The organism is Actinacidiphila sp. bgisy167 (assembly GCF_057707665.1).
This window is the reverse complement of the sequence record NZ_JBYIQP010000041.1, coordinates 1-53941: the sequence shown is the minus strand read 5'-3', so window position 1 is coordinate 53941 and position 53941 is coordinate 1. Positions and strand designations below refer to the sequence as shown.

The 53941-nt window shown below is 71.8% G+C and carries 47 protein-coding genes and 3 pseudogenes; 28 read left to right on the top strand and 22 right to left on the bottom strand.

Going from position 1 to position 53941, the window contains the following annotated elements:
* Positions 1 to 485: 485 nt before the first annotated feature.
* From AC3ET4_RS17440 to AC3ET4_RS17425, 4 genes and pseudogenes are all read left to right on the top strand, one after another.
* Positions 486 to 1172: a helix-turn-helix transcriptional regulator gene (locus AC3ET4_RS17440; protein ID WP_431950277.1), complete on the top strand. Its 687-nt coding sequence runs from the start codon at positions 486 to 488 to the stop codon at positions 1170 to 1172.
* Between the two features lie 128 nt (positions 1173 to 1300).
* Positions 1301 to 2191, top strand: a complete 891-nt coding sequence (locus AC3ET4_RS17435) for an ornithine cyclodeaminase family protein (RefSeq protein WP_431950275.1) — start codon at positions 1301 to 1303, stop codon at positions 2189 to 2191.
* A 32-nt stretch (positions 2192 to 2223) separates the two neighbouring features.
* Positions 2224 to 3354 carry a DSD1 family PLP-dependent enzyme gene (locus AC3ET4_RS17430; RefSeq protein ID WP_431950283.1) on the top strand — a complete coding sequence of 377 codons (1131 nt, stop codon included), beginning with the start codon at positions 2224 to 2226 and terminating at the stop codon, positions 3352 to 3354.
* Positions 3355 to 3422: 68 nt separating this feature from the next.
* A pseudogene (locus tag AC3ET4_RS17425) lies at positions 3423 to 3608 on the top strand (exopolyphosphatase); the annotation flags it as partial.
* A 146-nt stretch (positions 3609 to 3754) separates the two neighbouring features.
* On the opposite strand, the pseudogene AC3ET4_RS17420 reads toward AC3ET4_RS17425, so the two are convergent.
* Positions 3755 to 4138, bottom strand: a pseudogene (locus AC3ET4_RS17420) (helix-turn-helix transcriptional regulator); the annotation flags it as partial.
* 584 nt (positions 4139 to 4722) lie between these two features.
* On the opposite strand from AC3ET4_RS17420, the gene AC3ET4_RS17415 reads away from it, so the two are divergent.
* Entirely contained in the window at positions 4723 to 5982 is a 1260-nt protein-coding gene (locus AC3ET4_RS17415; protein WP_431950273.1) for a DUF418 domain-containing protein, read from the top strand.
* 81 nt (positions 5983 to 6063) lie between these two features.
* On the opposite strand, the gene AC3ET4_RS17410 is transcribed toward AC3ET4_RS17415, so the two are convergent.
* Entirely contained in the window at positions 6064 to 6960 is an 897-nt protein-coding gene (locus tag AC3ET4_RS17410; RefSeq protein ID WP_431950271.1) for a LysR family transcriptional regulator, read from the bottom strand.
* Positions 6961 to 7054: 94 nt separating this feature from the next.
* Between AC3ET4_RS17410 and AC3ET4_RS17405 the strand changes: the two genes are divergently transcribed.
* The 4 genes from AC3ET4_RS17405 to AC3ET4_RS17390 all read left to right on the top strand — a co-directional run bounded on the left by AC3ET4_RS17405 (position 7055) and on the right by AC3ET4_RS17390 (position 10737).
* On the top strand, positions 7055 to 7960 hold the full coding sequence (locus tag AC3ET4_RS17405; RefSeq protein ID WP_431950269.1) for a PhzF family phenazine biosynthesis isomerase: 906 nt from the start codon (positions 7055 to 7057) through the stop codon (positions 7958 to 7960).
* A gap of 192 nt (positions 7961 to 8152) precedes the next feature.
* Positions 8153 to 8743, top strand: a complete 591-nt coding sequence (locus AC3ET4_RS17400) for a helix-turn-helix domain-containing protein (protein WP_431950267.1) — start codon at positions 8153 to 8155, stop codon at positions 8741 to 8743.
* Positions 8744 to 8899: 156 nt separating this feature from the next.
* The gene (locus tag AC3ET4_RS17395; protein WP_431950265.1) at positions 8900 to 9790 is read left to right on the top strand and encodes a class I SAM-dependent methyltransferase; all 891 of its coding nucleotides are present in this window, start codon (positions 8900 to 8902) and stop codon (positions 9788 to 9790) included.
* Between the two features lie 344 nt (positions 9791 to 10134).
* Positions 10135 to 10737: an HIT family protein gene (locus tag AC3ET4_RS17390; RefSeq protein WP_431950263.1), complete on the top strand. Its 603-nt coding sequence runs from the start codon at positions 10135 to 10137 to the stop codon at positions 10735 to 10737.
* 120 nt (positions 10738 to 10857) lie between these two features.
* Here AC3ET4_RS17390 and AC3ET4_RS17385 read toward each other — a convergent pair whose 3' ends face one another.
* Positions 10858 to 11709 (bottom strand): formate/nitrite transporter family protein, encoded by an 852-nt coding sequence (locus AC3ET4_RS17385; protein WP_431950261.1) that lies wholly within the window; start codon positions 11707 to 11709, stop codon positions 10858 to 10860.
* A gap of 538 nt (positions 11710 to 12247) precedes the next feature.
* On the opposite strand from AC3ET4_RS17385, the gene AC3ET4_RS17380 reads away from it, so the two are divergent.
* The 3 genes from AC3ET4_RS17380 to AC3ET4_RS17370 all read left to right on the top strand — a co-directional run bounded on the left by AC3ET4_RS17380 (position 12248) and on the right by AC3ET4_RS17370 (position 16375).
* A complete protein-coding gene (locus tag AC3ET4_RS17380) occupies positions 12248 to 13480 on the top strand; it encodes a phospholipase D-like domain-containing protein (protein WP_431950259.1) in 1233 nt (410 codons plus the stop codon).
* Positions 13481 to 13706: 226 nt separating this feature from the next.
* The gene (locus tag AC3ET4_RS17375) at positions 13707 to 15170 is read left to right on the top strand and encodes an amidase family protein (RefSeq protein ID WP_431950257.1); all 1464 of its coding nucleotides are present in this window, start codon (positions 13707 to 13709) and stop codon (positions 15168 to 15170) included.
* 170 nt (positions 15171 to 15340) lie between these two features.
* Positions 15341 to 16375 (top strand): serine/threonine-protein kinase, encoded by a 1035-nt coding sequence (locus tag AC3ET4_RS17370; RefSeq protein ID WP_431950281.1) that lies wholly within the window; start codon positions 15341 to 15343, stop codon positions 16373 to 16375.
* A gap of 3 nt (positions 16376 to 16378) precedes the next feature.
* Here the strand turns inward: AC3ET4_RS17370 and AC3ET4_RS17365 are convergent, their stop codons facing one another.
* Positions 16379 to 17518, bottom strand: a complete 1140-nt coding sequence (locus AC3ET4_RS17365) for a right-handed parallel beta-helix repeat-containing protein (protein WP_431950255.1) — start codon at positions 17516 to 17518, stop codon at positions 16379 to 16381.
* Positions 17519 to 18213: 695 nt separating this feature from the next.
* The gene (locus AC3ET4_RS17360) at positions 18214 to 18933 is read right to left on the bottom strand and encodes an SDR family oxidoreductase (RefSeq protein ID WP_431950253.1); all 720 of its coding nucleotides are present in this window, start codon (positions 18931 to 18933) and stop codon (positions 18214 to 18216) included.
* 119 nt (positions 18934 to 19052) lie between these two features.
* Between AC3ET4_RS17360 and AC3ET4_RS17355 the strand changes: the two genes are divergently transcribed.
* The 4 genes from AC3ET4_RS17355 to AC3ET4_RS17340 all read left to right on the top strand — a co-directional run bounded on the left by AC3ET4_RS17355 (position 19053) and on the right by AC3ET4_RS17340 (position 24248).
* Positions 19053 to 19601, top strand: a complete 549-nt coding sequence (locus AC3ET4_RS17355) for a GNAT family N-acetyltransferase (RefSeq protein WP_431950251.1) — start codon at positions 19053 to 19055, stop codon at positions 19599 to 19601.
* A gap of 358 nt (positions 19602 to 19959) precedes the next feature.
* Positions 19960 to 22254: an FdhF/YdeP family oxidoreductase gene (locus tag AC3ET4_RS17350; protein WP_431950250.1), complete on the top strand. Its 2295-nt coding sequence runs from the start codon at positions 19960 to 19962 to the stop codon at positions 22252 to 22254.
* Positions 22242 to 23081 carry a formate dehydrogenase accessory sulfurtransferase FdhD gene (gene fdhD / locus AC3ET4_RS17345; RefSeq protein ID WP_431950248.1) on the top strand — a complete coding sequence of 280 codons (840 nt, stop codon included), beginning with the start codon at positions 22242 to 22244 and terminating at the stop codon, positions 23079 to 23081. The genes AC3ET4_RS17350 and fdhD overlap by 13 nt, the downstream gene beginning before the upstream one ends.
* Positions 23082 to 23330: 249 nt before the next feature.
* Positions 23331 to 24248 carry a LysR family transcriptional regulator gene (locus AC3ET4_RS17340; protein ID WP_431950246.1) on the top strand — a complete coding sequence of 306 codons (918 nt, stop codon included), beginning with the start codon at positions 23331 to 23333 and terminating at the stop codon, positions 24246 to 24248.
* A 76-nt stretch (positions 24249 to 24324) separates the two neighbouring features.
* On the opposite strand, the gene AC3ET4_RS17335 is transcribed toward AC3ET4_RS17340, so the two are convergent.
* From AC3ET4_RS17335 to AC3ET4_RS17305, 7 genes are all read right to left on the bottom strand, one after another.
* A complete protein-coding gene (locus AC3ET4_RS17335; RefSeq protein WP_431950244.1) occupies positions 24325 to 25986 on the bottom strand; it encodes a glycoside hydrolase family 13 protein in 1662 nt (553 codons plus the stop codon).
* Positions 25987 to 25996: 10 nt separating this feature from the next.
* Complete coding sequence (locus tag AC3ET4_RS17330) at positions 25997 to 27193, bottom strand: Gfo/Idh/MocA family protein (protein ID WP_431950242.1); 1197 nt, start codon at positions 27191 to 27193, stop codon at positions 25997 to 25999.
* Positions 27190 to 28206, bottom strand: coding sequence for a glycoside hydrolase family 130 protein (locus AC3ET4_RS17325; protein ID WP_431950280.1), 1017 nt, complete (start codon positions 28204 to 28206; stop codon positions 27190 to 27192). Before AC3ET4_RS17325 ends, AC3ET4_RS17330 begins: the two co-directional genes overlap by 4 nt.
* 100 nt (positions 28207 to 28306) lie before the next feature.
* Positions 28307 to 29200: a carbohydrate ABC transporter permease gene (locus tag AC3ET4_RS17320; protein WP_431950240.1), complete on the bottom strand. Its 894-nt coding sequence runs from the start codon at positions 29198 to 29200 to the stop codon at positions 28307 to 28309.
* 1 nt (position 29201) lies between these two features.
* Complete coding sequence (locus AC3ET4_RS17315) at positions 29202 to 30164, bottom strand: carbohydrate ABC transporter permease (RefSeq protein WP_431950238.1); 963 nt, start codon at positions 30162 to 30164, stop codon at positions 29202 to 29204.
* Positions 30165 to 30173: 9 nt separating this feature from the next.
* Complete coding sequence (locus tag AC3ET4_RS17310) at positions 30174 to 31445, bottom strand: extracellular solute-binding protein (RefSeq protein WP_431950236.1); 1272 nt, start codon at positions 31443 to 31445, stop codon at positions 30174 to 30176.
* A gap of 125 nt (positions 31446 to 31570) precedes the next feature.
* Positions 31571 to 32602 carry a LacI family DNA-binding transcriptional regulator gene (locus tag AC3ET4_RS17305; RefSeq protein ID WP_431950234.1) on the bottom strand — a complete coding sequence of 344 codons (1032 nt, stop codon included), beginning with the start codon at positions 32600 to 32602 and terminating at the stop codon, positions 31571 to 31573.
* 433 nt (positions 32603 to 33035) lie between these two features.
* Here AC3ET4_RS17305 and AC3ET4_RS17300 point away from each other — a divergent pair, with 433 nt between their 5' ends.
* Complete coding sequence (locus AC3ET4_RS17300; protein ID WP_431950232.1) at positions 33036 to 33179, top strand: hypothetical protein; 144 nt, start codon at positions 33036 to 33038, stop codon at positions 33177 to 33179.
* A gap of 290 nt (positions 33180 to 33469) precedes the next feature.
* Positions 33470 to 34678: an acyltransferase family protein gene (locus AC3ET4_RS17295; RefSeq protein ID WP_431950230.1), complete on the top strand. Its 1209-nt coding sequence runs from the start codon at positions 33470 to 33472 to the stop codon at positions 34676 to 34678.
* Positions 34679 to 34703: 25 nt separating this feature from the next.
* Here the strand turns inward: AC3ET4_RS17295 and AC3ET4_RS17290 are convergent, their stop codons facing one another.
* On the bottom strand, positions 34704 to 35507 hold the full coding sequence (locus tag AC3ET4_RS17290) for a class I SAM-dependent methyltransferase (protein WP_431950228.1): 804 nt from the start codon (positions 35505 to 35507) through the stop codon (positions 34704 to 34706).
* Positions 35508 to 35569: 62 nt separating this feature from the next.
* Positions 35570 to 36325 (bottom strand): SDR family NAD(P)-dependent oxidoreductase, encoded by a 756-nt coding sequence (locus tag AC3ET4_RS17285; RefSeq protein ID WP_431950226.1) that lies wholly within the window; start codon positions 36323 to 36325, stop codon positions 35570 to 35572.
* 92 nt (positions 36326 to 36417) lie between these two features.
* Here AC3ET4_RS17285 and AC3ET4_RS17280 point away from each other — a divergent pair, with 92 nt between their 5' ends.
* The gene (locus AC3ET4_RS17280) at positions 36418 to 37047 is read left to right on the top strand and encodes a TetR/AcrR family transcriptional regulator (protein WP_431950224.1); all 630 of its coding nucleotides are present in this window, start codon (positions 36418 to 36420) and stop codon (positions 37045 to 37047) included.
* Positions 37048 to 37250: 203 nt separating this feature from the next.
* Here AC3ET4_RS17280 and AC3ET4_RS17275 read toward each other — a convergent pair whose 3' ends face one another.
* Both AC3ET4_RS17275 and AC3ET4_RS17270 read right to left on the bottom strand, forming a co-directional pair.
* Entirely contained in the window at positions 37251 to 37463 is a 213-nt protein-coding gene (locus tag AC3ET4_RS17275) for a hypothetical protein (protein ID WP_431950222.1), read from the bottom strand.
* A 249-nt stretch (positions 37464 to 37712) separates the two neighbouring features.
* A complete protein-coding gene (locus AC3ET4_RS17270; protein ID WP_431950221.1) occupies positions 37713 to 38027 on the bottom strand; it encodes a TraR/DksA C4-type zinc finger protein in 315 nt (104 codons plus the stop codon).
* A gap of 363 nt (positions 38028 to 38390) precedes the next feature.
* Here AC3ET4_RS17270 and AC3ET4_RS17265 point away from each other — a divergent pair, with 363 nt between their 5' ends.
* Together AC3ET4_RS17265 and AC3ET4_RS17260 are read left to right on the top strand one after the other, a co-directional pair.
* Positions 38391 to 39215 carry an LLM class F420-dependent oxidoreductase gene (locus tag AC3ET4_RS17265; RefSeq protein ID WP_431950219.1) on the top strand — a complete coding sequence of 275 codons (825 nt, stop codon included), beginning with the start codon at positions 38391 to 38393 and terminating at the stop codon, positions 39213 to 39215.
* A gap of 30 nt (positions 39216 to 39245) precedes the next feature.
* Positions 39246 to 39674, top strand: coding sequence for a TIGR03668 family PPOX class F420-dependent oxidoreductase (locus AC3ET4_RS17260; RefSeq protein WP_431950217.1), 429 nt, complete (start codon positions 39246 to 39248; stop codon positions 39672 to 39674).
* A 232-nt stretch (positions 39675 to 39906) separates the two neighbouring features.
* Here AC3ET4_RS17260 and AC3ET4_RS17255 read toward each other — a convergent pair whose 3' ends face one another.
* Complete coding sequence (locus AC3ET4_RS17255; protein WP_431950215.1) at positions 39907 to 42411, bottom strand: excinuclease ABC subunit UvrA; 2505 nt, start codon at positions 42409 to 42411, stop codon at positions 39907 to 39909.
* 112 nt (positions 42412 to 42523) lie between these two features.
* Positions 42524 to 43399: a LysR family transcriptional regulator gene (locus tag AC3ET4_RS17250; protein ID WP_431950213.1), complete on the bottom strand. Its 876-nt coding sequence runs from the start codon at positions 43397 to 43399 to the stop codon at positions 42524 to 42526.
* Positions 43400 to 43593: 194 nt separating this feature from the next.
* On the opposite strand from AC3ET4_RS17250, the gene AC3ET4_RS17245 reads away from it, so the two are divergent.
* A complete protein-coding gene (locus tag AC3ET4_RS17245) occupies positions 43594 to 44451 on the top strand; it encodes an aldo/keto reductase (protein ID WP_431950211.1) in 858 nt (285 codons plus the stop codon).
* 90 nt (positions 44452 to 44541) lie between these two features.
* Here AC3ET4_RS17245 and AC3ET4_RS17240 read toward each other — a convergent pair whose 3' ends face one another.
* The 3 genes from AC3ET4_RS17240 to AC3ET4_RS17230 form a co-directional block, all read right to left on the bottom strand.
* The gene (locus AC3ET4_RS17240) at positions 44542 to 45309 is read right to left on the bottom strand and encodes an NPP1 family protein (RefSeq protein ID WP_431950209.1); all 768 of its coding nucleotides are present in this window, start codon (positions 45307 to 45309) and stop codon (positions 44542 to 44544) included.
* Between the two features lie 455 nt (positions 45310 to 45764).
* Positions 45765 to 46199: a hypothetical protein gene (locus AC3ET4_RS17235; protein WP_431950207.1), complete on the bottom strand. Its 435-nt coding sequence runs from the start codon at positions 46197 to 46199 to the stop codon at positions 45765 to 45767.
* A 534-nt stretch (positions 46200 to 46733) separates the two neighbouring features.
* A complete protein-coding gene (locus AC3ET4_RS17230; RefSeq protein ID WP_431950205.1) occupies positions 46734 to 47579 on the bottom strand; it encodes a patatin-like phospholipase family protein in 846 nt (281 codons plus the stop codon).
* Between the two features lie 320 nt (positions 47580 to 47899).
* Here AC3ET4_RS17230 and AC3ET4_RS17225 point away from each other — a divergent pair, with 320 nt between their 5' ends.
* Positions 47900 to 48184 carry a DUF6480 family protein gene (locus AC3ET4_RS17225; protein ID WP_431950203.1) on the top strand — a complete coding sequence of 95 codons (285 nt, stop codon included), beginning with the start codon at positions 47900 to 47902 and terminating at the stop codon, positions 48182 to 48184.
* A gap of 29 nt (positions 48185 to 48213) precedes the next feature.
* Here the strand turns inward: AC3ET4_RS17225 and AC3ET4_RS17220 are convergent, their stop codons facing one another.
* The gene (locus AC3ET4_RS17220) at positions 48214 to 49167 is read right to left on the bottom strand and encodes an ion transporter (RefSeq protein ID WP_431950201.1); all 954 of its coding nucleotides are present in this window, start codon (positions 49165 to 49167) and stop codon (positions 48214 to 48216) included.
* A gap of 293 nt (positions 49168 to 49460) precedes the next feature.
* Between AC3ET4_RS17220 and AC3ET4_RS17215 the strand changes: the two genes are divergently transcribed.
* The 5 genes and pseudogenes from AC3ET4_RS17215 (at position 49461) to lplAB (ending at position 53823) form a co-directional block, all read left to right on the top strand.
* Positions 49461 to 49727, top strand: a complete 267-nt coding sequence (locus tag AC3ET4_RS17215; RefSeq protein ID WP_431950199.1) for a hypothetical protein — start codon at positions 49461 to 49463, stop codon at positions 49725 to 49727.
* Positions 49728 to 50305: 578 nt separating this feature from the next.
* A pseudogene (locus AC3ET4_RS17210) lies at positions 50306 to 50486 on the top strand (IS1380 family transposase); the annotation flags it as partial.
* Positions 50487 to 50842: 356 nt separating this feature from the next.
* Complete coding sequence (locus tag AC3ET4_RS17205) at positions 50843 to 51691, top strand: MBL fold metallo-hydrolase (protein ID WP_431950197.1); 849 nt, start codon at positions 50843 to 50845, stop codon at positions 51689 to 51691.
* Between the two features lie 366 nt (positions 51692 to 52057).
* A complete protein-coding gene (locus AC3ET4_RS17200; RefSeq protein WP_431950193.1) occupies positions 52058 to 52426 on the top strand; it encodes a VOC family protein in 369 nt (122 codons plus the stop codon).
* A gap of 332 nt (positions 52427 to 52758) precedes the next feature.
* A complete protein-coding gene (gene lplAB / locus AC3ET4_RS17195; RefSeq protein ID WP_431950279.1) occupies positions 52759 to 53823 on the top strand; it encodes a lipoate-protein ligase LplAB in 1065 nt (354 codons plus the stop codon).
* The last annotated feature ends 118 nt before the right edge of the window (positions 53824 to 53941 follow it).

Here is a 53941-nt window from a genome sequence, read left to right as displayed (position 1 = left end):
TTAGCCTCGATCTTGCATTTGGGTCCGTCAGCTTGCTGGCGGGCCCTTTCGGCTCGTTCGGGTCGGAGATTTCTGCAGGTGACAGGCTGGTGGCCCGTCTGTCGCGTCGGGTGGGCGGCGGGTTCCACGGCTCCGGTTCGGTGGTGTTGCTCGTAGGGACGGGAAGCTGCTGGCGGCGGTGGAGAACAGCCGCAGGCGGGTCGGGAACCCGCGGACGGTGCGAAACCCCGCCGTACTCGGGCGTGGGTGAGGCGGCGTGGTGCGACGCTCCCAGGGCCGACGGAGGTCCTCGGCGAGAGCCTGGGTACGGCGGAGTTGGGTGTGAGCTGCGATGAGCGGCAATGGCATGCGCATGACCTCTTGTCCCAAGCCTGCCCGTGCACGCCCAGGTTGATCGCTCTCGCCGGCCGGGTTGAGCGCGGCTCGGAGGATGCTTTAGCATCAATGTCTAAAGATGGAATTGCAGTCCAGGATGGAGGCGGGCCATGGAGCATCCCGTGGCTGAGCAGCCGGAGGGCGACGGCGGGGGTCCCGTGGCCGTCGCTGCGGACGAGGCCGATGAGCACCTCATCCGCGAGGCGGAGAAGATCGCTGTGGCGTTGGGCCGCATGTTTTCCGGGCTGTGTGAGGTGGTGCTGCACGACCTGCGGGACCCCCAGCAGGCGATTCGGGTGATCGAGAACAACCTCTCCGGCCGGGAGGTCGGGGATTCGGCCACGGAGCTGGGCTTGGCCCGCATCGCGGATCCGCAGTACCCGAGCGTGATCCAGAACTACCCCAACCAGTTTCCCGACGGTCGGCCGGTGAAGAGCACGTCGATCGGCATCAAGAACGCGGCGGGACAGTACATCGCGGCCCTGTGCCTGAACCTTGACGTGTCCGTCCTGTCGCCGGTGACACTGGCGTTGTCGAACCTCGTGGCCACCGATGTCGAGCACCGCGAGCACCCGCTGGAGAATCTGCGGGACCGCAACGTGCGCGAGCTGCGCCGAACTGTGGAGGCGCTGGCCGCGGAGCGCGGTGCCACCCCCCGGTCACTGAGTCGGGACGACAAGAAGGCGCTCGTGCGGCAGCTGCAGGGTGAGGGCTACTTCGAGGGGCGCGACGCCGCGCAGACCATCGCGGACCTACTGGGCGTGTCCCGGGCCACGGTCTACAACTACGCCAAGTGAAGGGGCAGTACATGACCGACACCGGACCGGCCGCACACTCCGCACCTGCTTGTCCGCCCAGTTCCGGCCCACCGTCGGACGCAGGCCGTGGCCTGCTGTTCATTCCCGAGCAACAGACGGCTGTGCTCGTGGACGAGGAGCTGGCTCTGGACGCGGCCCGCGCGGCCTTCGCCGCGACGGTGCAGGGCGTGGTCTTTCCTTCTCTGACCGTGCACGGCTCCGATCCCCGCAACCGGTTCACGCTCAAGCCGTCCGCGTCCGCGACGCATGCCGGAGTGAAGATCGGCACCTACTGGCCGGACAACCTGAAACACGAGCTGCCGCGCCACCACTCCACTTTCCTGCTGCTTGATCAGAGAATCGGCCGGATCGCCGCCGTCCTGGAGCTCGGTGCCGCGAACGCCTACCGGACCGCAGCGGCCGACGCGCTCGCCGTCGACCTGCTCGCCCCCACCGGAGCCGCCACCCTTGCCGTCTTCGGCACCGGCCATCAGGCCGCCTATGAGGCGCGGGCCGTCGCCCGTGTCCGGCCGATCGGCGAGATCCTGATCGTGGGACGCGACAGGGCCCGCGCTGCGACCGTGGCTGCCGCACTCACCGCAGAGGGACACACGGCGCGTGCGGCCGGTGCCGAGGAAGCCTGTGCGAGCGCCGACGTGATCGTCACCGCCACCACCGCACGAGCCGAAGGCTCGCCCCTGTTCGAGGCCGAGTGGGTCCGCCCCGGCACGCACCTGTCCTGCATGGGAGCCGACGCCCCCGGAAAGCGGGAGCTGCCCCCGGCCCTGTTCGCCCGCGCACGGGTGTTCTGCGACCTGCCCGAGCAGGCACGCCGCATGGGCGAAAGCCAGCACGCACCCGAGGACACCGTCCTCATCCCCCTCGGCGAGGTCCTCACCCAGCGCGCCCAAGGACGCACCGATGACCGTGACATCACAATCTTCGACAGTTCCGGGATCGGACTGCAAGACCTCTACCTGGCTCTGGCCCTCCTGAAGAAGATGGACATCTCCCTGTGACCACCCTCCCCGCCTCCGCCGCACAGACCCTGATGGATCCGGACACCCCGTTCGCCGTGGTCGACGTGCACAAGAGCCTGCGCAACATCGAGCGCCTTCAGGCCAGGGCCAGCCGGCTCGGGGTCACCCTCCGCCCGCACATGAAGACAGCCAAGAGCCTCGACGTCGCCGCGCTCCTGAACGACGGCAACACGTGTCCCATCACTGTCTCCACCCTCGCCGAGGCCGAGGCGTTCGCCGACGGCGGTTACACCGACATCACCTACGCCGTCGGCATCGACCCCCACAAGCTCCCCCGCGTCATCGCTCTCCTGCGCCGCGGCGTGACCGTGCGGGTCCTGCTGGACAGCATCGAGCAGGCCGTCTTCGTCGCGGAAGCCTCCGGCCAGGCCGGCCTGCCCATCCCGGCCCAGATCGAGATCGACTGCGACGGCCACCGCGGTGGTCTCAAGCCGGACGACCCCGCCCTCACGGAGATCGGCCGCATCCTGCACGACGCGGCCTGCCTCGACGGCGTGCTCACCCACGCGGGCGAGTCGTACTTCGCCTACAGCGCCGAAGAACAGCGCCTGGCCGCACAGAACGAACGTGACACCGCGGTTGCCGCAGCCGAACGTCTCCGTGCGGCCGGTCTGCCCGTGGCCTGCGTCAGCGTCGGCTCCACCCCCACCGCGCACGCGGCCGAGGACCTCACCGGGGTCACCGAACTGCGGGCCGGCAACTACGTGTTCTTCGACCTGGTGATGGCCGGCCTCGACGTCTGCCAGGTGCAGGACCTCGCCCTCTCGGTGGTCGTCACCGTCATCGGCCACCGCCCCGAGTACGGGTGGATCGTCACCGACGGCGGCTGGATGGCCATGTCCCGCGACCGCGGCACCGCCGCCCAGGCCCAGGACCAGGGCTACGGTCTGGTCACCGACATGGCCGGCCACCTCATCCCGAACCTGGTCATGACGGCCGCGAGCCAGGAACATGGCACCCTCACCGCCCGCGACGGCACCGACCTGCCCGACCTGCCGGTCGGCACCCGGCTGCGTATCCTGCCCAACCACGCCTGCGCCACCGCCGCCCAGCACCACGGCTACCACGTCGTCGACAGCAGCAAGGGCACGGAGCCCGCCCCGGTGATCCAAGCGCGCTGGCCCCGCATCACCGGCTGGTGACCTGCCCGGGCAAGGAGGGCGGACCATCCACGCGGTGAGGTAGGCGAAGGCGGCCCCGGGGGAGGTCGCAGCGTGCGGCGATCCCGGTGATGCACCCGGGCCGGGTCGACGTGATCCGCGCCAGGGCCCTGGCGCTGCTGCGGATCAAGGAGCGCACGGGCGCACGGGAGGTCGTGGTCTGCGAGCACGACCTCCCGGGCGGCATCGCCCGCGAAGCGGCCGAGGATGTCGAGCGGGATACGCGCATGGGCTGACCTGCGGCAACGCACAAAGCAGGGCCCCTGCCGGATCGGCAACCGGCGGGGGCCTGGTCGTCTGACGCGCTCACAGTCGAACGTTCCGAGCGGGGCGCGGGGCGGCTCGGGTTCGCCTTCCACGTGGACCCGTGGACCCGGTACGGTCAGCGTGGTCCGTCCGAAGCGCTCTGCCGGAGATGGTGTGTCTCCGGTGAAAGCCCACTCCGACCCAACCGGAAGTCGTGGGGGCTCACGCCGTACGCCGTCTTGAAGACCCGACTGAAGTGGGGTGCGCTGGCGAAGCCCCACCGGTGGGCGATGGCCTCGATCGTCATGAACTGATGCACCGGCGAAGCCAGTTCCCTCCTGCATTCTTCGAGACGCTGCGTCCTGATCCATTCGCCAAGGGTGATTCCCGCCCGGGACAGGGTCCGGTAGAGCCAGCGTACGGAAACGCTGTGCTCGGCTGCGATACGCTCAGCGGTCAGATCGAGGTCTGCCAGATGGAGGCGCACGTATACCTGGACACGCTCAAGAAGTGTGCTGTCCACCTGGCCGCCACTTAGGGCCATGCCGAGACGTTGTCGACGTTGTTCTACGAGGCCGACTTCGCGGCGGGGCAGAGGATTCACGACGCGCGGCACCAAGTGGAGCTCGCCGTTCGCGCCGGCCTCGATGAGGCGGAGGTCCGCGCGGTGCTGACCGGCGAGCGACGTCGCCCAGGTACGTGCGGATGAGGCTGGGCCGCTCGGCTGGGCATCACGAACGTTCCCTTCTTGGGCCTTGACCCCTGATCTTGGACACACGAGACACTGGATCCTGAGGATCTGAGAATGACGTCTCGTGGGTCACGGAGAACTATCCGCCGCACTTCACGGCGGACGCGGTCGCGCTCCCACCAGTCGCATTCCGAGGCGACGCTTCGGCAGGTCGCTGCCGATCTGGGGATCCATTCCGAGACCGAGACCCTGCGGAACCGGGTCCGGGAGGCCGGAGCGAGCCCGGCCGCGGACTCCGCGTGGCCCGCGCGACCGTTGCCCCGGTACACACGCGCGGACCAGCCGCCTGGCGGGGGGAGTCCCGGCACCTGCCGGATTGGCGCGGGACCGGTGGCACCGCGAGTCTGGGGCGCATGACCCACGCATCACCCGTCGCGGCAGAGGCTCCGGCAGAGGTTCCGGCAGAGTTCGACAAGGCCGCGGTGGCCCGCTCCCCGTTCCGCCCCGCGGCGGCCGGACGGCTGATCGGTGTCGACCTTGCGCGCGGCCTGGCCATCGCAGGGATGTTCGCCGCCCACGTGGGTCCCGACCCCTCCGTGGGAGGCCCGCTCGGCTGGGTGATGGAGCTGGCGCGGGGTCGGTCCTCGGCGTTGTTCGCCCTTCTCGCCGGGTTCTCCCTGGTCCTGCTCACCGGGCGGCCGGAGCCGCGTACGGGCCGCGCGGGGCGGCAGGCCGTGGGCCGGGTGGTGATCCGGGCCGCCGTCCTCATCGTCCTGGGGTCCCTGCTGACGGACGTGGGCACCTCCGTCGACGTGATCCTGTCGTACTACGGACTCGCCTTCCTCTGTGTCCTGCCCCTGTACCGGCTGCGGGCCCGCACGCTTGCGGTGATCGCTGCGGTCACCGCGCTCGTGCTGCCACAGCTCCTGTACGTCCTGCGGGTCGCCATCGACAACGGGGGCTGGGGCGACGCGGTGATCGCGCACGATCCGCTGGCCCGGCTCACCGGCTCGGACGGATTCCTGCAGCTGCTGATCACCGGCGACTACCCGGTGGTGACCTGGGTGTCCTTCCTCATCGGCGGGATGGCCGTCGCCCGGCTCGACCTGCGGCGACCCGGTGTGCGCGCCAAAGTCGCCGTGTGCGGCGCGGGTCTGGCCGTGCTCGGCTACGGCGGCTCCTGGGTGGCCCTGCACCTGGCCACCGGCGCGCGGGCCGCGATCAGCGCGGCCGCGGACGGCGCACCGGCCGGCTCGGCCTGGTGGTCGGACGCGCTGTCCGAGACATACGGCAACCAGGTCGTCGACACGCCGTCCTGGATGCTGGTGGCCGCTCCGCACAGCCAGACGACGTTCTCGATCCTCGGGAACACCGGGGTCGCGCTCGTGGTCCTGGGCGGATGCCTGGCCGTGGCGGAACGGGCGCGCGTGCGGTGGGTGGTCGCGCCCGTGATCGCCGTCGGCTCGATCTCGCTGACCGCGTACGTCGGGCACATCGTCGCCATCGGTGTCCTGGGTGTCGACGACATGCCCGACTCCGCCGCACTGCCGGTCCTGCTCTCCTTCGTCGCGGCCGCGATGGTGCTGGCTCTCGCCTGGACCCGGATCTTCCGGCGAGGGCCGCTGGAGGCCCTGATGCACGCGGCCACCATCCCGGCCCGGCTGATCACCTGAGAGACGGCGTGGCTTGCGGGCAGGCAGCCTGATCGCGGCTTCCCGCCCCTGGCCGCGACCGCGCGGAAGGCGTGACCGCCCTCAGCGGGGGAAATGGTGCGGCAGCTCTGCACGGAGCGCTGCCGCCGCGGGGGAGAGCCAGCGCCGGCGGTGGCGGGCCAGAAGGACGGTGACGTCGGGGAAACGCGGGCCGGACACCTGCGTCAGACGGCCCGTCGCGAGCGCGTCCTCGACATTGGCGCGGGCCAGCAGGCTGAGGCCGAGGCCCGCGGCCACGCAGGACCTGGCGGCTTCAAGACTGCCGAAGCGCGTGATCCGAGGTGGTGCGCCCTTGGCGGCGGTGAGCAGCCGCTCGACGAAGCGGTCGCTGTACGAGCAGCCCTGCTCGTGCAGGAAGTAGTCCTCGCGGGCCAGCTCCGCCCAGTCGGTGCTGCCGCGGGCGGCGGGGTGCTCGGACGAGCAGACGAGCACCAGCGCCTCCCGGGCCAGCGCCGTGCACTCGATGTCGCGGAACGCGACCTCGTCCTCCAGCAGCAGGGCCAGATCCAGTTCGCCGGTGCGGAGCGCGGCGACGGCGGTCGCGGTCCCCATCGTGCGCAGGTCCACCTCGATCCGGGGGTGGCTGCGCCGAAGCGCGGCGATGACGGCCGGCAGCCGTGCGGACACCAGCGACTCGCCGGCGGAGAGCACCACGCGTCCGCTCACCCGGCCGTCCGTGCCACCGGCCGAGGCGGCGACCGCGCGGAGCCGGGACTCGGCCTCCAGCACCTCCTCGGCCTGTGCCAGCGCATCGCGTCCGGCGCCGGTGAGCACCACGCCGCGCGGAAGCCGGTCGAACAGGCGCAGGTCGAGCTCCTTCTCCAGGGCCTGCACGTGGGCGGTGACGGTGGACTGGACGAGATGCAGGCGCTCCGCGGCGGCGGTCAGGTTCCCGGTCCGGGCGACGGTGACGAAGGTGCGCAGCAGTCGGGTGTCCATGCTGCGGACGATAGCCGCTGCCATCGAATATGACGATGGATTCGATCGATTTCCATCGTTTGTAGGGATGCCTCATCGGTGCCACGGTAGGGGCATGAGCCTGATGACACGTCCCGACATCCTGCGCTACACCGCCTTCACCACCGACCCCGCCGGCGGCAACCCGGCCGGCGTCGTCCTCGACGCGGCCGCACTGGACGACGCCGCCATGCTCGCGACCGCCGCCGGCATCGGGTACTCGGAGACGGCGTTCGTCACCGTCGCGGACCGTGCGGCGCGCCGGTTCCGGCTGCGCTACTTCAGTCCGCTCGCCGAGGTCGCCTTCTGCGGCCACGCGACCGTCGCCACCGCGGTGGCCCTGGCCGAGCGGATCGGCCCCGGCCCGCTCCTTTTCGACACGCCGGTGGGCGAGATCGCCGTGGACACCGCCCAGGACGCCTCCGCGGAGCCCGAAGGCTCCGTGACGGCGACGCTCACCAGCGTCCCCACCCGCTCCCGACCGGCGAGCGACACGGAGGTGAGCGCCTCCCTCGCGGCCCTGCACTGGTCTCCGGGCGACCTCGACCCGGCACTTCCGCCGCACGTCGCGTTCGGTGGGAACGAACACCTGGTTCTGGCGGTGGCCACCCGCGAGCGTCTCGCTGCCCTCGACTACGACTTCGACGCTCTGGCCGAGGTGATGCGCCGTCACGGCTGGACGACGCTCCAACTGGTCTGGCGTGAGGCAGCGGAGCTCTTCCACGCGCGCGACCCGTTCCCGATCGGCGGTGTCGTCGAGGACCCGGCCACCGGCGCCGCGGCCGCCGCCCTCGGCGGCTATCTGCGCGCCCTCGGCGCCCTCCCGCCCGCCGGCGCCTTCACCATCCGTCAGGGGCAGGACCTCGGTCGCCCCAGTCTGCTCCGGGTCGAGGCGTCCACCACGGACCCAAGGGTGCGGGTGAGCGGGCAGGCGGTGGCGATCGCGGGTGTACGTGCGAGTACCGGCGAGGGAGACGTCTGAGCGGACCAAGGGCGTTGAACGCAGCGTTCCTTCACACCGCACGCTGGGTCGAGGAACGCTGAGGAGGGGGGGGTTCTTTGTCCCGCCGCTGGCCCCGAAGGGCGCCTGACGGCTGCTGGGCGATGGCGAGCTGGCGGGCGGACCAGCCCACCGACCATCCCGGTGTTGCATTCACGGCATAGCATGTTGCTCATGACGCAAGACGACGGGCAGCTGGACAGCCTCGTACGCAGACGGCTGCGCGCACTGCGCGTCGCACAGGGCTGGTCCCTGGAGGAGCTGGCCAGGCGTGCCAACCTCAGCCAGTCCTCACTGAGCCGCATCGAGAACGGCCAGCGCCGCCTCGCCCTGGACCAGCTGGTCACGCTCGCCCGGGCGCTGGACACCACCTTGGACCAGCTCGTGGAGAGCGCCGCCGACGACGTCGTGATCAGCCCGATGATCGACGCAGCCCACGGCCTGATGCGCTGGCCCGTCAGGGCGGTCCCCGGGATGAGCGTGACGCGTCAGCGGATGACCGACCCGCCGCCCGGCAACCCGGCCCGCATGCGCGCCCACCCCGGCCGCGAATGGCTGGTGGTGTTGTCCGGCACCGCCGTCCTCATGCTCGGCGACCGGCGCCTTCGCATCGAGGCCGACCAAGCCGCCGAGTTCCCGACCATGATGCCGCACGCCATAGGCGCCGAGGGCGGACCGTGCGAGATCCTGGGCATCTTCGATCGCGACGCCCGTCGCGGCCACCAGAAGGACGGTGAGCGCGGCGCCTCCGCGGCCGACCGGTGAGGGCGCCCGGGAACCCAGCGCATAAGCGGGCCGCCGGGCGCGCCGACGGCCGGCCGCAGGCGGCGCTCTTGCGTGGCGCGCAGCGGGGCGAGCCCTCCTCTTGCGTATCCCGCAAGCAATCATGCGTTCGGCGCATGGCCCTCCTAGGGTGAGGCCATGACCCGAACACGCCAGGACGCCACCCACCACGGCGGGGGCGGTCACCACGCCGACCACGACCACGGCCACGACAGGCACGACGACGCCGGTCAGGCACAGATGCTCGACCTGGACGCCGAGGTGCTCGCCGAGCACCTGGCGTCCCTCATCGCGTGGCTGCCGCTGAGGAACGAGCCGCGGAGGATCGTGGACCTCGGCTGCGGCCCCGGCGCGGGAACCTTCGCGCTCCTCCGACGCTTCCCCGACGCCCACGTCACCGCCGTCGACGCCTCGGCCGGACACCTCCGGCTCCTGCGAGAGAGGGCGCGCGCCCTCGGTGTCGGGGGTCAGGTCCTGACCGTGCCGGCCGACCTGGACGCCAGTGGCTGGCCCGACCTCGGGACGCCGGATCTGGTGTGGGCCTCGGCCTCGATGCACCACATGGCCGACCCCGGCCACGCCCTGCGGAGCGTGCACGAACTGCTCGCCCCCGGCGGCCTGTTCGTGGTCGTCGAGCTCGCGGGCTTCCCTCGCTTCCTGCCCGCCCAGGCCCCCGAGAACCGGCCCGGGCTCGAAGAGCGCGCCCATGCCGCGACCGACAGCTTCCACGCCGAGCGCGTGCCGCACCGCGGTGCCGACTGGGGCCCCATGCTGACCGCCGCCGGGTTCACCGTCGAGGAGAAGCGCACCGTCACCGTCGACATCGAAGGCACACGCAGCGAAGCGATCGGCCGCTACGCGCACGGCAGCCTGCAGCGCGTCCGCGGCGTCGCAGCCCCCGCCCTCAGCCCGGAGGACCTCGCCGCACTCGACGAACTCCTGGACACCGACAGCCCGCACAGCCTGCTGCGCCGCGAGGATCTCGTCCTGCGCACCGAGCGCACCGTCTGGGCCGCCCGCCGCGCCTGACCGACGGCTCCCCGTACGCGACCACCGCCTGCGCAGCGTCATCCGCTGCGTCGGGGCGGCGTCGGCGTCGCTCAGCGGAGCCGTGGGACGCGCGGGCCCCCGCCACGGGTTTCGAGGGCACCCGCTGGTTCCTCGGTGCGGACGTGCTGCTCCAGGACGAGGAGGGCTGCGTTCCTGTGCGGGCGCGGACCGAGGAGGCGCTGGAGGCGGTTCGGGCCATGCTCCCGGGGACCTGGCTCAACGGACAGTCGATCTGCCGGCGTCGCCGGCCTGGTGTCCGTGACTGCCGACAGAGGTGTGCTGACGGCCTCACGCGGCCGATCAGGTGTGCGACTCTGTGGATCATGGACATGGAAGCAAGCGACTACGTCAAGCGGCTGCCGATCGGCGAGCGCATCCCCTTCCCCGCCGACGGCATCCCGTTCTGGGAGGTCTTTCCGTACGAAGGGGATCTGCGGATCAAGGTCCTTGAGGGGCCGACGCTGCCCGAGCCGCCCCGGTTCGGCGAGTCGGGTCCCGAGGGGTGCCGGGGCTGCGCGCGTGCGGACACCGACTTCCTGTGGACGGACGAGCACTGGCGGCTGAGCGTCTCCGACGAGCCGGCCGCACTCCCCGCGACGGTGCTGCTGCAGCCGCGTGGCCACTACGACCTGGATGACCTGCCGCCGGAACGGGCCGCGGAGCTGGGGCCGATGCTGCAGCGAGTGGAGCGGGCGGTCATGTCGCTGGGCGGCATCGCTCGAGTGCACGTCAACAAGTGGGGCGACGGGGGAGCTCACCTGCACGTCTTCCTGATCGCCAGGCCGGAGGGCATGATGCAGATGCGCGGCACCTGCCTGCCCCTCTGGGACGACGTACTGCCCAAGCTGCCTCAGGAGGTCTGGGACGAGACCAACCGCCGCATCGCCCGGGCCATGGCGACCGGTGGGGGCACGGCGCACCGCTGAGCCGTTCCGGGGCGGGCGGTCAACCGGACGTCCGCCTCGTCGTCCGGACCGGTGCCGTACAGCGGCGAGCACGGTGCGGCGTCGGCCTCCCGGGGCCGACGCCGCACCGTGCCGCGCCGCTCAGAAGCTCACCGACTCCGGTGCCTCGACGGGCACGGGCCCGTTCGTCGGCTTCGCCTTCCCGCCGCGGCCCACGAACGCGTACGCCGCGCCGACCAGCAGGCCGCCGCCCACGAGGTTGCCGAGGCCCACGAACAGCAGGTTGCGCGCGAAGCCGGCTGCTGTCGCGTCCGGCACGTGCTCGAACATCCCGAGCGAGTAGTACGTCATGTTGGCCACGACGTGTTCGAAGCCGGAGCCGACGAACGCCAGCAGGGCCCAGAAGATGAGGGCGATCTTCGCGCCGTCGGACTTCGTCCGCGCGGCCATCCACACGCCCAGGCAGACCAGGAAGTTGCAGAGCACGCCGCGGAAGAAGAGCGCTCCGCCCGATTCCGCCGCCTTCGTCTTGAGCAGCGAGGTCAGCAGGGCGAGGGCCGGCGCGGCGTGCCCGGGGGCGGCGCCCGAGGTGATGACGCCGCTGCCGTGCACGACCAGGGCGAACAGGACGGACCCGATGAGGTTGCCCACGAACGATCCGATGATCAGGGCCACCGCGTTGGCTCCGCTGAGGCTGCGGACGACGACGCCCTGGACGGTCGTCATCATGTTGCCCGTGGTGAGTTCGGCGCCCGCGAAGACCACCAAGGTGAGCGCCACGGCGAAGAGCAGTCCCTGGATGAGCTTGGTGAACGGCGAGCCGGCCGCCGCGAGCGGTCCGGTGACCGTGAGCAGGAGCACCGCCGCGACCCCGACGAACGCGCCGGCCAGCAGGGAGCTGACCAGGTAGCGGCCCGGGCTACGGAGGGCCGTGGCCTTGTCGGCGGCCGTCCGCCCCTGCTCGACAAGGGCCTGGGACACGGGGATCGGCATGGTGTCACCTCTTCACTGATGTACAGGAATGTCCGTCGCGTATGTCCCGATGTTAGGTCCGGGGAGGCGCTGGAAAGGAAAAGGAGTTGCACATCACAGGCCGAATGGCGCGTTTCTCATCGGCGTGTAATCCGCTCGGCAAGTAGAGGTCAACGGAAATTCCGCCATCGGTAAAGAAGCGCTCTATGGGAGAGGAAAGTGCAGGTAGAGGAGGTGTCGTGCCTCCTGTGCGACGAACAGCCGAAAGTCTGGCGGTCAATCCGCAAAGGATGGATGCCCTGTGAAACGACTGCCAGTAGCGCGTTCGGCGGAATTCCGCTCGGTGCGGAGGCGGGCGGGCTCCTCGCGGCGACGGTGCCGCTGCGGGGCCGCGCCCGGGTACTGCGGAGCACGAGCGCAAAGGAGTCCCCCCAGCCTCACGTGCACGGGTAGCCACTTTCGGATAAGCCGCCTCCGGACGGGCATACGGCTGGAGTACGCCACGCGACACCGCGGCCGGACGGGCCGCCGCGGCACCGGAACCGGGGGGCACGACGGCATGGGTCATGACGGCACGGGCGCTTCGCTGGAGGAGACCGACCACAGGGACGGGGGCCGGCAGGAGCGCTCGGCCGCCGACCGCACGCAGCAACTGCGCCGCCGCCTGGAACGGCTGATCGGCATCGCCGCGACCGAGGGAAACCGCCTGCAGGCCCTGCGCAACGGGGACGAGATCTTCCCCGCGATGCTCGACGCGATCCGCGGGGCCAAGTACACCGTCGACATGACGACCTTCGTCTACTGGCGCGGCCGGATCGCGCGCGACTTCGCGCACGCGCTGGCCGACAAGGCGGCGGAGGGGGTGCGGGTGCGGCTGCTGCTCGACGGCTTCGGCGGGCGGCTGATCGAGCGGGAACTGCTGGCGGACCTGGACCGGGCCGGCGTGGACGTCGCCTGGTTCCGCAAGCCCGTGCGGCTCTCGCCGTTCAAGCAGAACCACCGCTGCCACCGCAAGGTCCTGGTGGTCGACGCCGAGGCCGCCTTCACCGGCGGCGTCGGCATCGCTGAGGAGTGGTGCGGCGACGCCCGCCATCCCGGCGAATGGCGGGACACCCACGTCCGGGTCACCGGACCCGCCGTGGACGGGCTGGCCGCCGCCTTCGCCCAGAACTGGGCCGAGTGCCGGCAGGGCGGGCTCTTCGACGAGCGCGACCGCTTCACCGAGCACGAGCAGAGCGGAGGGGCGATCGTCCAGGTCGTACGCGGCTCGGCGAGTGTGGGCTGGCAGGACATGCGCACCCTGCTCCGCGTCGTGATCACCTCGGCCGAGCGGCGCATACGGCTCGCCACCGCGTACTTCGCGCCCGACCCGTACTTCGTCGGCCTGCTCTGCCACGCCGCGGCGCGCGGGGTGGAGGTCGAGATACTGCTTCCGGGCCCGTACACCGACAAGCGGGTCTGCCAACTGGCCGGGCAGCGCTACTACCAGCGGCTCCTGGACTGCGGGGTGCGGATCTGGCACTACCTGCCCACGATGATGCACGCAAAGGTCATCACCATGGACGGTGTCGCCACCCTGATCGGCTCGACCAACTTCAACCGCCGCTCTCTAGACCATGACGAGGAGGTGATGCTGGCGGTTCTCGACGAGTCCTTCACCTCCGGCATCGACGCCCACTTCGACGAGGACCTGCGCCGCAGCGACCGCGTCGACGCCGCCCGCTGGCGTTCCCGCTCCGCCCTGGAGCGCGTCCAGGAGGCGGCCACCGCGCCCATCCGCCGCTTCCTGTGAGGATGATGGTGCACGCCCCGTACGGCGACGGCCGTACGGGGCGCAACGGACCCGGTCGCGCAGCGCACCACTCACCCAGGAGGGCGTCATCAGCCTCGCCAACGTCACCCCCGGAACCTCCGGCAATCCCGCCTCCGAACCGGTTGCGGCCGGCGCCCGATCCCCCGATGTCGAGTCGTTCCCCGCCGACCTGGAGGTCGCGACGGTCGCCGAGCTGACCGCCCTCATGGCCTCGGGCCGCGCCACGAGCGTCTCCCTCACCCGCGCCTACCTGCGGCGCATCGAGGACCTGGACGTGGGCGGCCCGGCCCTGAACGCGGTGCGCTGCGTCAACCCGGCCGCGCTGGAGGAGGCCGTGGCGGCGGACGAGCGCCGGGCGGCCGGCGGCCCCGGCGGGCCGCTGCTGGGCATACCGGTGCTCGTGAAGGACAACATCGACGTCCTCGGCATGCCCACCACCGCCGGCTCGGTGGTCCTCGCCGAATCCTTCCCCGGCGCGGACGCCCCGCTGGTGACCCGGCTGCGAGAGGCGGGGGCGGTGATCCTCGGGAAGGCCAACCTCACCGAGTTCGCCAACTACCTCACCGTGGGCATGCCCAGCGGCTACAGCTCGCTGGCGGGCCAGGTGCTCAACCCGTACGACCTGAGCGTGACACCCAGCGGTTCCAGCGCCGGTTCCGGGGTGGCCGCCGCGGCCGGACTGGCCGCCGTCACCATCGGCACCGAGACGGACGGGTCGATCCTCAGCCCCGCGTCGGCCACGTCGGGCGTCGGGGTCAAACCCACCCTCGGCCTCGTCAGCCGCACGGGCATCGTGCCCATCGCCTCGAGCCAGGACACCGCGGGGCCGATGACCCGGACCGTCGCGGACGCCGCCGCCCTGCTGACCGTCCTCACCGGCACCGATCCCGAGGATCCGGCCACCTCCGGCAACCCGCTCGAGGGCCACGACTTCACGGCCGACCTGTCGTCCGACGCCCTGCGCGGGGCACGCATCGGCGTCGTCGCGGAACAGATCCCGCAGGACGGCACGGACGAACGGTTCCTGTGGGACGCGGCCCTGGAGGCCCTGGCCGGGCGCGGCGCCGAACTGGTCGCCCTCGGCCTCGAGGCGCGCCGCCGCTACGACGTCGCCTCCCCGGTGCTGAGCCACGAGTTCAAGCGCGACCTCGACGCCTACCTCGCCCGGCTGCCCGAGGGCGCACCCGTGCGCACCCTCGCCGATGTGATCGCCCGCAATGCGGCGCAGGCTGACGTCGCCCTGAAGTTCGGGCAGACGCTCGCGCTCGCCGCGCAGGCCAGGGACCTCGCGCCGGACAGCGCGGACACCGCCGAGTACCGGGCCGCCCGCGCCCGGGACCTGGAGGAGAGCAGGGACCGCATCGACGCCCTGATGGCCGCGCACGACGTCACCGCCCTGCTGTTCGTGAACAGCGGCAGCTCCTCCATCGGCGCCAAGGCCGGCTACCCCTCCGTCACCGTCCCGGCGGGTTACCGCGCGGCCGACCGCCGGCCCTTCAACATCACCTTCCTCGGACGGGCCTGGAGCGAGCCGCTGCTCCTCGGCTACGCGTACGACTACGAGCAGGCGACGCGGCTGCGCAGGCCGCCGTCCGCCGTCAACCCCACGCTGGTGCGCCGCCGTTCGCTCGCCCTGCCGGGGCCGCGGGTGGCCGCCGCGGGACGCTGACCGCGACGGCACGAGGTGACCGCCCCGCCACGGGCAGGGGCGGTCACCGCGGGGGCCGTCCCATGGCCCGGGTGTCCCGGGGCCGCGAAGCGCGGGGGCGCGGTCGATGGAATGCTGGAGGGAGCGGGGACGAAGGCCCCCCGGTGTCCAGCCGCGTGGCGGTGGTCGCGATGGAATCGGTTCCTCGGGACGTGAGTGTGTACGCCGGCCGGTCCGCCGGGCCCATCGGGGCCCAGATCGCCGGTTACCGCGTCGAGCGGGAGATCGGACGCGGCGGTATGGCCGTGGTGTACTGCGCCCGCGACCTGCGGCTCGACCGCACGGTGGCGCTGAAACTGCTCGCCCCGGAGCTCGCCCGCAACGACACCTTCCGCCGCCGCTTCACGCACGAGTCACGGGTGGCGGCTGCCATCGACCACCCCCACATCGTGCCGATCTTCGAGGCCGGCGAGACCGACGGTGTCCTCTACATCGCGATGCGTTATGTCTCCGGCCTCGACCTGCGGGCGCTGCTCGACCGGGACGGTCCGCTGCCCGTCGCGACGGCACTGCGCATCGGCGCCCAGGTGGCCTCCGCCCTGGACGCGGCGCACGAACACGACCTGGTGCACCGCGACGTGAAACCGGGGAACGTGCTCGTCGCCAAGGGCACCGACAGCGACCACCCCGAGCACCTCTACCTCACCGACTTCGGGTTGACGAAGAAGTCGCTGTCGCTGACCGGGTTCACCACCGTCGGCGAGTTCGTCGGCACCCTGGACTACGTGGCGCCGGAGCAGATCTCCGGACGGCCGGTGGACGGCCGCTGCGATCTCTACAGCCTGGCCTGTGTCGTCTACGAGAGCCTGACCGGTGGCCTGCCCTTCGAGCGGGAGGAGGACATGGCCCTGCTGTGGGCGCACCAGTACGACCAGCCGCCACCCCTCACCGAGCGGCGGCCGGACCTCCCGCCGGCCATGGACGACGTCATGGCCAGGGCGCTCGCGAAGCTGCCCGAGGACCGCTACGACTCCTGCCTGCAGTTCGTGGGCGCACTGCGGGCGGCGGCGACCGGACCGGACGCGGCGGCCCTGCGGGGCGGTGCCCTCGGCCACGAGGCGACCCGGCCGGCCCCCAGGCCGGCGGCCGTCCCCGCGCCGCCGGGACCGCCGCCGGACCCGCCGATGTGGGCCCGGCCGGTCTTCCGTCGGCTGCCCGGTCAGTGAGCGTCAGCTGCTGGGCGCGGCGCTGGGAGCACTGCTCGGCGCGCTGTCGACCAGCTGCTTGGGCTCGGTGGTCTCCAGGGTGTTGTTGACGAAGGTGTTGCCCTTGCCCTTGAGGTCGCGGTTGGCGAGGTCGGCCGGCTTGTTGCCGCGGGCGACGTTGTCGCGGATGGTGTTCTCGGAGTTGGACGTGCCCACCACGCTGCCGAAGAGCACGATGCCCCCGGACATCGGGGACGTGCCGCTGTTGTCACGTACGTCGTTGTTGGTCACGACCGTCTTCTCGACGCCCGTGAGCAGGATGCCCGTACCCTGGATGAACGGCAGGCGGGCGTTGGGCGCGCAGTACTTGTTGTTCCCCGTCACCGTGTTGTGGGTGACGGTCAGCGCGCCGCCGCGCGGGACGCCCTCGTCGCCGACGACGAAGACGCCGCCGCAGTTGCCGGTGATCTGGTTGTTCTCGACCGTGACGCCCCGGACGCGGCGCAGACCGACGCCGATCCGGTTCTCCGTCAGCTTGTTGCCGTCGATGACGGCGCCCTGGGTTTCGAGCGCACCGCCCTCGGTGTCCATGGAGTTGGCGAGGAAGATGCCGGACTCGGCGTTGTTGTGGGCGGTGTTGTCGCGGAAGACGGTGCGGACCGACTTCTCGACGAGGATGCCCTGCAGTTTGTTGTCATGCGCGGTGACATGGAGGACCTTGAGCCCGTCGGCCCGGGACGCGTGGATGCCGGCCTTCTTGAAGCCGGTGACCGTCAGCGAATCCAGTGTCACGTCGGAGGCGTTCTTCTGCGCCGTACCGGTGACGCAGATGCCCTCACCCGCCTTGGCGCACGCGTTCTCGGTGCGCTTGGCGCTCGGCTTGATGACGGTGCCCGTGCCCGCTCCGCGCAGCGTCAGCCGCGGCGTGCTGATCTGGACGCTCTCCTGGTACGTGCCCGCCGCGATGTCGATGACCTGACCGGGCTCGGCGCGGTCCACCGCCGACTGGATGGATTCCCCCGCGCGGACGGTGATCTTCTTCTCGGCGTCAGCGGACTGCGAGGCCGTGGGCTGCGACCCGCCGCCGCACGCGACCGCGCCTCCCACGATGGTCGCCGTGGCGGCCGCCGCGACGACGGCCCTGCGGGACCGACAGAGCTTCATGTGTGCACCTGCTCTCCGTGATATGTGATCAGCCGAAAACAGACGCTATGGACGGATTTGACGCCCCGCCACTCCAGAGCGCACGGCACGCGGGTGACGATGCCCGGATCGGCCGATGGGCGCGGGTCCCCGGGGGCACGGCCACCGGTGGCCGCGGATCGGCCCGGTACGGCTGATGGGGTGGCCCGCGGGCGGCTCAGGCCCGTGCCTGGACTGGCGCGCCGACCTGCGGCGACGGTGGCGCGACGGGGAACCGGGGCCGAGTGACGGGAACGGCGCTGGGGCGAGGCCGTGGGGGCGGGGAGCGCGCGGGGCCGCCGGCCGTCCCGCGCCGCGGGCGGGACGGCCGGGCGGCCGGGCGGTGCGGGGAGGGCGGTCGGCCCCGCGGAAGGCATCGCACGCCGGTCATGGCCGCTGCCGCGGCGAGGTGCTCCAAGACGTCGGGGTCGCACCGTTCCCGCCGGGTACGTCGGGGGACCGGACGGCGTGCAGCGCGCGGTCGCCGGGCCGCCCCCACGCGGTGCCAGCGTCGCCGACGAGGCGACGCGGACTGGGCGGGCACCGGCCACGGCAGGCGGCCGCCCGGGGCGGCAGGTGCGGGCGGCCCGGGGCGCCGGCGGGCGCGCCGCGTACCGCCCGAGGTCAGCCGTGAAGCCCGGGGCGGCAGGTGGCGGGCGATCCGCGCCGCTGTCCGGTCAGTGGGCCTTCGGCGCGGGCAGGCCGGGGTAGAGCAGTTCCAGCCCGCCCGAAAGGGCGGCCCGCACGGCGCGGCTCCGGTCGTCGGCGATGACCTCGAGGGCCCGCTGTTCAATGCCGTCCAGGGCCAGGCTCGCCACCACTGCGGGGTCCACCTTGTCCTCGGGGGCGACATGGTCCGCCATGTCGGTGTCCATGAAGCCCACGTGCAGAGCGGTGACGTCGACTCCGGACGGGGCGAGCTCCTGCCGGGCGACGTTGGTCATCGCCCATGCCGCGGCCTTGGCCGCGCTGTAGCCGCCGTACGCCGGGCGGTGCACCCAGGAGAGGACCGACAGGACGTTGAGGACGGCTCCGCCGCCGTTAGCCGAGATCAGGGGCGCGAAGGCCCGCGTGACGCCCAGCGAGCCGAAGAAGTGCGTCTCCATCTCCAGGCGGATGTCGGCCATGCTCCCCTCGGTCAGGCCCACGTGGGTGCTGACACCCGCGTTGTTGATCAGGAGGGTGGCGTCGGAGGCGGTCCTGGCTGCCCTGGCGACGGACTCGGGGTCGGTGATGTCCATGTGGAGCGGCTCGACGCCCGGCAGGTCGACGTTCTCGGGGTTGCGGACGCCGGCGTAGACCTTGGCGGCGCCCCTCTCGAGCAGCTGGGTGGCGAGGTGGCGGCCGAGGCCGCGCCCCGCACCGGTCACTACGGCGACGGAGTCCTTGATGTCCATGGGGCGCTCTTTCTGCTGGTACGGGCAGGTTCCCTCAAATCTAGGCAGCTGAATTTCAATCCGCAACTCAGCTGGAAAACCGTTTGCCCGAGAGCCGTGGCTGCCGTTGGCTTGGCGGCGTGATCGAACTGCGTACCGAACGACTGCTCCTGCGCCGCTGGCGCGACCGCGACCTCGTTCCCTGGGCGGCGCTGAACGCCGACCCGGAGGTCCGCGAGCACCTGGGGGAGCCGCTGACCCGAAAGCAGAGCGACGCCTCCGTGGCCCGGTTCCTCGCCGAGTTCGACGAGCGCGGCTACGGCTGGTGGGCGGTGGAGATCAAGGCGAGCGGCGAGTTCGCCGGCTTCGCGGGCCTGGACCGAGTAGACGACGGCCTGCCCTTCACGGGAGTGGAGATCGGCTGGCGCCTAGCCCGCGCCGCCTGGGGAAAGGGCTACGCCACCGAGGCCGCGCGAGCGGTCCTCGGCTTCGGCTTCGGCGCCCTGGGACTCCCCGAGATCCTCGCCGTGACCACGGCCGGGAACCTCCGTTCCCAGGCCGTCATGCGCCGCATCGGCATGACCCGCGACCCGGCCGACGACTTCGACGACCCCTTCGCCCCCGAAGGGCCGCTGCGTCCCAATGTGCTGTACCGGATCTCCGCGGACACCCCGGTCTCGGCATCCTGACGCGGCCGCCGGAGGCGGCGCGGAACCCGCGGGCGACTGAATTCGCGTGCGCGGTGTGGCAGACGTCCCGGGGCATATCCGGATGGCGCACATGGTGTGCATCGTTCTGTGTGCCCGCATTTTCCGCCGCTTTCCCCGGCACGTGAACAGCCCGCTGGACCAGGGGGATCGCTCCACCGTCTCCCGCCTTCCGATGGCGCGGACGCCCCTTCTCGCAGAGGCCGATCCTTCATTGGCGCCGCCTATCAAGCGAAAGGAACGGCCTCTTTGACGGGCGGGTAAAGCGGGTCTAGCTTTCCCTGGAATCGGTATTCGCTGCGGTTTCCGCAGGGTCGGGAGCCGGGAAGGCAGGGCACGCATGAGCGCCGCGGAAGACCCAACGGACGAGCACCTGGAGATCACCCCGCCCAAGACCTGGGCGACCGGTGTCCCCGCGGTCAGGCACGCGCTCCAGTACTCGCTGAGCCAGACCTCGCCCCGCCGGACGATGCTGACCCTGCTCAACATCAACCAGGCCAAGGGCATCGACTGCCCCGGCTGCGCCTGGCCCGAGGAGGCGCCGGGCAAGCGGCACATGAACGAGTACTGCGAGAACGGCGCCAAGCACATCAACGACGAGGCCACCTCGCACCGTGTGCGGCGCGAGTTCTTCGAGCAGTACACGATCGACGAACTGGGCCGTAAGTCCGACTACTGGCTCAACCAGCAGGGCCGACTGACCGAACCCATGGTCAAGCGGCCGGGCTCGGCGCACTACGAGCCCATCACCTGGGACGATGTCATCGCCCTGATGGCCGAGGAGCTGCGGGGCCTGGACTCCCCGGACGAGGCCCTCTTCTACACCTCCGGACGGGTGGGCAACGAGGCCGCCTTCCTCCTCCAGCTCTTCGCCCGTGCCTACGGCACCAACAACCTGCCCGACTGCAGCAACATGTGCCACGAGTCCAGCGGCGCCGCGATGAACGAGACGCTCGGCGTCGGCAAGGGCACCGTCAGCCTGGACGACATATACGAGGCCGACCTGATCTTCGTCGTGGGTCAGAACCCCGGCACCAACCACCCGCGCATGCTGTCCGCGCTGGAGGAGACCAAGCGGCGCGGCGGAAGCGTCGTCGCCGTCAACACCCTCCCCGAGGCCGGGCTGATGCGGTTCAAGCACCCGCAGAAAGCGCGCGGCATCATCGGGCGCGGCACGGTCATCGCCGACCAGTTCCTGCACATCCGCGCGGGCGGCGACCTGGCCCTCTTCCAGGCGCTGAACCTGCTGCTCCTCGAGGCCGAGGACGCCGCTCCCGGCACGGTCCTGGACCACGACTTCATCCGGGAGCACAGCACCGGCTTCCAGGAGTTCGCCGAGCACGCGCGCAAGACGTCGTGGGACGACGTGCTGACGGCCACCGGCCTGACGCGCGAGGAGATCGAGCAGGTCCACGAGCGCGTCCTGGCGGCCAAGAGCGTCATCGTCTGCTGGGCCATGGGTGTCACGCAGCAGAAGCACGGTGTGCCGACCATCCGGGAGATCGTCAACTTCCTGATGCTGCGCGGCAACCTGGGCAGGCCCGGCGCCGGTGCGTGCCCGGTGCGCGGCCACAGCAACGTGCAGGGCGACCGCACCATGGGCATCTGGGAGAAGGTGCCGCAGAGCTTCCTCGACTCCCTGGAGCGGGAGTTCGGCTTCACACCCCCCGCCAAGCACGGCCTCGACTCCGTCGACGCCATCCGTGCCATGCGCGACGGCGAGGCGAAGTTCTTCCTCGGGGTGGCGGGCAACTTCATCCGGGCGACCCCCGACAGCGAGGTCACGGAGCGGGCGATGCGCCGCTGCCGGCTGACGGCGCACATCTCCACGAAGCTCAACCGCTCGCACACCGTGTGCGGTGATACCGCGCTGATCCTGCCGACCCTGGGCCGCAGCGACCGCGACGTCCAGGCGAGCGGCGAGCAGTTCGTGACCGTCGAGGACTCCATGAGCATGGTGCACGCCTCCTGGGGCAAGTTGCCGCCGGCCTCCCCCGACCTGCTGAGCGAGGTGGCGATCATCTCCCGGCTGGCCCAGGCCACCCTCGGCGGCACCCCGGCGATCGACTGGCAGGAGTTCGAGGCCGACTACGGCACCATCCGGGACCGGATCTCCAGGGTCGTTCCGGGCTTCGAGGACTTCAACCGGCGCGTCGCCGAGCCGGGCGGCTTCCGGCTGCCGAACCCGGTGAACGAGATGACCTTCCGGACGCCGAGCGGCAAGGCAGTCTTCACCCGCAACGACTTCGAGGCGCCGCAGGCGCCGAAGGGCCACCTCATCCTGCAGTCCCTGCGGTCCCACGACCAGTGGAACACCATCCCGTACGCCATGGACGACCGCTACCGCGGCATCCGGGGCGGCCGCCGGGTCGTCATGGTCAACCCCGAGGACATCGAGGAGCTGGGGCTCACCGGGACGCAGACGGTGGACCTGGTGAGCGTCTGGACCGACGGCAGCGAGCGCCGGGCCGAGTCCTTCCGCCTGGTGCCCTACCCCACCTCCCGCGGGTCGGCCGCCGCGTACTACCCCGAGACCAACGTCCTGGTCCCGCTGGACAGCGTCGCGGACATCAGCAACTGCCCCACCTCGAAGGGCGTCGTCGTGCGACTGGAGGCGGCGGCATGGGCCGGGTGACGGCGCGGCGGCGGGTGCTGCGGATCAGGGACGGGGTCCCCGGGCACCGCTCGGACACGCTGGCCGCCGAGGAGCCGATGGAGATCCGCGTCGGCGGCCGCGCGCTGACGGTCACGATGCGCACCCCGGGCAGCGACTTCGACCTCGCGGTGGGCTTCCTCGTCAGCGAGGGCGTCATCCACGGTCCGGACGACGTGCTGGGCATCCGCTACTGCGCCGGCGCCACAGCGGACGGAGGCAACACCTACAACGTCGTCGACGTCGCCCTGGCGCCCAAGGTGGCCCTCCCGGACGTCTCCTTGGAGCGCAACTTCTACACCACCTCCTCCTGCGGCCTGTGCGGCAAGGCGAGCCTGGACGCGGTGCGGACCACGCAGCACTGGAGCGTGGCCGAGGACGACGCGCAGATCGACTCCGAGGTGCTCTTCACCCTCCCCGACCGGCTGCGGGCGGCGCAGCGGGTCTTCGACAGCACGGGCGGGCTGCACGCGGCCGCGCTGTTCACGACGGACGGCGAGATGCTGTGCCTGCGTGAGGACGTGGGCCGCCACAACGCCGTCGACAAGGTGGTCGGCCACGCCCTGCAGGAGGGGCTGCTGCCGCTGCGGGGCACCGTGCTCATGGTCAGCGGGCGGGCGTCCTTCGAACTCGTGCAGAAGGCGGCCATGGCGGGCATCCCGGTGCTGGCCGCGGTGTCCGCGCCGTCCTCCCTCGCCGTGGACCTGGCGGCCGAGACGGGGATGACCCTGGTGGGCTTCCTGCGCGGCCGCTCGGCGAACGTGTACACCGGAGCCGAGCGCTTGCGGGTGGCCCAGCCCGTGGCCTGACGCGGCGCCGTGGTGGGCGTGCTTCCCCCGGATGCGGGCGGAGGCACGCCCACCGCGATGCGACGCGCACAGCGTCACCGCAACCTCGACTGGCCCCGAAGGGCACGCGCCGGTTCACTGGGAACCGAGCGCTCCGGGCACTTCGCGCAGGCGGGCGCCGTCGGCTCGCCGGGAGCGACTTGGTATACAGCTCGGAACCCGGGAACCGGTCCGCGCGTCTCCCGGGTGGATCCTGAGAGGTGCTCATCCGTGCTCTTCCGGCAGCTCGAATACCTGGTGGCCCTGGCGCAGGAGGGGCATTTCGCCCGTGCCGCGCAGAGCTGCGGGGTGTCCCAGCCCTCGTTGTCCGAGGGCATCCGCAAGTTGGAGGAGGAGATGCGGGTCCCGCTGATCCAGCGGGGCCGGCGGTACGACGGCCTGACCGCCGAGGGCGAGCGTGTCGTGGTGTGGGCGCGGCAGATCCTCGCCGACCGGGAAGCCCTGGAGGGCGAGGTCGCCGCCATGCGCACCGGACTGAGCGGCCGCGTCCGCATCGGCGCCGTGCCCAGCGCCGCCACCGCGGTGCCACGTCTGGTCGACCCGCTGTGCGCGCGGCACCCACTGCTCACCGTGCGCGTGGAGAACGACCTGACGTCGAGCGACATCCTCACCATGCTGCGGGACTTCACCCTCGACGCAGCCGTCACGTACCTGGACGACGAGGTGCGCGCCGCCTTTCGTACCGTGCCGCTCTACCGGGAGAAGTACGCGCTGCTCACCGACGCCGCGTGGGCCCCCTCCGGCGGCGCCACGGCGTCCTGGGCGGAGGCGGCGGCCCTGCCGCTGTGCCTGCTCACCCCGACCATGCGCGGTCGGCGCACCATGGACGCCCTCTTCGCCGCGGCCGGGGCGGAACCGGTGGCGAGGGTGGAGACCGACTCGTTCGCCTCACTGATCGCGCACGTCGTGCCCGGGCGCTGGGCCGGGATCGCCCCCCTGGCCTGGATCCATGCCCTGGGTGTGCCGCCGGGGGTGCGGGCCGTCCCGATGGCGGAGCCCGCCCGGCCCGCCGAGATAGGGCTGGTCGCCTTTCGCCGGGATCCGGAGTCCGTGACGGTGCAGGCGCTGGTCACCACCGCGCAGCACGCCGACCTCAAGCCGCTGGAGTCGCTTCCCCGGATGACGTGAGACCGGTGGGCGCGGGCGCCGCGCCCACCGGGGTCCCACGGGGCACGTCCCCGCGTGCCCCCGTGGGACCGGCGGCTCAGGACGCGGTCGCGGCCGCGTTCCCCGTGGTGCGGAGCCACACGGTGGTGTCCGCGGGCACCGAGCGCCCGTCGAGCGGGGCACTGGCCAGCAGCACCTCGTCGCCTTCCGCGAGGGACACCGGCTCCGGACCGAAGGCGGTCAGGCACCGCAGCCCGGGCGCGCGGTCGAAGGCGAACCAGCTGCCGTCCGCGGGTCCCTCCACGACCGGGGTCGTGTCCGCCGGGACGGGCGTCTCGTGCCGCAGCCGCAGCCGCAGCGCGGAGCGGTACAGGGCGAGCATGGACGCGGGGTCGTCCTCCTGGGCGCTGACGGTGAGGTCCGCCCAGTCGCCGGGCTGCGGGAACCAGCACGCCTCCGGGACGGCGGTGCTGAATCCGTACGGCGCCGCCGCGCCCTCCCAGGGCAGCGGCACCCGGCAGCCGTCGCGCCCGCGCTCGCGGTGGCCGGAACGCTCCCAGAGCGGATCGCGCAGCCGGTCGTCCGGCACGTGGGCCTGCGGCAGTCCCAGTTCCTCGCCCTGGTAGACGTAGGCGGCGCCGGGCAGCGCGAGCATGAGCAGCGCGGCGGCCCGGGCACGGCGCCGGCCGCGCGACCCGCCGCCGTACCGGGTGACCGGACGGACCGCGTCGTGGCTGGACAGGACCCAGGTGACGGGCGCTCCGACGGCGCGCATCGACGCGACCGACCGCTCGATGACTGCGCGCATCTCCGTGCCGTCCCAAGGGGACTCGAGGAACGCGAAGTTGAAGGCCTGCTGCATCTCGCCGGGGCTGACGTACCGGGCCAGCCGGGACGGCTCGAAGACGGCGGCCTCGGCCACCATCACGCGCTGACCCGGCGGGACCGCGCCGGGCGGGGCCGGATGGGTGTCCAGGAGCCGGCGCCAGGAGCGGAACAGCGGGTGCAGCTCCTCCTGGTCGTGGTAAGGCATCAGGTGGTTGCGCAGGATGTCCCGGTGCTGCCCGGGCCCGGCGTCGGGGAGGCCGGGGGCCTTGAAGAGGGTGTGGGCCACGTCGATGCGGAAGCCGTCGACGCCGCGGTCCAGCCAGTGCCGCAGGATCCGCTCGAAGTCCGCGACGACCTCCGGGTTCCGCCAGTCGAGGTCCGGCTGCTCGGGCGCGTGCAGATGCAGATACCACTCGCCGGAGCCGCCGTCCGGCGCCGGGACGCGGGTCCACGCCGGGCCGCCGAAGGCCGACTCCCAGTCGTTCGGTGGGAGTTCCCCGTCCGTCCCGCGTCCGGGGCGGAAGAGGTAGCGGTTCCTGGCCGCGCTGCCCGGGCCGGCCGCGAGGGCCTCCCGGAACCAGGGGTGGGCGTCGGAGGTGTGGTTGGGCACGAGGTCGATCAGGACCCGCAGGCCCAGGCCGTGGGCGCGCTCGACGAAGGCGTCGAAGTCGGCTTCGGTGCCGAGGTCGGCGGCGACGGCGGTGTGGTCGGCGATGTCGTAGCCGCCGTCCGCGAGCGGCGACGGGTAGAACGGGGTGATCCACACCGCGTCCGCGCCCAGCCGGGCCACATGCTCCAGGCGGGCGGCGGCGCCGGCGAGGTCGCCGACGCCGTCCCCGTCACCGTCGGCGAACGCGCGCGGATGGATCTCGTAGCAGACGGCGTCCCGCCACCAGGGCGCGGCCCGCTCCGGACCGGTGGTGCTGCTCACGATGGGCTCCTCATGCTCCCGACCGCCCGGTGGGGACGGGCAGGGTCCGGCCGGTCTCCGCGGAACGGGTGGCGGCCTCGGCCACCGCGACCGCGGTCCGCCCGGACCGCGCGTCGGCCACCGGGGTGCCGCCCTCGGTCGCGCAGCGCAGCAGGTCGGTGAAGGCGGCGCGCACGCTCTCGGCGTACACGTGCTGCTTGCGCGCCTCACCGCCCAGGTCGACCACGCAGGTCACCCGGTGCGGGACGGCGCGTTCGACACCGCGTCCGCGGGCCGGGGCCGCCGGGCCCGCTTCCCGTTCCACCGTGACGGTGATCCGCTCCCCTCCGTGCGGCCGCAGCCCCGGTACGGCCAGCAGTCCTTCGGCGCGCGCCGGCAGTTCCTCCCAGCGGCGGGCGCCCTGCTCGTCCGTCCAGGCCGTGACCGTCGCATGGGTGGGGATCCAGCCGGTGACCCTGGCCTCGGCGAAGCCGTAGTCCAGGCGCATCAGCTGCCGTTCGGCGCGGTGGGCGTGGGTGAAGGAGTGGGTGTGGGTGGCGACGGCGCCGCCGGGGTGGACGGCGGTGGCCACGACGATGTCGACCGGGCCGCCGTCACGGTGGACGGCCGTGCCGTGCACCTCGACGGGCTCGCTGCCCATCAGGGCGCGGGCGGCGTCGAAGAAGTGCACGCCGTGCTCGACGTGGATGCCCCCGCTGCGGGCGGGGTCCCAGAACCAGTGGCCGGGGCCCAGATCCTCGTCGGCGGCGTCGTTCTCGAAGGCGAAGCGCACGAGTGGGTCCAGCAACTCCTCCTCGTGCAGCCGCTGGAGCATCCGCAGGACGGGGTTGTAGCGCAGGACGTGGTCGACGACGAGCACCCCGGGGGAGCGTTCGGCCTCCGCCTCCACCCGCAGGGCGTCCTCCAGCGTCACGGCCAGCGGCTTCTCGCAGAAGACATGCCTGCCGGCGCGCAGGGCGCCGACGGCGAGTTCCGCGTGCGTGGCCGGGGGAGTGGCGATCGCCACGACATCCACCCCGGGCAGGCCGGCCAGCTCGGCCGCGTCGGCGGCGACGGCGGCGCCGTGCCGCCGCGCGAGGGCGGCGGCACGGTCACCGTCGGGGTCGGCGCACGCCACGACGCGTATGCCGGGCAGGTCGGCCACGGCGTCCAGCAGGTAGGCGCCGAACGCCCCGCAGCCGGCCAGGCCGAGTCCGAGCGGCGTCACTCGGCACGGTCCAGGCGGGCGACGCCGATGTGCGCGTCGGCCATGCCGTAGAAGACGTAGCGGACGCCGTCGATCTCCTCGATCGCGGTCGGGAAGACGACGTTGGGCACGGTGCCGGAACGCTCCTCCTCCGTCTCCGGCTCCATCAGCGGCTCGTCGGTGCGGGCCAGGATCCGGGCGGGGTCCTGCGGGTCCAGGATCATCGCGCCCGCCGCGTAGCTGACCTTCTGCTGCTGGGCGAAGGGGTCGTCGATCGAGCCGGACACACCGTGGTGGATGAGCAGCCAGCCCTCCTCGACGCGGATCGGGGCCGGGCCCGCGCCGATCTTGAGCTCCTCCCAGGGGTGCTCGGACAGCGCCACCAGGCGGTGGTTCCGGGGCCGGACGAGGGCGCTCAGGTCCTGCTCGACCTCGGCGACGGGGACGTAGGAGATCCATATGCCGGGGCGCTCGTCGGTCACGCCGGCCGGCAGGTGCACGCCCTCGCCGGGGCGGAACCAGCCCAGGTCCCACATCGGGCGGTGCAGCATGGCGAAGCAGGGCTCGCCGTCCGGGCCCGGGACGGGCTCCGGGAAGTGCACCACGTCCTTGTTCGGGAAGAGGTTGAGGTCGGTGTCGAGGTCGGCCTGGTAGGCGAACTGGACCGGTCCCAGGCGCTCCCAGGTGACCAGGTCCTTGGAGACGGCCAGCGCCGGCTTGGGGCCGAGCGGGCCGTAGGCGACGTACGACATGACGTGCAGCCCGAGGGCCTCGATCCACGTCGTGCGCGGGTCCTCCACACCGGCGTTGTTCTTGCCGCGCTCCCAGCCGGCGTCGGGGGCGAGGACGACGCCGCGGCGCTCGACGCCGGTGGGCACGCCGTCCTCGATCACGACCTCGGCGAGGCCCACTCGGGAGACGTTGCCCTCCGCGACGAGGCGGGGCAGCAGGTGAAGGGTGCCGTCCGGGGTACGGCCCGAGGCGGGGTTGAGTACGCCCTCGGCCTCGTCGGCCTCGCCGGCCAGCGGGGACATCACGACGCCGACGCGGGTCAGGCGGTAGGGCACGGAGCTGGTGGAGCCGGTCGTACGGGTGGAGCTGGCGGAGCCGGTGGTGCGGTCGTTCACGGGAGGTTCAGCCCTTCGTGGCGGAATCGATGTCGGTGGAGGTGAAGCGGCTCTGGAACACGAGGTACAGGGCCACCGCGGGCGCGGCCAGCACACAGGCGCCTGCGAGGATGGCGCCGAACGGGTTGGCGGCGGAGGAGGAGACGGTGCTGATGTAGTTGGCCAGGGACACGGCCAGCGGCTGCATGTCGTGCTCCTTGGTCACCAGGAACGGCCACAGGAACTCGTTCCAGGGGCCGGTGAAGCTCAGCAGCACCACGGAGGCGAGTGCCGGCTTGCACAACGGGATGGCGATCCGGAAGAGGATCTGCAGCTCGTTCGCGCCGTCGATGCGCGCGGCCTCGAACATCGCCTGCGGCAGCTGCAGGAAGAACTGCCGGAAGATGAAGACCGCGCTGGTGTTGATGGCGAACGGAAGGATGATCCCGATGTAGGAGTCGGCCAGTCCGTAGTCGCGCACGATCAGCACGTACAGCGGGATCATCAGCAGCTGGAACGGGATGACCTGCACCAGCAGCACCAGGGCGAAGGTGGAGCCCTTGCCGCGGAAGTGGAGCCGCGCCAGGGCGTACCCCGCCAGCAGTCCGAAGACCGTGGTGCAGACGATGACACCGCCGGTGAAGATGCCGGAGTTGATCAGGGAACGGCCGAGCGAGATGGCCGAGTTGATCTCCGCGTAGTTGTGCAGAGAGAGGTTCCCCGGTCGCGGAAAGGCGCCGGCCGGGCTGCTGTCGGGTTCGCGCTGCAGCGAGCCGATGAGCATGTAGTAGAAGGGGAAGAGGAAGGCGAAGGCGCCGGCGAGCAGTGCCAGCCGCGACAGGATCCGGCGGGCCCGAGAGTGCGCGTGCGGACGGTGGTGCGCGGCGCGGCGCATGGGCGAGGAGGCGTGTGCGTCAGCCATGTCAGTCCCTCTCCAGCACGCGGCGGTAGACGAGGGAGATCGTGGTGATGAGCACGACCAGGATCACGCCGATCGCCGCGGCCTCGTCCGGGTGGCCCTGCTGCAGGCCGCGCTGGTACATCAGCAGCACCGGTGAGGTGGTGGCGCCGTCCGGTCCGCCGCCGCTGGTCAGCAGATAGGGCTCGGTGAACAGGTTCGCCCCGGTCACCGTCGCCAGGACCAGCACGAGCAGGGTGGCGGTGCGCACCGCCGGAACGGTGATCGACCAGAACATCCGCACCTTGCCCGCGCCGTCGAGCGCGGCCGACTCGTAGAGCTCGCCGGGCACGTTCTGAAGCGCCGACAGGTAGAGCACGATGAAGAAGCCGAGCTGCTTCCAGGCGACGAACACCGCGATGGTCGGCATCGCCAGGTGCGAGTTGACCAGCCACGACGGGTCGGGGGCGAGCGGTCCGAGGGCCTTGTTGACCAGGCCGTTGGAGTTGAACAGGAACAGCCACACGCCGACGACCGCAACGCTCGCCGTGATGTACGGGACGTAGTAGGCGGTGCGGAAGAACGTCCGCCCGCGCAGCTTGGAGTTCAGGGCGGTGGCGAGCACGAGGGACGCCGCCACCGTCAGCGGCACATTGATGACGAGGAAGACGGCGATGTTGCCGAAGGACCGCCACACGTCCGGATCGGTGAGGACGGAGGTGTAGTTGGCCAGCCCCACGAAGGGGCGGTCCACCTGGGCGCCCGGCGCGGCGAAGAAGTAGTCGTGGAAGGAGATCCACACCGCGAAGCCGAGCGGGTACAGGAAGATGGCCGCCAGGTAGATCAGGTACGGGGAGACGAAGGCGAGCCCGATCGGCTGCCGGCCCGCGAAGCGCAGCCGGCGCGGCCGTGGCTCGCGGCCGGCCCGGGGGCGGGCCCCGCCCCGGGCCGGCCCGGCGCGAAGGGCGTCATGGTGTGTGGAGGACATCGGCCCGACTCACTGCTTCGCCAGGCCGTCGACCTTGCCCGCCGCCTCGCGGAAGGCGCTCGCCACATCGCCCTTCCCGAAGATCACGGATTTGGTGTAGGCGTCGCGGAACGTCTGCCAGATCTCGACGGAATTCGGCACGTTCGGGGCCTCGACGGTGCGGTCGGCCTGCTCGGCGAAGGTCTTGTAGTCCGGGTGCGAGGCGAAGTAGCCGGGGTACGCGGCCGGCAGGTCCTGGCGCATCGGCATCTGGCCGGTGGCCTCCAGCAGCTTGCCGTCCTGCTCCTTGCTGGTGGCGAACTTCAGTACGTCCCAGGCCGTTCCCTTGTTCTTGCACGCGGTGAACATGCCGATGGACTTCTCGTCGCTGAAGGTGCCCTTCGCCTCGGCGCCGGTCGCTGTCGGCACCGGCACGGCACCCCACTTGACCTTGTCGCCGTAGACGGAGACGGCCCACGGGCCGACGATCGCCATGGCGGACTTGCCGTCGGCGAAGGCATCGCCGTTGTACTGCTCGTTGGGGGCCAGGCGGTTCGCGTACATCGTCTTCCAGAACTCGGCGGCCTTGATCCCGTCGGGCGAGGCGAACTGGGCCTTGCCGTCCTCGACGAGCTGCTTGCCGGTCTGGGCGGCGAAGAGCGGGTAGAAGTCGAACCAGGACTGGTAGAACTCGGAGGTGGGCGCGGGCCAGATGGCGGCGTGCACCCCGCTCTTGACCAGGGCGCGCGAGGTGGCGAGGAAGTCCTCGTACGTCGCGAGTTTCGGGCGCTCGGGGTCGAGCCCGGCCTTCTTGAACAGGTCCTTGTTGTAGAAGATCATGACGGGGTTGCTCTTCCAGGGCATCTGGTAGTACTTGCCGCCAGGGGACGCGTACTGGGAGAGCCGCTCGCCCGTCCGCTCCTGCAGGTACTTCTGCGCACCGGGGAAGTCGTCCAGGGCCACCAGGCCGCCCTGCTTCTGGAAGCCGGGCACGGCCGCGGGGGCGGTGTTGAGGATCAGGCAGGGGGCGTTGCCGGCCGTGATGGCGGCGCCTATGACCTCCTCGGAGCTCTTGCCCGCGGGGATCTCCTGCGCCTTCACCTTCTCGTCGGGGTGGGCGGCGTTCCAGGACGCGACCATGCTCTTGCCCCAGGCGACCTCCTGGGCGTTGTTCGAGTACCAGACCGTGATGGGGCCGCGGGCGTCGTCGCCGGAGGCGGAGTCCGACCCGCCGCTGCCGCACGCCGCGAGCGGCACGGTCAGGGCGACGGCGGAAAGAACGGTCAGGAGGGTTTTCTTCATTGCGGTGGCTCCGTGTGCTCAAAAGGTGGGAAGAGGCCGTCGTGAGGCGTCGTCCTGCCTCGGTGACGGCCCTCCGGGAAGCGGAGAACGTCGAGGGCGCGAGAAGCGCGCGTTCGGGGTGGTGGTCAGGAGTAGCGGGTCGCGGTGGGGGCCGGGCCCGTGGAGCCGCGCACCATGAGCGAGGCCGGGTCCAGTTCCACATGGGCGGTGGTGCCCTGCTCGATCGTCTCGATCAGGACGCGTGTGGCGGCCCGGCCCCAGCTGGCGGCGTCGGCACGGCAGGTGGTGAGCGAGGGCCGGGTCCAGGAGGCCAGGGGCACGTCGTCGAAGCCGACCACCGACAGATCGGCGGGCAGCCGGAGTCCCGCCTCCTGCGCCACGGCCATGCCCGCGGTGGCGGAGAGGTCGTTGGCGTACACGATGGCCGTGGGCCGGTCGCCCCTCGTGATCAGCGCCTGCGTCGCCAGCGCGCCGCCCTCGGCGGTGAAGCCGCCCGGCAGCACCGGGCCCTGGGGCAGCCCCGCCTCCGCGAGCGCGTCACGCCAGGCGCCGAGGCGCCGTTGGGCGTGCAGGTATTCCTCGGGGCCGGCGACGTAGGCGATGTGGCGGTGGCCGAGCTCCACGAGGTGATGTACGGCGCCCGCGACCACCGGACGGTCGTCCAGGTTGACCGTGGCGATGCCCTCGACGCTGTCGTCGGCGCCCACGGCCACGCCTGGCAGTCCCAGTTCCCGCAGGAGCGCCGGGCGCGGGTCGTCCACCCGCAGGTCGGTGAGGAACACCCCGTCCACGCGCTGGTCGTCCACCAGGCGGCGGTAGGTGTCCATTTCGTTGCGCGGGCTCGTCACGTGGAGCATCAGGCCGTCGCCGGACTCGGAGATGACCGACTCGATGCCCGCCATGAAAGCAGGGAAGAAGGGGTCGGTGCCGATCAGGTCGGGCTCGCGGGTCAGGACGAGACCGACGGCCCGGGCCCTTCCGGTCGACAGCGCGCGAGCGCTGCGGCTCGGCGTCCAGCCGAGCTTCTCGGCCGCCGCGCGCACCCGTTGCTGGGTCGCGGCGGCCACGCCGGGGCGGTCGTTGAGGACGAAGGAGACCGTCGCCCGGGACACACCCGCCAGCTGGGCGACATCGGCGATCGTGGGGCGTCGTGCCATGCGAACTCTCCGTGTACGGCGGCGGAAGGGGGCTGCATCCGCAGCCGCAGGTTCCGTCGACCGGCGTGCCCCGCGGGGCACGCCGTCCGGCGGCACCTTTGGCGCCGGAGGCAGCACGTTCTTGCACTCGCATACCGGGGCAACCCGCGCGAAGGGATGGCTTCACCTCGCGTTTGAACCGGTTTAAACGAGCGATGTGAGGAACCCTGAACCTCAGGGGGCGCAGTGTCAAGGGGTCACTTTCGATTGCGGAGCTTTATATGCCAAATATTGGGATAAGTCCGCAATGTCGAGCTGCCTCGCCGTCACCACTCGAGGCACGGTCCGTGACGTCGCGTCACCGTCCATACGCGGGTGCGGTGCGCCGCGGCCTGCTGCTACCGTCTGTCAAACCCCCCGCCCACGGCGGACGGAGCGAGCGACGGAACCGGATGTGTTTCCCGACACGGTCCTGCGCACCGAGCGGCTCCGCCTGCGCCCGGTCACCCCGGACGACGCCCATGACACCTCGGCGAGCTGCGCGAACCCCGACACCGCGGCCGTGCACGCCGACCCGGGCAACCCGTTCCGTCCCTGACCGGGGCCCGCTCCGGGCACGTCACACGCAGCAGGCCCCCGCCGCGCCTTTGCGGCAGGGGCCCGACTCATGGCGATGAGGGCCCCAGCGGGGAGTAGCGGAGCCCTCCGACTGCACCGTCCAGCATGGTCGCCCCGGAGAGGGTCCGCACGTCAGGTGGGCCGGACAGGTGAGGCCCTCAGGGCGTGTAGCAGAAGTCGATCTCCGGAGTGAGCGGAGTCCGTCGCGGGGGTGGCGTGCGGCGGCCGCCTTTCCAACACTGGTGACGTACAGGCGACGGGGGGACGCACATGGCGAAGCGCGCGGAACGGGCGCAGGCACCGCTACCGGATCGGCGGCCGGAGCTGGACGCGATCCGGATGCTGGTCGTGGTCGGGCTGGTCTTCTTCCACTCGGCGCTCGTGTTCGCTGCCGACGACGACTTCTACGTCAAGAACTCCGAGACCACCGAAGCCATCATGATCATCGCCGGGTTCGGGGTCGTGTGGGCCATGCCGCTGCTGTTCCTCATCTCCGGCCTCGGTGCCCGGCACTCGCTTCAGCGCCGCGGTGCGGGCGGCTTCGCCAGGGAGCGGCTGCTGCGGCTCGGCGTTCCACTGGTCTTCGCGACCCTCGCGCTGAACCCGCTGCCGCAGTGGCTGCGGCTGCGCTCGGCCGACGCCGGCTACCACGAGTCGTACCTCGGCTTCCTGCCCCGCTTCTACGACGTGCACCTGGAGCCCGAGGAGTTTCCCTTCGTCGTCCAGGGCGAGCACTTCGAGACCGGCCATCTCTGGTTCGTCGTGCTCCTCTTGGCGTTCTCCCTCATACTGGTGCCGTTCCACGGGTGGCTGCCGCACGAGCGCGTCCGCCGCATCGGCGACCGGGTGGCGGAAGCGACCCTGCACCGGCGGGGCCTGGTCTTCCTCCCGGCCTTCGCCTTCGCGGCGATCTGTGCCCTCGCGCAGCTGGAGGAGCAGTACGCGGGCTGGCACCGCTGGTCGTACCTGCTTTTCTTCGTCGCCGGCTTCGCGCTGGCCGGCGACGACCGCTTCCGCACCGCGATGCGGCGCGACGCCGGGACCGCGGCCTGGCTCGGCGCCCTGCTGTTCGCGGCGGCCGGCCCCAGCTTCGCCCTGGCCGACGAGCCCTTCACGGAGATGACCGCCCTGGCCACCACCTCACGGGCGCTGTTCGGTGCGGCCGGGTGGTGCCTGGTGATCGCCATCCCGGGACTCCTCGACCGCCGGCGCCTTGAGCAACCGCGGGCGGAGCCGAACCCGGCCCCGACGACGCGGCGGCTCGTCTACGGCTATCTCGCCGCAGCCGTGCTGCCGTTGTACGTGCTGCACCAGCCGATCGTGGTCGCCGTCGCGTACTTCGTGGTCGGCTGGTCCGCGCCCATCGTGGTCGAGTACGCCGTGCTCGTGGTGATCGCCCTCATCCTCACCCTCACCGCGTACGAGCTACTGGTCCGCCGCACGCGGGCGACCCGCTTCCTCTTCGGCATGCGACCGTAGGCCGTGTCGTCGCGTGCGCCGTCGGTCAGCTGATGCCCTGGTGCGGGGACCGGCCCCAGGCCATGAGCATGCCGGGGGACAGGTCGGCGCAGTCCGGGGAGTCCAGGTAGCGCACGGCCTCGTCGATGAGGGCGTCGTCGACGAGGCCGGTGGCGGTCATGGCCGGCCGCGCCCGGTCCCACGTCCGCGCCCAGAAGCGGCTGATCGCACTGCCCGGCAGCAGTGGTGGCACATGGATCTCCGCCGCCACCGAGCGGAGCCCGGCCTCCTTGAGCAGCCCGGGGTAGCGGGGTGTCCGGGAGACGTCGGTGCCGATGGTGTCGCGCAACCCCCGCCACATCGCCCGCATGGCCAGCGTGTACGGCGTGTCGGGGGCGTCGGCGGTCGTCAGGTCCACGGCGTCGCCGATCACGAGGACGCCACCGGGGGCGAGCAGGCGGCTGAGCGAGGCGATCATCCGCTCCGGCGACGGCAGGTGCATCAGCACGAAGCGGGAGTGCACGAGGTCGAACCGCTCCGGCTCGAAGTCCCCTGCGGTGACATCCGACTGACGTATGGTCAGCCCGGGGGTCGGACGCGACGACAGGAAACGCACGTCCCGGTCGACGGCGAGCACTTCGCGCACCCCGGCCTCGCGGAGCAGTCCGCGCGCCACCGTGCCCGTGCCCGCGCCGACGTCCAGGCAGCGCCAGCCGGGACCGGCCCCGAGCTGCCGCAGTCGCGTGAGGGTGACGTCGTCGTACACGGCGGCGGCAAGGTCGACGCGGTCGTCCTCGCCCGCGTCCCCCGGGCGGAAAAAGCGCTCACCATAGCGACCGGCGCCGGTCATGCCCCCCATTGTGACAACCGGCGCCCGCTGCCACACATCGGCCGGCGTCCGGGCGCCGGCGGCTACACCGCGGTGTAGCCGCCGTCGACGGTGAGCGTGGCGCCGTGGATGTGCGACGCCTCGTCGCTCGCCAGGAACACGACGGCCGCGGCGACCTCGGCCGGGGCGCCGGCGCGGCGCGCGGGTATGCGCGAGATGACCGGGGTCAGGTGCTCGGCCATCGCCGCCACCTTGTCGGTGAGGGTGGGGCCGGGGGCCACGGTGTTCACCCGGACCCCGTGCGGCCCGTACTCCGCCGCCCAGGACGCGGTCAGTGAGTGCACGGCCGCCTTGGTCATGCTGTAGAGCGCCGAATGGGCCATGCCCCGCATGCCGTTGATCGAGCCCAGGTTGATCACGGCGCCGTGGCCGCGCTCCGCCATGGGCGGCGCCAGGAGGCCGGTGAGCAGGAACACCGACCGTACGCTCACCGCCAGCGCCTGGTCGAAGGTCTCCTGCGGGACCTGGGCGGTGGGGGCGGGCGCGAGCAGGAGGGCCGCGTTGTTGACGAGAACGTCGATGCGTCCGCCCGCCGCCGCGAGTGCGTCGGTGGCGAAGCGCCCGATCGCGTCGGCACCGCCCGACAGGTCGGCGCCGACGAACGCGGCGGAGCCGCCGTCCTTCCCGATACGTGCCACCACGTCGGCACCGCGCGTCTCGTCTCGTCCGCTGACGACGACGAACGCGCCCTCTGCTGCCAGGGCCGCCGCGATGGCCGCGCCGAGGCCGGTGGTGGATCCGGTGACCAGGGCCGTACGCCCGGTGAGTCGCTGGGTCATGTTCCGCGCCTTTCTCCGTGAAACCGGCTGGGAACGGCCAAGGTGCCACCCAAAAAATGGACCAGCAAGTCCAAAGATGCCACCATGGGCACATGGCACCACGACTCACGGCCAAGGGCGCCGCCACCCGGCAGCGCATCGTCGAAGGAGCCGCGCAGGAGATCCGCGAGCGCGGCGCGATGGAGGCCACCCTCGACGACATCCGCGCCCGTACGTCCACCAGCAAGAGCCAGCTGTTCCACTACTTCCCAGGCGGCAAGGAGGAACTGCTGCTCGCCGTCGCCCGGCACGAAGCCGACCGGGTCCTCTCCGACCAGCAACCGCACCTCGGCGCGCTCACTTCCTGGCAGGCCTGGTACGCCTGGCGGGACGCGGTCGTCGACCGCTACCGGCGGCAGGGGCAGCAGTGCCCGCTCGGCTCGCTCGTCTCGCGGCTGAGCCCCGCGACGCCCGGCGCCCAGGCCGTCACCCAGGAACTTCTCGCCACCTGGCAGGCCCAGATCACCAGCGGCATCCGAGCCATGCAGGAGCAACGGGAGATCTCGCCGGAACTGGACGCCGACCGCGCCGCCGCCGCCCTGCTCGCGGGCATCCAGGGCGGCGTCTCGATCCTGATGTCGACGGGCTCGCTCACCCACCTGGAGGCCGCCCTCGACCTGGGCATCGAACGTCTCCTTGCCGCGCCTCGCCGACCACCTGCACCCGAAGTGCCCGAAGGCTGAGGTTGCTTGGTGCCGCTCACGGCACCTCTGCCGGAGTGGGGCCCCGGATGGTGAGGTCGCCATCCTGCGACGTAGCTCCTGGTCCCAGCAGGCGTCCGTGGACGTCTCCACGGACCAGGAGCGCACCTGGACGACCGCCTGGGAGGCGTATCCCTCGGCGATCGACTCAGCGGCCCGACGAAGAACACCGTCGACCTGAGCGCCTACGCGGGGCAGCCCGACGTACGGGTGAGGTCCCCCTTCGTCGGGACCGCCGTCGGGACGGCTGCGGTCGGCGGGGGTGGCCGCATGGCTCGCTGCCCGGAGGCGGCCGTGACATCGGCACCCACGATCCCCACGCTGGTGTTGTCGTCGGTCACCTGACCGGTGACGAGGCCGCCCGCGACCTTCACCGCCTTCCAGTCGGCGACCTGCACGTCGTCGAGCTCCCAGTCATTGGCGTCCGCGAGCTGGCGCGGACCTCTTCCCGGGCCGCAGCCCGGTCGTCTGGCGGATGCTGTGCGGCGGTCGGCACGGCGGCGGTGACCTGCCGCAACTGCTCCCTCCGGAAGAGGCGTTGCTCGTGCAGGCTCGCGCGGAGTGCGGCGAGGTCCCCGGCGCTCAGGTGCGAGGCTCGCTCCTCGGCCCGGTTGTTCACCTCGTTCACCTTCTCCGGCCGGGCGAGGTCATGCGGCGCGGCGTCCGCAGGGCACGCAGCAGCGCGCGTATGGGAGGATCTCCAGGCGCTCGACCGGTATGACCGCGCCGCAGCCGGGGCACACTCCGTAACTGCCCTCCTCGAGGCGCCTGAACGCGGCCTCGATCTCCTCGAGCACCCGCTTGACGGTCTCCTTCTGCACGACCAGGACGTGGTCGTCCGCCGCCCAGCCGCCCTTCGCGGCGGCCTGGAGTTCGGCGAGTCGGGTGTCGCGTTCGCGCTCGAGGCGCAGACGGGCCTCGTCGGCGGTCATACGGCCGGGCCGGGTGGTGTCGGGGGACATGGCGGGCTCCTTCCTGGAAGGCGGACGCGCGGGAGGCCGGCGCCGAGGGCGGCGACGGCCGGGAGCAGACGCGGGTACGCCTCCCATGCTCGCCGAGCGTGCGAAGCCCGCACATAGGCGGTGACACCCATCTCCCTTATGGCGACCCGCCGATGCGCCCGAGGATGGCCTGATGGACCGTCCGGAGACGGGCTGCGCGTGCTCTTTCGCCCGCGTGTCGTGCGGCGGCCCACTGGGCGGGCGCCGCACGGCCGGGGTCACCGGCGCGATGCTCCTCCCGGGTGGTCGTGTGCCGCACGGCCACCGGGGAGGGGTAGGGAGCACAGCGGGGTACCCCTTCGCCACCGCACCCACGGAGCCAGCGTGAACATCGGGATCTCGACCTTCATCACCGACCAGGGCATCCGTCCCGCCCCGCTCGGCACCGCCCTGGAGGAACGGGCGTTCGACTCGCTGTTCATCGCCGAGCACAGCCACATCCCGGTGCGCCGCGAGAGCCCCTGCCCCGGGGGCGGCGAGCTGCCGGAGAAGTACTGCCGCACTCTTGACCCGTTCGTCGCCCTCTCCGTGATCGCCGCCGTCACCCGGCGCCTGCTGCTGGGCACCGGGATCGCGCTCGTGCCGCAGCGCGATCCCATCCACACCGCCAAGGAGGTGGCCTCCCTCGATCTGGTCTCCGACGGTCGCGCCGTCTTCGGGGTCGGCGTCGGCTGGAACCGCGAGGAGATGCGGAACCATGGCGCGGACCCCGCCACGCGCGGCCGGCTCGCCGATGAACGCCTGCGGGCGATCCGCGAGCTGTGGACCGAGGACGAGGCCGAGTTCCACGGCCGGTTCGTCGACTTCGATCCCGTCTTCTGCTGGCCGAAACCGGTGCGGCGGCCGCACCCGCCGATCTACGTCGGCGGCGGCAAGCGCGCGTTCCACCGGGTCGCCGAACTCGGCGACGCCTGGCTCGCCAACAGCGACGCTCCGGAGGACCTCGGCCCGCGCATGGAGCACCTGCGCGAGGTCGCCGGCCGTGATGTGCCGGTGACCGTGTTCGGGGTCCGCGGCGGCCCGGAGCAGCTGGAGGCCTATCAGCGGCTCGGCGTCGAACGAGTGCTGCTCGACCTGCCGACGCTGCCCGAGCGGGAGACTCTGGAGCACCTGGACGGCCTGGCAGCGCTCGCCGACCGGTTCCGCTGACCGGCCGGCAACGGGTGAGGAGGTCCTTCCATGCCGGCCCTGACGGGCGGTCAGGCGCGCGAGCGCTTCGCCGCGGCCCGCGTCGCTCGCCTGGCCACCGCCGACGCGACCGGAACGCCGCATCTGGTGCCGGTGGCCTTCGCCGTGGACGGCGACACGGTGGCGCTGGCCGTCGACCACAAACCCAAACGGACCGCGCACCTGAAACGCCTGGCCAACATCGAAGCCAACCCCGCGGTGTGCCTGCTCGCCGACCACTACGACGAGGACTGGGACCTGCTGTGGTGGGCCCGCGCCGACGGCACGGCCCGTGTGCTCCCGCCGGCCGGCGCATCCCCCGCGGCCGCCCGCTGCGTCGCTCTGCTGACCGCCAAATACGGTCAGTACACCGGCCGTCCTCCCGCGGGGCCGGTGATCGAGATCTCCGTACGGCGCTGGAGCGGTTGGCGGGCCGCGTGAGCCCGCCGTGCGGCGACGGGGGCCGTGCGGCTCCCGGTGCCTGGGGCGTGGGGGGACGGAACGGCTCTGCCCATCGGCGCGGGCGAGGGCGGCGGGGCCCGGAGCAGCCGATTGCGGGCCATTGCACCGCGCGGGTTCCGCTGCCCTGTCGCGCGCCCCGCTCAGCCGCGGCCCGCCCCGGCCGGCGCTCGGTGGTGACGCGGATCGGTCCCCGGCCCGTCGCGCGCCCCGCTCAGCCCGACAGACGGCGTGCCAGATAGGCCGCCGTACGGCTCCCGGCCGCTCGGGCGACCTGCGCGGGCCGCCCGGCGGCGACGACCCGCCCTCCCGCGTCCCCTCCGCCCGGGCCCAGGTCGATCACCCAGTCGGCACCGGCCACCACGCTCATCTCGTGCTCCACCGCGAAGACGGAGTGCCCGGCGTCGACCAGCCCGTGCAACTGCCGTACCAGCAGCTCCACATCGGCCGGATGCAGCCCCGTGGTGGGCTCGTCCAGCAGGTACACGGTGTGGCCGCGGCGCCCGCGCTGCAGCTCGGCGGCGAGCTTGATGCGCTGCGCCTCACCGCCCGACAGCTCGGTGGCCGGCTGCCCGAGGCGCAGATAGCCCAGCCCCACGTCCTGCAGCGTGCGCAGGCTGCGGGCGACCGGTGCGACGTCCGCGAAGAAGGCGGCCGCCGTGTCCACGCTCATGCCGAGCACCTCCGCCACGTTCCGCCCCTGGTAGCGGACGGCCAGCGTCTGCTCGTCGTAGCGGTTCCCGTGGCAGGTGGGGCAGGGGGCGTACGTGCCGGGAAGGAACAGCAGCTCGACGGCGACGAAACCCTCGCCCTGGCAGGTGTCGCAGCGGCCGCCCGCGACGTTGAACGAGAACCGCCCGGCCTTGAAGCCGTGCCGCCGGGCGTCGTCGGTGGCCGCGAAGAGTCCCCGCACGGCGTCGAACAGCCCGGTGTAGGTGGCGAGGTTGGAACGCGGGGTCCGGCCGATGGGCTTCTGGTCCACCCGCACCAGGCGGTCCACCGCCCGCAGCCCCTCCGCGCGAACGCCGAACGCCGGCCCGGCGCCGGCTCCGCCCCACGCGCCCGCGTCCTCGCCGCCCGCGGTCGCGTCCTCGGACCCGACGTCTCCGGCCGGCCCAAGATGCTCCGTCAACACAGCGGCGAGCACGCCCACCAGGGTGGACTTCCCCGAGCCCGACACCCCGGTGATCGCCGTGAACACCCCGAGCGGCAGCTCGACGTCCGTGCCGTGCAGGTTGTGCCGGGTGATGCCCCGCAGGCCGAGCCACGACGACGGCTCCCGCGCGGCGCGCCCGGCGGCCGGATCGGGTCCCGAGGCGAACAGGTAGCGGCGGGTGGCAGATTCGGCGACCGCCTCCAGCCCCTCCACCGGGCCGCTGTAGAGCACCCGGCCGCCGCGCTCGCCCGCGTGCGGCCCGACGTCCACGACCCAGTCCGCCCGGCGCACCACGTCCATGTCGTGCTCGACGACGAACACCGAGTTCCCCGCGTCGCGAAGCCGCAGCAGAACCTCCAGCAGCGCCTCGCCGTCCGCCGGGTGCAGCCCGGCCGAGGGCTCGTCGAGCACATACACCACCCCGAACAGGCCGGAGCGCAACTGGGTCGCCAGGCGCAGGCGTTGCAGCTCGCCGGGGGAGAGCGTGGGTGTCGTGCGGTCCAGGCTGAGGTAGCCCAGACCGAGTTCGGCGACGACCTCGATGCGTGCGACGAGGTCGGCGCACAGCGTCGTGGCGATCCCCCGCTGCGGGCCCTCGGGGAGGTCGTCCACCGCGCCCCGCGCGGCCGGACGCAGCACCTCGGCGAGCCGCGCCAGCGGCATCGCGTTGAGCTCGGCGATGTTCCGCCCGGCGAAGGTGACGGCCAGGGACTCCGGGCGCAGCCGACTGCCGCCGCAGGCGGTGCAGAGCGAGCTCTCCAGGAACCGCTGCGCGCGGGCCCGCAGCGCCGGGCTCTTGGAGTCGGCGAAGGTGTGCAGCACATAGCGCCGTGCACTCTGGAAGGTGCCCTGGTAGGGACGCTGGATGCGGCCCGCCTCCCGCACCGGGTGCACGGTCACCACCGGTTGCTCGTCGGTGAACAGGATCCACTCCCGGTCCTCGGCGGGGAGCTCGCGCCAGGGCCGGTCGACGTCGTAGCCGAGGGTGCGTGTGACGTCCCGCAGGTTCTTGCCGTGCCACGCACCGGGCCAGGCGGCGATCGCGCCGTCGCGGATGCTCAGCGAGGGATCGGGGACCATCAGTTCCTCGGTGGCCCGGTGCACGCGGCCCAGCCCCTGGCACACCGGGCAGGCGCCGGCGGCGGTGTTGGGCGAGAAGGCGTCGGAGTCCACGGGCTGGGCGCCCGGCGGGTAGCGGCCCGCGCGGGAGAAGAGCATCCGCAGCGTGTTGGACAGGGTCGTCACCGTGCCCACGTACGAGCGGGAGGTCGGCGCCCCGCGCCGCTGCTCCAGGGCGACCGCCGGGGGCAGCCCCAGGATGTCGTCGACCGCGGGGGCGCCCACCTGGTGGATGAGCCGCCGGGCGTACGGGGTGACGGACTCGAAGTAGCGGCGCTGCGCCTCCGCGTAGATCGTGCCGAACGCGAGCGAGGACTTGCCGGAGCCGGAGACCCCTGTGAACACGGCCAGCGCGTCCCGGGGCACGTCCACGTCGACGTCGCGCAGATTGTGCTCGCGGGCGCCGCGCACCCGGACGCAGGGGTCGTGGGCCGGGTTGTTCATGCCCCTCCGGGGAACGGCGTCGCGGTACGGTGCGGACGTGCGGGGCGCCGCCCACGCGACCAGTGTGCGCGCCGGTGCGGGCGCCCGCAGGTCCACGGTGCGGCGGGCGCGGTCACGGCAGGTAGGACAGCAGCTTGCGGGCGGCGGGGGAGACCCGGTCCTCCTGGGGCAGCGCGGCCGACACCTCCCAGAGGTGCTCCTCGGCGCCTGACAGCTCCAGGGTCCGCAGTCCCGCGGCGTGCTCCTTGCGCGCGATGGGCTGGGGCACGACGGCGATGCCGAGCCCGTGGTGGACCAGGTCGATCAGGCTGTGCACGTCGTTGACCTCCAAGGCGACGTGGCGCGGCACGCGGTTCGCGGCGAAGGCCCGGTCGGTGAGCCCGCGCGCGCCCCAGTCGGGGTGGAAGTCCACGAACTCCTCGCCGCCGAGGTCCGCGTAGCCGGCCTTCTCCTCTCCGGCCAGCCGGTGCCCGGGATGACACAGCAGGACCATCGGGGCCCGGGCGATCGGTCGCATCCGCACCCCCTCGGGCGCCTGTCCGCACAGCGCCGTGAACGCCACGTCCAGCCGGCCGCTGATGATGTCCTGCACGAGGGCCGCCGACCCCGCCTGCCGCAGCCGGACCTCGACGCCCGGGTGCTGGGCGCGGAAGCGGGCCAGCAGCGCCGGCACGTCGACGCCGGCCAGGCACTGCTCGGTGCCGATCGTGAGCACACCGCGCATCAGGCCCTGCACGGCCGCCACCGCCTCCTTCGCGGCCCGTACGCTCGCCAGCGTCCGGCAGGCCTCGTCCAGCAGGGCCCGGCCGGCCGCCGTCAGCTCCACACTGCGGGTGCTGCGCACGAACAGCGGCGTCCCGAGCTCCTGCTCCAGGGCGCGCACGGAGGCCGACAGACCGGACTGGGAGATCATGAGCCGCTCGGCGGCTCGGGTGAAGTGGTGCTCCTCCGCGACCGCGACGAAGTACTCCAGATGGCGTAGCTCCATGATTGAGAAGCCTAGCTCCTGAATGTGTTCGCTTTCTTCTATTGGACGTCTGGGCGCCGCTGAGGCGACGCTTGGGCTCGTGCCCGCACGGCTGCGGCCCGAATCCAGCCGTGCGGGGCACACCACAGGCGCGCGCGAGCGCGCCCCGTCGGCACGCAAGAGCCGAGACGCAAGCTGAGAAAGGCCACGGACACATGCAGACTCGCCGCATCGGTGACACCGAGGTCAGCGCGATCGGTCTGGGCGGCATGCCCATGTCGATCGAGGGCCGGCCGGACGAGGCACGGTCCATCGACACCATCCACGCGGCGCTCGACGCCGGTGTGACGCTGATCGACACGGCGGACGCCTACCACCAGTACGCCGACGAGGTCGGCCACAACGAGAGCCTGATCGCCAAGGCGCTCGCCTCGCACGCGCGGGGTGCTGACGTCCTCGTCGCCACCAAGGGCGGCCACCTGCGCCCCGGTGACGGAAGCTGGACCCAGGACGGTTCGCCCGAGCACATCAAGCGGGCCTGCGAGGCCTCGCTGAGCCGGCTGGGCGTGGAGGCCATCGGCCTGTACCAGTTCCACCGGCCCGACCCCAAGGTGCCCTACGCCGACTCCGTGGGCGCGGTGCGCGAGCTGCTCGACGAGGGCAAGATCCGCATGGCCGGCATCTCCAACGCCAACCCGGACCAGATCCGGGAGGCCAACGAGATCCTGGGCGGCCGTCTGGTGTCCGTGCAGAACCAGTTCTCCCCGGCCTTCCGCTCCAGCGAGCCGGAGCTGGAGCTCTGCGACGAGCTCGGCATCGCGTTCCTGCCGTGGAGCCCGCTCGGCGGCATCTCCCGCGCCCGCGAACTCGGCTCGGCCTACGCGCCGTTCGCACGGATCGCGGAGGCTCACGGGGTCAGCCCGCAGCGGGTGTGCCTGGCGTGGATGCTGGCCAAGTCCCCGGTCGTGATCCCCATCCCCGGCTCCAGCCGCCCGGAGACCATCCGCGACTCGGTGGCCGCGGCGGAACTCGTGCTCACCGCTGAGGAGATCGCGGAGCTGGACGCCGTCTGAGGCGCTCGCCGCCGCCGGGGAGGGAGCGGGGTCGGGGCGGTGCGCCGCCCCCGCTCCCGTCCCCGGGCGAACGCGCGAGGTGTCAGGGCGTCAGGCGTTCGGGTCGAAGGGGATGCCCGCCGGTTTCGCCTTGTCCAGGTGGTAGGCGAAGTTCCCGTCCTTCAGGCCGAAGACCGCGCTGCCGAAGTCGGCCTGGCTCAGCTTGTCGCGCAGGCCCGCCGGGTAGCCGTTCCAGCCGACCAGGTCGGGGAACTGCCAGCCGCGGTAGTGGTTCTCCGGCGGCTCGTCGTTGGTGTTGGCGGGCCGGAAGCAGTGCGTGCTCGCGCCGTCCTTGTGGTAGACGATCTTGGGGTGGGTCCCGTCCCAGCGGATCTGGTCGCGGCCGTAGACGTTGAAGTCGCCGTGCGCCGAGGTGGAGACGTACTGGGCCTGGTCGTCCTTCACCCAGACCACGACGTGCTCCCAGTCGTGGCGGTGGCCGCCGAGAGTGATGCCGGGCAGGGCCTGGTCCTTCTCGAAGTAGAGGCCGTACATGATGGCGCACCAGCCGTTGTTGCACTTGTAGCGGGCGTAGCCGTTGGTGTTGTCCAGATCCGTCTGGTCGCGGCAGCTCCCGTTGAGGGCGCCGGTGGGGTTCAGGCCCGGGTTGACGGTTCCGTCGGGGCCTATGGCCGGGGTGGGGTAGCAGCCGTCCGTGTCGTAGTCGTACGCCGGCTGGAACGTCTGCTCCAGGCCGTCCGCGTTGGCGGGGAGGGCGGGGGGCGGCGCGGCGAACGCCGTACCCGGAAGCGCGATCACCAGCGCGAGCGCGCCGCCGACGACGGCCGGGACCCTGCCGAGACGCGAGTTCGTCCTCACTTGTTTCCTCCTGGTCGACCGCGCGGTGGAGGATTGCGCGGTCTTGTTGACATGCCCGGATCAGGATTCCCGCATCGCGTCGACCCGACACGTCCTTGGCGGTGACTGGTTGATGAACCGTCAGCCAACATCCCCGCCGTCGGGACGGCCGCGTTCCGAGACGGTCGCTGCGCGTACTGGTCATGGATGCGTCGGGAGGGTCGGAGGCCGTTGGGCGGCGCCACAGGACGCAGTGGTGCCATCCAAGGAGGAACCATGAAGTACGCGGTACATGTCGCCTTGTTGCTGCTCCTGGCCACGGTCCGGCGGCCCGCCCACTTCCGGCAGCAGGGTGAGTCGGGCCCGCGCCATACGGGCGTCGAGCGCATCGAACGGCCACGGGCATCCCGCTCACCGACGAGCGGTAAGAGCGACTTTCCGCCGCGCGCGACGCCGCGCCGCGGCGGCCGCAGGACTCACACCTTCTGGCACTGCGTCCGGGGATCGTGGGCGTCGACCTCGCCGCCCAGATTCAGGATGCGGGCCTGTAGCTCGTCCGCCTCGCCTGTGCCGTCGGACGCGTCACGCGCCTGCAGATCGGCGAGTTCGAGGCTCGCGGAGGTCTGCTCCGCCAGTCGTGACAGCCCCAGGGCCAGTTCCTGCCAGTCCGGGTCCAGACGGGCGGCATGGGCGGCCAGGCGTGAGGACTCCTCGAGAGCGGGCACGACCCGTCGGTGGGCGGTTTCCCGGTCTTCCGGAGTGATCAGATCCGCGGGGACGAACATCTCGTAGGTGGCGCATGCCTCGCGGGCGAGGTGCCGCGCCTGATCGCTGTCACCGGATCCGCACGCGCCGGTCAGGACGGCCCCGGCGAGGACGAGGACGACCGCCGGCCAAAAGGATGTCCGCATGATTGCATGATCGGGTTCGGTGATCGGCCTCGCGGCGGCCGGCACGTCAACGGTCGCGTGGGCAGGGTGCGGGTCGGAGGCCTGCAAGAGCGGCGGCGCCGATGGTGCGCCGCGAACCGTGTGACACGCCGGCGGCGCAGATGGACGTGGGCATCGGCCTGGGTGTCCTCAGCGACGTGAGCTGGACCTGCGGCCGACCTTCGCCCATCACGGACTCGACCGCTATGTCGAGGCGCGTGGGTGCACTCCTACGCCTACGGCACCGAGAAGCCCGCCCCCGTCCTGGACGGGCACGCCTGCGCGGCCCTGGGCGTCTTGCCGGCTGAGGCGCTGATGGCGGCGACCATCCGGCCAAGGACGGTGCCGCGCCGGCGTAAGGCTGCGCTCGTACGTCGTGCCCGCCGGAGCCGCCCCGGGAGGGCACCGCGGTCTGGACACGGTGCTCCGGCTGGCCGGGCCGCGGTCCTGGGGCCGGCCGGGGGCACTGCCGGGCGGCGCGTTGCGCGAGGGGAACCGGCCCCCCGCCCGGCGCGGTCAGACCAGACTCCACCCGGCCCGCAGCTCGCGCCCCTGTGCCCGCCCGGCTTCGGCGGCGGGACGGCGTGTGGCGGGGTCGAGCGGGTTCGTGCCGATCGCCGCCACCGACGCCTCGTCCGGTCCCACCACGGCGACCTCGGCGCCGGCGGCCCGCAGTTCCGCCACGCACTGCTCCAGGGCCCGCTCGCTGGGGAACAGCTCCGCGGTCCCCATCGGCACGATCACCAGCACCCGCGCCGCCCCCGCGGCGTAGTCGGCGTTCGACGCGGACCGCACACCGCCGTCGACGAAGCGGCGCCCGCCGATCGTCACGGGCGGCCAGATGCCGGGAACGGCGCAACTCGCGGCGACGGCGTCGACGAGGCCGACCCCGGACGAGCCGTCGAAGACCTGTGGCCGGCCGGTCTGCGCGTCAACGGCGACGATCCGCACCGTCCGGGACGCCGGCCACGTGCGGGAGGGGAGGCGGGACTCGATCACGCGTCGCCGCACCGCCTCCGGAACCGTCTCCGCCTCGAGGGCGTACGCTCCGACCGCGCGCCGCATGTCGGCGACCGACGCGGCCCCCTGCAGCACGTCCGCGATGCCCGCGCCGAAGTTCGCGAGGTCGACCTCGGCCATGATCTCCGCCGACTGCAACTCCGGCTCGGTCTGCCGGGCGTAGAGCTCGCGCAGGGGCAGCCCGCTGCCCAGTTGTGCCGCGACCGTCGCCCCCGCCGATGTTCCGACCAGCGTCGTCGCCCCCGTGACGTCATGCCCGGCGTCAGAGAGCCCCGTCAGCAGTCCGGTGATCCAGGCGATCCCGGCGACGCCCCCGCCACCGAGTACCAGCGCGTCGGCCATCGTCCGTCCTCTTCCTTGGCGTTGTCCGAGTGGGCCCTTCGCCTCATCCTCTCCCACGGCGCCGGGATCGTCCGGTGCCGGAGGGGACCGAGGGCGCCCTGTCGCTGCAGGTGGCGGGATGCTCACGCACCGTCCTGGGTGACGTTTCCTGATCGTGGATCCTTGCGCCCGGCTATAAAATGAATTGTCCGGTTGGCGAGTCGCGGAGACCTCCGCGTACGTTTCCGCGGACAGGGACCGTGCCGCCTGCCGTTCCGACGCGAGCCCGTGCGATGGGCTGCCGCGTTCGCTGCAGAACGTCCGGAGTCCGGAGGGTGAGCATGCCCGACACACTGATCAGTCCCCGGCCCTTGAGCGGCACTGCTCCGGCCGTCGTCCCGGCCCTCGGTGCGTCGGCCGCGGCGCCCGCGCCCGCCCTGCGCCCGCATCGCGACCGGACGGAGCCCACTCCGACGCCGCCCTGCGAGGAGAGCACCACCACGGGCATCTCGTACACGGAGCCACCGGAGGTCCCCAAGATCTGGGAGATCGTGGCCCTGGTGGCCATCTTCGCGGTCACGCTGCTGATCGCCGTGGGGACGTTCGGCCGGGTCCTGACGCTCTGATCCGACCTCCCGCGGCGTACGCGGCGGGATCACACCCGGACCGGCGATCCGGCCGGGCGTCCGCTCGGCGGGTCGGCCGTGGCGGGCGAGGCGTGCGACGCCGGTGGGGATTGCGAGGCCGCGCTTCCCGCGCCCACGAGGGCGAGCCCCGCCTCCAGCTCGTCCAGGGCCCGTCGGGCGGTGGCGATGCGTTCTCGCAGGTGGTCCGGGGTCTCGCAGCCGTCGGCAGAGGGCTGCTCCTCCCGCTCGTGCTCCAGCTGCCGGGCCTCCTCCAATGAGCTGATGACCACGCCGATGAGCAGGTTGACCAGTACAAAGGAGCCGAGCAGCACATAGGAGGCGTAGTAGAGCAGGCTCCAGCGCGAGATCTCGAGGCCACCGCGGACGGCGTCGCCGATGCCGTCCAGGGTGATCAGCAGGAAGAGCGAGAGGGCGGCCCGCCCGATCGATCCGTAGTGCTCGGGGTCCTTCTCGGCGAAGAAGACCCAGCCGGTGATGGCGTAGACGTACAGCAGCATCGTGCCGACGAGCAGGAAACTGAGCGTGCCCGGCAGGCTCTTGCCGACGGCCACGATGATGATGCGCAGCTGGGGCAGGAAGCGGGCCGCGCGCATGACCCTGGCCAGTCGCAGCAGCCGCAGCACCGTGGCGTTCTCGCGGGCGAAGGGCAGATAGGCCAGCGTCACCACGGCCAGGTCGAAGACGTTCCACGGGTCGCGGAAGAAGTCCCGGGGGCGGTCGGCGTGGGCGCAGGCACGCAGGACCACCTCGGCGGTGAAGACCGCCAGGAAAGCGTGTTCCGCGACCTTCAGGGGACCGTGCCAATGCGCGGCGAACCCGGCGTACGTCTCGACGCCGAGGAGGCCCGCGTTGGCGATGACGAGGGTGAAGACGGTGAGTCCGAACCACTCGGAGTCGACGGCACGACGGCAGCGCGCGGCGAGCACGGCCCGGCCCGGCGGAGTGGCGGTGTGTTCTGCCATGTGCGTGTACCCGGTCCTCCGTGCCTGTCTGTTGACCCGACTGGAGTGGATCTTATGTCGGGCGGACGGTCGAAGGCCCGCCAAGCCGAAGAACTTCCTTGCGCCGGCGCCTTGTTCAGCTTCCACCGGCCACGGCGCGGGCATGGCCGGGCACGGGGGTCCTGGCCGTGTCCCCGGGCGCGGCGACGGCGTCGTCGGGCCCAGGTCCTCACAGGCGCCGGCGAGCGGCGACCGGCACCCGCGCGACCTTCGTCCGGGTGAGGTTGTCGGTGCCGGGTGAGACCGTGGAGCGCATGGACGAGCTGCTACGGCCCAGGGTCTACGGCGCCGACATCGACGATCCGGATCCGGGTCCCAAACCCGACCGCGTCTACCGCGAACTGGTCGGCGGCCCGCTGGACGGGCTGCTGCTCGACGTGACCGGCTGGAGTGAGCGGGAGCACTCCGCGGGCGTCGAGCTGCGCACCGACATCGGACGCTTCGGCCCGGGCGGCCGCGCCCGGTACGCGCCCCGCGAGGGGGGCACCGACCACTGGGAGTGGCGCGGTGACAGCCGCTGACCGCATGCGCCCGCACCCGGTGGCGCCGACCCGGCCCGGACGCCCCGTCACACACGGGTGCGGCGCCCCCGGTTCTGGCGGAACCCGGGTGGGCCAGTCCCACTCGCCGGATCATTCCACGGGGTGTCTGATGAACACAGCGGCCCGGGGGCCCGGAGTGGCCCCCGGCGGCCCCGGGCCGCGCCCCCCGCCGTGCCCGCCCACCCGCCCCGCGCCGGCCTCGGGTCCTCCACCGCGTTCACACCGCGCAGTTCACGGGGGCGCGTCGCGACGCGCACCGCGGAGCGGCGGCCTCGGGGTCACGGCTTGCGAGCCGGCCCGGCGGGTGACCTGCTCGGCGGTCCTGACGAACGGCGAGTCCGTACCCGTCGGTGAATTTCGAATCGTTCTGCGGCACTGCCGTTGGCGATGCACCAGTGCAGGATCTCCCGCTGACATCCGCGACGTGCAGAAAGACCTCAGCATGGCCCACCACAAGATCGATTGTCGGCCACGGCCAGGCCGGCGGGCGCCTTCCACACTGAACGCCACCTGGGAAACGGGAGAAGGCGTGAGAGGCGGCGACCGCGTACCGCGAGATCCTCGCGCCCGCGCTCGCGGTCGCGCTGGGCGGGAACTGCCTGTCCGATGTCGGGATGCTGCGGGTGGAGCCTGCGGTGTTCCGGCCCGGCCGCCGATCCGACGGTGTCCTGGCTGACCGACACCCTGGCTGCCGACGGCGAACGCGCGCTGGCCGCGATCCGCACGGCCCGCGCCCAAGCGTGCGAGCAACGACTACCCGCCTGAGAAGATCGCCTTCTGGTGCGCACCCCGGATCTGGTGCCGGGGCCAAGCCTCCCAGGTCGGGGATGCATGCCGGGAAGACCGAATTAGAAGTGACCCGTAATATATAATGGGGATCCCCGCCCCAGCCCTCCCCGTGTCGGCAGAGGCAGCACCGAGGAGAAGCGTCATGTCCGCGTACCGAGCATTCGAGGTCACCGGTGTCCACCGGCTCCGGCTCGTCGAGCGCACCGGTTCGTCAGGCCGGAGCGTGGAGGCATGAACGACACAACACTGATCGGCCGCCGCGGTTACCTCCAGGCGACCGATACGACACGAAAGACGGTGAATAGATGACCCTCGGTTATGAAGTCCTGGTGACCCTTCCTCCGCAGGCGGTGTTGCCCGACAGCACCTCGGTACGGCCCATCCCGGCCTGGTCTCCGATCGCCTCCACCCTGATCTACGGCGAGCGCGACGCCATCCTTGTCGATGCCCCGCACACCGAGGACAAGGCCCGCGAGGTAGCCGACTGGGTGGCCGCCTCCGGCAAGAACCTGCTCGCCATGTACGCCACCCACGGCCACGGCGACCACTGGTTCGGCTTCGCCGAGGTGGCCCAGCGATTTCCCGATGCGCAGATCCTGGGCACCGAGGGAACCGTGGCGCTCGCCCAGTACCAGGCGACCGGCCGCATGGACTTCTGGACGAGCCAGTTCCCCGGCCAGATCGTCAAGGACGTCATCGTGCCGACGGCGATCGATGACTACACCTTTGACCTCGAAGGCCACGAGGTCCACTTCGTGGAGGCCGGTGACAGCGACACTCAGGACACTACTTTCGTCCACGTTCCCGACCTCGGTCTCGCTGTCGCGGGCGACATCGTCTACAACGGCGTCCACCCCTTCCTGGCCGGGGGTGACGCACAGCGTCGCCGCGACTGGATCGCGGCTATCGACAAGATCGCGGCTTTGCACCCGAAAGCCGTCGTCGCCGGGCACAAGGCCCCCGGCAGCGACGACGACCCTCGTCACCTGGATGAGACCCGCCAGTACCTCAAGGACGCCGAAGAACTCAGTACGGTGGCACGCGACGCCAAGGAGTTCGCCGACCTGATGATGCTGCGGCACCTCGCCAGGATCAACCCCACGATCCTCTTCCAGTCCGCCGAACACCTCTACCCCGGCACCACCGTGAGCTGACACAGCCCCACCCGGAGCCTCCTCTGCCTTCGGAAGCCGCAGATCATCACGAGGGTCGCTGACACACAGGTGATCATGGCCACCGGGTCCGGCAAGGGCGCACGCGGCAAGGCAGGCAGCGAGCAAGGCAGTGCCGAGCAGGGCATGGCGCGCGGGGCGAGGAGGTCGATGACCGCGTGTACGTAGGCGTGGGCGGCCATCTTGAAGTGGCCGGTCAGCAGGGTGGTGTGACCCCGTTTCGGGGCGCTCGTGCTGGTCGCGGGCGGCAGTCTGGGAGTGTGGATCGTCTGGCGAGGAGGTTTGCCGATGAGTTCACCGTCCTCGAACGGTCTACCCAGCGACACCACCGTTCTCGACAGGAGTGCCATGTCCACGATCCAGCCAGTGATCGTGACTGCCGACCACGACGTCCTACTCGGCTTCTATACGAAATTGTTCGGCGCCGAGGAGATCTTCCGGGTACCGGAGGAAGGCCCGCCCTTCTACCTCGGCTTGCGCATCGGCGACACCGACCTCGGGCTGGTGGCCGAGGCGAACCCGGGGACCGGGGCGGCACCGCGGATCCTGCTCAGCATCGGTGTCGACGACGTCGACGAGAAGCTCAGCCGGGTGGCGGCGCTGGGCGGCTCGGTCAGGGGCGGCCCCAATGACATGCCGTGGGGACAGCGCGTCGCCCACATCCAGGACCCCGACGGCAACCCGGTGAACCTCACGCAGCCGATTCCGGCCCGTTGACGCTGTTCCGCGGTGCGTGTGCTGGTCGTGGGCTGCCTGCGGACCCGTCGAGTGCGGCGGGCGGCCCGCAGGGCACCGCAGTTCGTTTCGTAGGTGGTCGGCGGTGGCCCAGCCGGCGACCCGGCGGTAGGCAATGCCGATGACGGCGGCGCCCACGTACCGGTTCGACGCCTCCGACTGCGACACGGAGATCGTTAGTCCGGTTCCTTTGGGGCTGCGTATCGCTCGCTACGGACGAGCACTAAGGTGCAATCCGAGGGATGTGCGTGTCTGTCCGAATGTCCGAGCAGCGGGCTGAGGACATGTGCAGCGCACTGGAAGGGAACGAAGCCGTGCATGGCGAGTACAAGGTGCCCGGCGGCAAGCTGGTCGTCGTAGACCTGGATGTCGAGGACGGTGTCCTGCGCAACGTACGAGTCGCCGGGGACTTCTTCCTGGAACCCGACGAAGCGATCCTCTCGATCAACTCAGCCCTCGAGGGTTCACCCTCATCGACGGACGCTGCGGGGTTGGCTGCCCGGATCACGGCGGCGCTTCCGGAGTCGACCGTGATGCTCGGGCTGACAGCGGAGGGCGTCGGCATCGCCGTCCGGCGCGCTCTGGCCCGTGCGACCGAGATGAGCGACTACGACTGGCAGCTGGTGCACACGGAGCCGCAGGCACCGGCCCTGCACATGGCGTTGGACGAGGTGATCACCTCCGAGGTGGCCGCTGGACGGCGATCCCCCACCCTGCGGGTATGGGAGTGGGCCTCGCCGGCCGTGGTGATCGGCAGCTTCCAGTCCCTGCGGAACGAGGTGGACTCCGAAGGTGCCGCGAAGCACGGGCTGACCGTGGTACGCCGTATCTCTGGTGGTGGGGCCATGTTCGTCGAGCCCATGAGCACGATCACGTACTCCCTGTCCGCGCCGGAGTCCCTGGTCTCGGGCCTCTCCTTCGCAGACAGCTACGCCTACCTCGACGACTGGGTGCTCGGCGCACTCGGCGACATGGGCATCAAGGCCTGGTACAAACCCCTCAACGACATCGCCACCGAGGCCGGCAAGATCGCCGGTGCGGCCCAGAAGCGCATGGTCGGCCCTGACGGCGGTCCTGGGGCCGTCCTCCATCACGTGACGATGTCCTACGACATCGACGCCGACAAGATGCTCGAGGTGCTCCGCATCGGCAAGGAGAAGATGTCCGACAAGGGCACCACGAGCGCCAAAAAGCGTGTCGACCCGCTCCGCCGGCAGACGGGCCTCGCGCGGGAGCAGGTCATCGAGAACATGGTCGCTTCCTTCCGTAACCGCTACGGGCTGACCACCGGCGAAGTCACGGCGGAAGAGATGGCCCGCGCGGAGGAACTGGTGCGGACGAAGTTCGCGACCGAGGAATGGACCGCGCGCGTGCCGTGAGCGCCGCGCCCTGCTGGGTGCCGCCTCCACGCGTCGCCGCGACGTTCGGCTCCCCGGAGTGGACCGCCCGCGTGCCGTGACCCGGCCGGCCTCGCCGCCCCCCGCGCCAGGAGTTGGG

Excerpts from the sequence above, each read along its gene's own strand:
- AC3ET4_RS17440 (WP_431950277.1), top strand. The coding sequence starts at position 486 with ATGGAGCATCCCGTGGCTGAGCAGCCGGAGGGCGACGGCGGGGGTCCC.
- AC3ET4_RS17430 (WP_431950283.1), top strand. The coding sequence starts at position 2,224 with ATGGATCCGGACACCCCGTTCGCCGTGGTCGACGTGCACAAGAGCCTG.
- AC3ET4_RS17415 (WP_431950273.1), top strand. The coding sequence starts at position 4,723 with ATGACCCACGCATCACCCGTCGCGGCAGAGGCTCCGGCAGAGGTTCCG.
- AC3ET4_RS17410 (WP_431950271.1), bottom strand. The coding sequence starts at position 6,960 with ATGGACACCCGACTGCTGCGCACCTTCGTCACCGTCGCCCGGACCGGG.
- AC3ET4_RS17405 (WP_431950269.1), top strand. The coding sequence starts at position 7,055 with ATGAGCCTGATGACACGTCCCGACATCCTGCGCTACACCGCCTTCACC.
- AC3ET4_RS17400 (WP_431950267.1), top strand. The coding sequence starts at position 8,153 with ATGACGCAAGACGACGGGCAGCTGGACAGCCTCGTACGCAGACGGCTG.
- AC3ET4_RS17395 (WP_431950265.1), top strand. The coding sequence starts at position 8,900 with ATGACCCGAACACGCCAGGACGCCACCCACCACGGCGGGGGCGGTCAC.
- AC3ET4_RS17390 (WP_431950263.1), top strand. The coding sequence starts at position 10,135 with ATGGACATGGAAGCAAGCGACTACGTCAAGCGGCTGCCGATCGGCGAG.
- AC3ET4_RS17385 (WP_431950261.1), bottom strand. The coding sequence starts at position 11,709 with ATGCCGATCCCCGTGTCCCAGGCCCTTGTCGAGCAGGGGCGGACGGCC.
- AC3ET4_RS17380 (WP_431950259.1), top strand. The coding sequence starts at position 12,248 with ATGGGTCATGACGGCACGGGCGCTTCGCTGGAGGAGACCGACCACAGG.
- AC3ET4_RS17375 (WP_431950257.1), top strand. The coding sequence starts at position 13,707 with ATGGCCTCGGGCCGCGCCACGAGCGTCTCCCTCACCCGCGCCTACCTG.
- AC3ET4_RS17370 (WP_431950281.1), top strand. The coding sequence starts at position 15,341 with ATGGAATCGGTTCCTCGGGACGTGAGTGTGTACGCCGGCCGGTCCGCC.
- AC3ET4_RS17365 (WP_431950255.1), bottom strand. The coding sequence starts at position 17,518 with ATGAAGCTCTGTCGGTCCCGCAGGGCCGTCGTCGCGGCGGCCGCCACG.
- AC3ET4_RS17360 (WP_431950253.1), bottom strand. The coding sequence starts at position 18,933 with ATGGACATCAAGGACTCCGTCGCCGTAGTGACCGGTGCGGGGCGCGGC.
- AC3ET4_RS17350 (WP_431950250.1), top strand. The coding sequence starts at position 19,960 with ATGAGCGCCGCGGAAGACCCAACGGACGAGCACCTGGAGATCACCCCG.
- fdhD (WP_431950248.1), top strand. The coding sequence starts at position 22,242 with ATGGGCCGGGTGACGGCGCGGCGGCGGGTGCTGCGGATCAGGGACGGG.
- AC3ET4_RS17325 (WP_431950280.1), bottom strand. The coding sequence starts at position 28,206 with ATGTCCCCGCTGGCCGGCGAGGCCGACGAGGCCGAGGGCGTACTCAAC.
- AC3ET4_RS17320 (WP_431950240.1), bottom strand. The coding sequence starts at position 29,200 with ATGGCTGACGCACACGCCTCCTCGCCCATGCGCCGCGCCGCGCACCAC.
- AC3ET4_RS17315 (WP_431950238.1), bottom strand. The coding sequence starts at position 30,164 with ATGTCCTCCACACACCATGACGCCCTTCGCGCCGGGCCGGCCCGGGGC.
- AC3ET4_RS17310 (WP_431950236.1), bottom strand. The coding sequence starts at position 31,445 with ATGAAGAAAACCCTCCTGACCGTTCTTTCCGCCGTCGCCCTGACCGTG.
- AC3ET4_RS17305 (WP_431950234.1), bottom strand. The coding sequence starts at position 32,602 with ATGGCACGACGCCCCACGATCGCCGATGTCGCCCAGCTGGCGGGTGTG.
- AC3ET4_RS17295 (WP_431950230.1), top strand. The coding sequence starts at position 33,470 with ATGGCGAAGCGCGCGGAACGGGCGCAGGCACCGCTACCGGATCGGCGG.
- AC3ET4_RS17290 (WP_431950228.1), bottom strand. The coding sequence starts at position 35,507 with ATGACCGGCGCCGGTCGCTATGGTGAGCGCTTTTTCCGCCCGGGGGAC.
- AC3ET4_RS17285 (WP_431950226.1), bottom strand. The coding sequence starts at position 36,325 with ATGACCCAGCGACTCACCGGGCGTACGGCCCTGGTCACCGGATCCACC.
- AC3ET4_RS17280 (WP_431950224.1), top strand. The coding sequence starts at position 36,418 with ATGGCACCACGACTCACGGCCAAGGGCGCCGCCACCCGGCAGCGCATC.
- AC3ET4_RS17270 (WP_431950221.1), bottom strand. The coding sequence starts at position 38,027 with ATGTCCCCCGACACCACCCGGCCCGGCCGTATGACCGCCGACGAGGCC.
- AC3ET4_RS17260 (WP_431950217.1), top strand. The coding sequence starts at position 39,246 with ATGCCGGCCCTGACGGGCGGTCAGGCGCGCGAGCGCTTCGCCGCGGCC.
- AC3ET4_RS17255 (WP_431950215.1), bottom strand. The coding sequence starts at position 42,411 with ATGAACAACCCGGCCCACGACCCCTGCGTCCGGGTGCGCGGCGCCCGC.
- AC3ET4_RS17250 (WP_431950213.1), bottom strand. The coding sequence starts at position 43,399 with ATGGAGCTACGCCATCTGGAGTACTTCGTCGCGGTCGCGGAGGAGCAC.
- AC3ET4_RS17245 (WP_431950211.1), top strand. The coding sequence starts at position 43,594 with ATGCAGACTCGCCGCATCGGTGACACCGAGGTCAGCGCGATCGGTCTG.
- AC3ET4_RS17235 (WP_431950207.1), bottom strand. The coding sequence starts at position 46,199 with ATGCGGACATCCTTTTGGCCGGCGGTCGTCCTCGTCCTCGCCGGGGCC.
- AC3ET4_RS17230 (WP_431950205.1), bottom strand. The coding sequence starts at position 47,579 with ATGGCCGACGCGCTGGTACTCGGTGGCGGGGGCGTCGCCGGGATCGCC.
- AC3ET4_RS17225 (WP_431950203.1), top strand. The coding sequence starts at position 47,900 with ATGCCCGACACACTGATCAGTCCCCGGCCCTTGAGCGGCACTGCTCCG.
- AC3ET4_RS17220 (WP_431950201.1), bottom strand. The coding sequence starts at position 49,167 with ATGGCAGAACACACCGCCACTCCGCCGGGCCGGGCCGTGCTCGCCGCG.
- AC3ET4_RS17215 (WP_431950199.1), top strand. The coding sequence starts at position 49,461 with ATGGACGAGCTGCTACGGCCCAGGGTCTACGGCGCCGACATCGACGAT.
- AC3ET4_RS17205 (WP_431950197.1), top strand. The coding sequence starts at position 50,843 with ATGACCCTCGGTTATGAAGTCCTGGTGACCCTTCCTCCGCAGGCGGTG.
- AC3ET4_RS17200 (WP_431950193.1), top strand. The coding sequence starts at position 52,058 with ATGTCCACGATCCAGCCAGTGATCGTGACTGCCGACCACGACGTCCTA.